Below are 57479 nucleotides of genomic sequence, written 5' to 3'. Positions count from 1 at the left end.
CGGTCGAGGCGGTAGGGCGTGCCGCCGACGTCCACGGTTCGGCTCGGTCCGGCGGTGCCGGCGCCCTGCACCGCGATCGCCTTCACCCAGTCCGGCACCGCCCGGTCCTTCACGAGGCGGGCGAAGTTGCCCTTGTAGGGCTGCAGCGCCAGGACGTCGAAGATGTAGGTGTCGGGCTCCGCCGCCCGCGCGACATCCGGCAGGCCGGCGCAGCACAGGCCGAGGAGGAACGCGGACGCGGCGAATCGCATGGAAAACATCTCCGGGCGCGGTTTTGACGCCGCGGAGTGTCGCCGCCGGACGGCTTCGCGGCAAGCGCCGCTGGGCGCCCGCGCTTGCGCCGCACCGGCGATGCGGGCAAACCTGTCCGCCGTGCCGGAGTCCCGCGATCGATGCGTCACCTGTCCCTGCTCGCCGCGCTCGGCGCCGCCGTGGCCCTTCCGCAAGTCGCTCTGGCCGCCGACGCCCCCCTGCCGACCTTCGTCGCCGTCCCGCCGCCGTCCGCGCTCCTGCCCGCCGGCACGGCCGGGGCCGGCGTCGCGGCGCCGCTGGCCGACCCGGAGTCGATCTGGCACGGCCTCTATGTCGGCACGGAGGTGTTCGGCGTCGGCGGGCGCGGCATCAAGGGCGGCTTCGGCGGCGACGTCTACGGAGGCTACGAGCGACTGCTGCAGAACGGGCTGATCGTCGGCGTGCAGGGCGCCACGGGCTACTCGCCGTCCATCTACGGCGGGGCCGGCCTGCGGGGCTTCGACTTCGGCGAGGTGAGCACGCAGGTCGCCTACCCCATGGGCCGGTTCACGCCCTTCGTCGCGGCCGGCCTGATCGTCGCGCGGCCGGTGACGGGGGGCGGCCTCGCCGGCACCGGCAACGACGGCATCAACGAGCTGATGAACGGGTCCGGCAGCCTCTACGCGGCGCCGCGGGTCGGCGCCGGCGTCGCCTACGCGCTGACGCCCAACACCTCCGTGTCCTTCGGCGTCTCGGTCGGGCGCGGCCTCGGGGCGGGCACCGGCTTCCCCTGATCCGCGCTCAGAAGTGGCTGAACGAGGCGCGCGCGAAGCTGCGCGGCGCGCCGTCGCGGCCGCGGAACGAGGCCTCGTCTCCGGCATGGACCCGGCCGACGGCCGTGACCGCCACCCCGGCCGACGCCGCGGCGGCCTCGAAGGCGCGCGCGGCATCCTCGGGCACGCTCGCCAGGATCTCGTAATCGTCGCCGCCCGTCACGGCGACGTCGAAGGCCGAGGGGTCTGAGTCCACGGCGCGGCGCGCCGCCTCCGACAGAGGCACCGATGCGAGCTCGACCGTGGCGCCGGCGCCCGAGGCCCGCATCATCTTGACGAGGTCGCCGACGAAACCGTCCGAAACGTCCATGGCGCCCGACGCGTGCGCCCTCAGGGCATGGCGGAGGGCGAGGCGCGGGCGCGGGTGGAGGTAGCGGTCGAGGAGGTGCTCGCACCACGGGGGCGGCGGGCCGGCGTCGAGCCGCAGCCGGAGCCCGAGCGCGGCGTCGCCCACGGTCCCCGACACGTAGAGCCGGTCGCCGGGCCGCGCGCCGGTGCGGGGCACCATGCGGCCGGCCGGCACCGCGCCGAAGGCCGTGATGGACAGCGTCAGCGGTCCGCCCGCTTTGACGGTGTCGCCGCCGAGCAGCGGACAGCCGTGCGCCGCCGCCTCCGCGCCGAGGCCCCGCGCGAACCCTTCGAGCCAATCCGCCGTCCAGCCGTCGGGCAGCGCCAGCGCCAGGGTGAAGCCGAGCGGGTCGGCGCCCTTGGCGGCGAGGTCCGACAGATTCACCGCGAGCGCCTTGCGGGCGATGCTGCCCGGCGGGTCGTCTGGAAAGAAGTGGCCGCCGGCCACGATCGCATCGACCGTGACCACGACCTCGTGGCCCGGCGGCGGCGCGATCAGGGCGGCGTCGTCCTTGAGGCCCAGCCCGCCCGGCCCGGCGATGGGCGCGAAGAAGCGGGCGATCAGCCCGTCCTCGTCGAGGGATGATGTCATACTCGTCGTCCGATCCGGCCGCGGCGCGGCGCGCCCGCGGCGAAACTAGCGCCCCCGGGCGACGTTGGGGAGGACCGCGCGCCGCGTCGGCGGGCGGCCCCGACCCGAGACCCACCATGCTCCGATCGTCACCCGCCCTGTCCCGTACCCTCGCCCTCGCGGCCCTGCTGGCGGCCGTGGCCGGCCCGGCCGGTGCGGCCGAGTTCCGCTCGGTTCAGGGGGTGCGACCCGGCCACGTGGCCTGGGTCTATCGGCAGCCGGACGCCGCCAGCGCGCGGGTCGCGTATCTTCGGGCCGGCGCCTCTCACATCCGCACAACGGGCTGCCGCAAGCTGGCCGCCGGCGGCTGGTGCCACGTCACCGTCCGCGGCACGCGCGGCTGGGTGCAGGACCGCTTCCTGCGCGTTGGCAGCGGGGTGATGAGCGGCTGAGGCGACAGCCGATCACAGGTTCTCCACCTGCGTCACCCCCGCCAGCACGCGCAGCGCGTTGGCGACTTCGGGCGACACGGCGTAGCGCTCGCGCAGGCGCACCTCCACCTCGCGCTTGCCGCCGTCCGACGGCACCAGGAACGACACCTCTCCGTCGCCGCGCCGCCCGAGCGCGCCGACGATGCCCGGGATGGGCCCCGCGTCGCGCAGGTGGATGCGCAGCCCCTTGCCGATCCGGCAGGCGGCCTGCTCCAGTCCCTCCGCCTTGACGATGCGGACCCGCACCTCGTCGCCCTCGGCCGAGGCCTGGACGTCGAGCAGCACGGCGTTGCCCTTCTCGAACAGGTCGCGGTGGGTGTTCAGCGTCTCCTGGAACATGATCGCCTCGTACTGCCCCGTCGGGTCCGACAGGTTGACGATGCCGATCTTGTTGCCGGACTTGGTGCGGCGCTCCTGCCGGTCGAGCACGGTGGCGGCGAGCCGCGCGCCGCTCTTGCCGGCCTTGACGTCGCGGGCGAAGCTCGCCCACCGCTCGACCTTAAGCCGGTCGAGCACGCGGCCGTAGTCGTCGAGCGGGTGGCCGGACAGGAAAAAGCCGATCGCGTCGAACTCGCGCTTGAGGCGCTGCGCGGCCGGCCACGACCGGGAGCGGTCGAGCCTGAGGCTCGCGGCCTCGTCGCCGCCGCCGAACAGCGCGCTCTGGCCGGCCTGCCGCTCGCCGTGGAGGCGGTTGGCCTCGGCCAGCATGGACTCGATGCCGCCGAACACCACGGCGCGGTCGGCCTCGAGCTCGTCGAAGGCGCCGGCGGCGGCGAGGCTCTCCAGCACCTTCTTGTTGACCTCGCGCGGGTTGATGCGCGCCGCGAAGTCGCCGAGCGAGGCGAAGGGCTTCGCCCCCCGCGCCCGCACGATGGCGGCGACCTGCCCCTCGCCGGCGCCCTTCACGGCGGACAGCGCGTAGCGGATGGTGCGCTTTTCGGCGTTCACCTCGAAGTCGACGCCCGACAGGTTCACGGAGGGCGGCTCCACCGTGATCTTCAGCCGCTGCGCCTCCTGCCTGAATTCGGAGAGCTTGTCGGTGTTGGCCTTGTCGAGCGTCATCGAGGCGGCGAGGAACTCGACCGGGTAGTTCGCCTTGAGGTAGGCGGTCTGGTAGGAGATCAGCGCGTAAGCGGCGGCGTGGCTCTTGTTGAAGCCGTAGTCGGCAAACTTGGCGAGCAGGTCGAAGATCTCGTCCGCCTTGGCGCGCGGGATGTCGTTCTTGACCGCGCCCTCGACGAAGCGGTCGCGCTGGGCGTCCATCTCCGCCTTGATCTTCTTGCCCATGGCGCGGCGCAGCATGTCAGCCTCGCCGAGCGAGTAGCCCGACAGGGTCTGCGCGGCCTGCATCACTTGCTCCTGGTAGATGATGACGCCGAAGGTTTCGCGCAACACCGGCTCCAGCTTGGGGTGCGGGTATTCGGGCTGCTCCTCGCCGAGCTTGCGGGCGCAGTAGACCGGGATGTTGGCCATGGGGCCGGGGCGGTAGAGCGCCACGAGGGCGATGATGTCCTCCAGCCGGTCGGCGCGCATCTCGGCCAGGGCCTTGCGCATGCCGACCGACTCCACCTGGAACACCCCCACGGTCTCGCCGCGCCCGAGCATCTGGTACGACGGGCCGTCGTCGAGCGGGATCGACGAGATGTCGACCGCGATGCCGCGCTGCGCGATCAGCTTCAGGCAGGTGTCGATCACGGTCAGCGTTTTGAGGCCCAGGAAGTCGAACTTCACGAGGCCGGCCGGCTCCACCCACTTCATGTTGAACTGGGTGGCCGGCATGTCGGACTTGGGGTCCTTGTAGAGCGGCACGAGTTCGTGCAGCGGCCGGTCCCCGATGACGATGCCGGCCGCGTGGGTCGAGGCGTTGGAGTAGAGCCCCTCCAGCTTGCGCGAGATGCCGAGCAGCTTCTCGACCTTCTCGTCCTCCTGAGCGGCCTCCTGCAGGCGCGGCTCGCCCTCGATCGCCTGCTCCAGCGTCACGGGGTTGGCGGGATTCTGCGGCACGAGCTTGGCGAGCTTGTCGACCTGCCCGAGCGGCATCTCCAGCACGCGGCCGACGTTGCGCAGCACGCCGCGCGCCAGGAACGAGCCGAAGGTGACGATCTGCGCCACCCGGTCGAGCCCGTAGCGGTGGCGCACGTACTGGATCACCTCCTCGCGCCGCGTCTGGCAGAAGTCGACGTCGAAGTCCGGCATCGAGATGCGCTCGGGGTTCAGGAACCGCTCGAACAGCAGCGCGAAGCGCATCGGGTCGATGTCGGTGATCGTCAGCGCGTAGGCGACGAGCGAGCCCGCGCCCGAGCCGCGGCCGGGGCCGACCGGGATGTCGTGGGCCTTGGCCCATTTGATGAAGTCCGACACGATCAGGAAGTAGCCCGGGAACTTCATGCGGGCGATGATGTCGAGCTCGAAGGCGAGCCGCGTCCGGTAGTCCTCCTCGCCGAAGCCCGGCGCCGGGCCGTGGGCGGCGAGCCGCGCTTCCAGCCCCGCGATCGACTGCTCGCGCAGGGCCGTCTCGGCGTCGAGCACGTTGCCGGCCTCGTCCGTGTAGTTCGGCAGGATGGGCTTGCGGGTGCGCGGGCGGTAGGAGCAGCGGCGCGCGATCTCGACCGTGTTGGCGGTCGCCTCCGGCAGGTCGGCGAAGAGCTTGACCATCTCGGCCCGCGTGCGGAAGCGGTGCTCGGTGGTGAGCTGGCGCCGGTCCGGCGTGCCGAGCACCTGCCCTTCCGCGATGCAGATCAGCGCGTCGTGGGCCTCGTGGTCCGCCACGGCGGCGAAGAAGGGCTCGTTGGTGGCCACCAGCCGCAGCCCCTTGTCGTAGGCGAGGGCGACGAGCTGGCCTTCGAGCCGGCGCTCCTCGGGCAGGCCGTGGCGCTGCAGCTCGACGTAGACGTCGCCCGCGCCGAACTCCGCCACGAGCCGGTCGAGCCGGGCGGTCGCGGCCTCGGGCTTGTTGGCGGCCAGCACGCGGTCGATCGCCCCGTTGGGGCCGCCCGTCAGCAGGATCAACCCCTCGGTGCCGCCCACCAGCCGGTCGAAGGCGATGTGGGGCTCGTCGCCGGGCTCGGGACGGGTGAAGGCCTCGGAGGCGAGGCGCATGATGTTGGTGTAGCCCGCCTCCGTGCAGGCCAGGACCACCACCGAGCCGCGCGCCTGCCGATGGAGGTCGCGGCCGAACAGCGCGCCGTCGCCGAAGTCCACTGTGAGCTGGATGCCGGTGATGGGCTGCACGCCCTCCTTCGACATCTTCTCGGAGAATTCCAGCGCGCCGAACAGGTTGTTGGTGTCGGTGATGGCGAGCGCCGGCATGGCGTCCGCCGCGGCCAGCTTGGTCAGCTTGGCGATTGTCAGCGCGCCTTCCCGCAGCGAGAACGAGGTGTGGACGTGCAGGTGGACGAAGCCGGGCCCTTCGGTCGTCGTCATGGTCTCGGCTCCTCAGCGTCGGGCCGACGTCGTGACTCCGCGAAGGCCGCGAGTCGAGTCGGTCCCCTCGCCTATGGACCGGATAGGTTGACGCTCCCCCGCGCTCACCAGCGCGCCAGCAGGGCGACGAAGCACAGGAAGGCGGCGAGGAACGCGAGTTCGATCGCGTCGGCGGCCAAGCGTCGCAACATGGATCGTGTCTCCTGCCGGGATCGGCGGAGGCAGCTTCGTTCTTGTTTTGTTCTAAATCAACGGCCCCGTGGACGGCGGGCGGGCCGCCACCCGACAGGGTTAACGAAAGCTTGACGACCCCGGCGAAAGCGCCCGCCGGGGCCGCCGCATCCGCTCAGCGGCAGACGCGGTGGGGGAGCGGCAGGAGCACCGTGCGGCACACCACCGGGCGGCGGACGATCGGCGCGAAGGGGCGCACGAAGGGGCGGTTCGGGCGGCAACCGAGGAAGGGGCCGCGGTGGAAGCCCGGGCCGCAGCCGCCGGCCACCAGCGTCACGCCGGCGGCGGCGGAGGCCGCGGGGGCGATCGGCATGGCTTCGGCGGACAGCGGCAGGGCCGCGAACAGGGCGGCCGCGGCGGCGGCGAGCTTGATGGTCTTGCTCATGGGCTCAGCTTCCTCGGATCTGGTGGGCCGGAGCGGCGGGCGCGCCGCCGGGGCGGGCCTGACTATACCGGAGAGCCTGCACGTTCGGTGAACAGGCGATCGCCGCGGTTCCGCCGCCGCGCCGCCATCGTGGCCCGACGTTTCGTCGCAGTTTCGGGGCCGGAAGCGGCGGCGGCCTGCCGAAGCCGCGCCCTTTCATGGCCACAGCCTGGACTCGTTGCCCTGATTCGGGCAGGCACAAGGGAGAGATGACGGAGCTGCGGTCGCAGCCCGCGGCCGAGCGGGGCCGCTGAGACGAGAAGAAAGAAAGGTCGATCATGACGGTAGCCGAATGTGCGGCGGGCTTCTCCGTCCTGATGACGGGCGCGCAGCTCTTCAGCACCGGCGTTGCGGCCGTCCGATGCCGCGAGATCCCCGCCCCCTTCCCGGTGCCCGACCCGGCGCCGCCCGTCAGCCTGATGCGCCCGGTGCGCGGCATGGACAACTTCGAGGAGGAGACGCTCCGCTCCTCGTTCCTGCTCGACTACCCGAACTACGAGCTGCTGTTCTGCTGCGAGGAGCCGGACGACCCGGTGCTGCCCCTGGTCCGGCGCCTGATCGCCGCCCATCCCGGCGTGCCGAGCCGCATCCTGATCGGCCGCGACGACATCAGCCCGAACCCCAAGCTCAACAACTGCGTCAAGGGCTGGCACGGCGCCGCCCACGACTGGATCATCATGGCGGATTCCAACGTCCTGATGCCGCGCGACTACATCCAGCGCCTGCTCAAGCGCTACACGAAGGACACGGGCCTCGTGTGCTCGACGCCTATCGGCTCGCGGCCGCGGAGCTTCTGGGCCGAGGTGGAGTGCGGCTTCCTCAACACCCTGCAGGCGCGCTGGCAATATGCCGCCGAGGCCATCGGCTTTGGCTTCGCCCAGGGCAAGTCCATGCTCTGGCACAAGCCGGTGCTGGAGGAGCACGGCTCCATCGAGGCGCTGGGGCTGGAGATCGCCGAGGACGCCGCCGCCACCAAGCTCGTGCGGCGCCAGGGGTTGCGGGTCGGCCTCGCCGACAACCCCTTCGAGCAGCCGCTCGGGGTCAGGACCTTCGCCGAGGTGTGGGGGCGCCAGCTCCGCTGGGCGCGGCTGCGGCGCGTGACCTTCCTGCCCTTCTTCCTCTTGGAGGTCTTCACCGGCTGCGTGTTCCCGTCGCTCGCCGCGGCCTTCGCGGCCTCGGTCTACGGGCTCGATCCGGTCCTCGTCGGCGTGGCCGTGGCGACGCTGTGGATGGCCTCCGAGGCGGTGCTGGCCTGGTCGGCGGGCTGGCGCATGTTCTGGGCGTCGCCCTTCATCTGGCTGTTCCGCGACTGCATGCTGCCGTTCCTGTTCACCACGGCGCTGCTGACCGACGACTTCGTGTGGCGCGGCAACGCCATGACGGTGAAGGAGGAGCCCGCCAAGGTGGGCTGAAGGTCGTGGTCGGGCTCCTGCGCTTCGCCCCCTCCGGCCGCGTGCCCAACAGCGCGCTGCCGGTGCTGGTGCACCGCGCCGCCCTGCCGGCCGACGCCGTGGCGGGCGCCCATGAGGCCCTGTTCGCCCGCCACGGCTGGTCCAACGCCTGGCGAAACGGCGTCTACCCGTTCCACCACTTCCATTCGACCGCGCACGAGGTGCTGGGCATCTGCGGTGGGCGCGCCACGCTGCGGCTCGGGGGCGAGGGCGGGCAGGACGTCGAGGTCGCGGCCGGCGACGTCCTGGTGCTGCCCGCCGGCACGGGGCACCGGCGCGTCGCGTCCGCCGACGGTTTCAGCGTCGTCGGCGCCTACCCGGACGGGCGCGACTGGGACCTGATCCGCGCCGATGCGGCGACTGACGAGGACCTGCGCCGCGCCGTGGCCGCCATCGCGGCCCTCCACCTGCCCCACCGCGATCCGGTCACGGGTGAGCCGATGGGCGGCCGCTGGCATCCGTGGGCGTGACGGGAGGCTCGCGGCCCGCGCGATCCATCCACAGCCTCCGCGGACGCCGTCACGGGATCGACGCGAGCAGGGTTGACAGGCCGGGCTCCGCCCGCGATAAGCGCCGCAGTCCGCTGGCGCTGAGCGCCGACGGGTTGGGACGGAGGAGTGTCCCGAGCGGCAAAGGGGGCGGACTGTAAATCCGCTGGCTATGCCTTCGTAGGTTCGAGTCCTACCTCCTCCACCAAATCTCAACAACGCGATTATGCCCGACATGGCTTGCACGGCCGTGCGGCTGCGGTATGCTGAGTGGCGCGCGGGTGTAGCTCAATGGTAGAGCAACAGCCTTCCAAGCTGATGACGAGGGTTCGATTCCCTTCACCCGCTCCATTTTTGCGCCAGAGCGCTGATTTCACTACGGTCCCCTCACGTTCTTGCCGCAGACTGCCCGATTCCGGGCGGAAACCGGTAAGAATCCTGGTAAGAATCCAGCGTGAGGCGCCCCCATGCCGCGGTCGAGCACTACCGGTCTGCCCTTCCTGGTCCGTCGGACCGACACGGGCAAGTTCTGCTATCACCGCGACGTGCCGGCTGCCGTCGCCGCCTTCATCACGGGCGAGGTGGTGCTGCCCTGGAAGGAGGGCATCCACAAGCTCGAGGGCCGGCCGACCGTGAAGGTGTCGCTCGCGACGGGCGACGAGGCCACGGCTCGGGTGCGCTGGAACCGCGTTCACGAACAGGTCGAGGCGCTGGTCCAGATGGGACAGGTGCTGGCCGCGGAGAAGGAACAGCGAGGCCGTGAGCGCAACACGGTGCAGCGGTTGCCCGTCGGCGCGGTCGGCACGATCGCGGCGCAGGCCAGGCACGATCTCCTGGCGGAACACGATCAGTGCTGGATCGACCCGACCTTCACCTCGCCCCTGACGGGCGTCGTCGTGCGACTGATGATGAACGCTAGCCGCACCGCCTCTCTCGACCCGGTCGATGACGCCCGCCGCTTCGCCGACGATCTCAGGTTGCGCGATGCCAAGGCAGCCCTCGTCTCCCGCCGGTCCGGCACGCTCGATGGGGAGATCAAGGAGGGCGAGGTCACCGACCCGCATCTCATCGCCGCCATCAGCGACTTGGCGGCAGGGCGCGTCGTGCGGCTCACGCCTGAGCAGAACGCGGCCCTCACCGCCGCCTGCCCCACGTCGACCATCTCCAGCGAACTAGATCTCCGCCTGGCGGAGAACGGCCTCGATCTGCCGCAGGGCCACACCGACCGCCGCGCCCTGGCGCTGGCGCTGCTCAGGACCACCGTCAACGGGGTCGAGGCCGTGAAGGCGAGGGACGCCGGCGCCGCCATCGACACGCCGGAGCGTCCGCCTGTGATGGCGCCCGTTCCGAGGCCCGAGACGGCTGCTGCCCCGATGCCGCTCCTGTCCGCGATGCGCGAACGCTGGATCAAGGAGGAGAGGCCGCTCGGCAAGCAGCAGGACGACAACGCTCTCTACACGGGGTACTTCATCGGCAAGTTCGGCGACCTGCCGGTCGACCAGATCACCAAACCGGTCTTAAAGGATTTCATGGACCTGCTGGAACGCTGCCCCCGCAACGTGCCCCATGCCATCCGCCGGGCGTCGCTCGCGGAGCGGATCGCGTGGGGCGAGAAGCCGGCCAACTTGAAGCAGCCCAGGCTCGCCCGACGCACGGTCAACGCCAAGGGCTTGGGGTCGATCTCGGCCGCGCTGACGATGGCCGAGAAGCTCGGCCACATCGCCGTCAACCCCTGCAGCAAGATGGGCCTGAAGATCACCGAGGCGGACGTGATCAAGCGCGAGCCGTACAGCCTGGAGGACCTCCGGCGCATCTTCTCGACGTCGGTCTACGTGGCCCCGATCGACATCCCGATCAGCGGCTGCGGGTCTGCGGCGCACTGGCTGCCGCTCCTGGCGCTGTTCACCGGAGCGCGGCTGGAGGAACTCGGGCAACTGCTGGTCGGTGACGTCAAGCAGGTCGACAGCTTGTGGTGCATCCATATCACCGACCTCCCAGACGAGGACGACGCGGCGGACCGAAAGGCTTGGTGGGGCGAGAAGGAACCGGAGAAGGCAGTGAAGACGGCGGCTGCACGGCGTTACGTGCCGGTCCACGCCGAACTGGTGCGGTGCGGCTTTCTGGACTTCGTGGCGCGGCGCAGGCGCGACGGCTTCAAGCGCCTGTTTCCCGAGCTGAAGGCCTACCGCGGCCGAATTACGAAGGCTTGGAGCACGTTCTGGGCGCGGCACACGGACGAGCACGTGACCAAGTCGCCCCGGAAGACGTTCCACAGCTTTCGACACCTGTTCGTGGCGCGGCTGCGCGCAGCGGGCGTGGACCGGGACATCATCAAGGCGCTTGTCGGACACGCCAACAAGGACGTAACGGCCGGCTACGGCGTGGTCGACGGCACTCTGTTTCCCGTCGCAGTCTTGCACGAGGCGCTCCAGAAGGTGCGCGTGGACGGCCTTGAGCTATCGCACCTACATCGGCCGGAACTGATCAAGGCTGCTTGACAGGAGTTGTCCATGCACTTGGCGACCCGGCCTTCTGTGAGGTCAGCATCGCGCCAGGTCCCGACCTTCAGGGGTCGCCACCTTGCGGACCTTCAGGACGGTCGTCGTACAGCTGGTGTCGACCCATGCCGGGCGTTGGGTATCGGTGTAGCGCTCCTCTGAAGCGGTCGTTCGCGAGTCCTGGTGCGACAGCCCATGTCGAACCAGCGATGTATCGCCCTTCCTTGCCTTCGAAACCCTGCGCTCAGCCGGCTCCGTGCCTATCGCCACCCTCGTTGCCGCGGCCGACAACGCACTCCCCATCCTGTCCATGGCGGCGTTCGGCCTCGGCCTCGACGTCCTGGTGGTGACCGGAGCGGGGCTGTGCGTCGCAGGTGCGGCAACGCTGTCTCTCGCGGCCCTTGGCGCGCTGAGCCTCGGCCCGATCCGCGTCCTCGGCCTCGCCTGAGTGCCCCGCCGGGTCGGCCGCAACCGGGGACCGCCCCGAACCATTCCGCCCGCAGCCCGAGGAGGATCCCGTGCTCAATCCGTTCCGCAAGCATCCCGAGCTGATCGTGCACGGCGCCCATCCGCTCAACGCCGAGCCGCCGCTGCCGAAGCTCCGCGCCAGCTATCTCACGCCGCAGGACCTGCTCTACGTCCGCTCTCACGGCGACGTCCCGAAGCTCGACGGCGCGGCCCACCGCGTCGGCGTCGACGGCCGGGTGGCGCGGGAGTTGTCGCTATCGGTCGCCGATGTGCAGGCCATGCAGTCCCGCACGGTGCGGGCCGTGATGCAGTGTGCCGGCATTCGCCGCGCCGACCTACGCGCCGTGCGGCCCGTCAAGGGCGACCCTTGGGCCGCGGGCGCCATTGGCTGCGCGGACTGGACCGGCGCGCCGCTCGGCGCTGTGTTGGAGGCGGCCGGCGCCGAGGCGGGCGAAGGGCTGCACGTCGCTTTCATGTGCGCCGACACCTGCCAGCCGAGCGACGGCGGTGCGCCGTACGGCGTGTCGCTGCCGATGTCGAAGGCGCTTCACCCCGACACGCTGGTGGCCTACGCGATGAACGGCGAGCCGCTCGCCTCCGAGCACGGTTTCCCACTGCGGATTGTCGCGCCGGGTTGGGCAGGGGTTCGCAGCCCGAAGTGGCTCAGCGCGATCACGGTGCAGGACCGCCCGTCTGGCGCCCATCAGCAAGCTGCCGACTACAAGCTGTTCCCGCCCGACATGCGGCCCGACACCGAAGACCTGTCGCGCGGGATAACCATCGAGGCCATGCCGCTCAACTGCGCGGTGACGGCGCCCGCCCCCGGAGCCGGGCTGAAGGCGGGCGGCGTCGACGTCGAAGGCTACGCCGTCGCGTCGGACCGCGCGGTGGTGCGCGTCGACGTCTCGGCCGACGGCGGCCGGACCTGGACGCAGGCGACCCTCGAGGACCACGGCGCCTCGCGCTGGGGCTGGACCTTCTGGCACGGCACGCTGGACCTGCCGCCTGGAGAGCACGAGATTTGCGCCCGCGCCTGGGACGCGGCGGGCCAAACGCAGCCGGCGCTGCCCGACGATACCTGGAACTTCAAGGGCTACCTGTCCGCCGCCTGGCATCGCTTGCGCGTGACGGCCGCGTGACCACAGCGCAGCCCGACGCCTCGGGCGACGACGGCCCGGCTGCCCGAAGCAGCCGAACCGGGCATAGCGCGGTCCTGCCGCGAACCGAGCCTTCCTGTCGACCCGATCGGGACGCGGGACATCTGCGGGCCGCGCTCCCGAACAGCCATTCGAGGAACGCTGCCCCACGCACCGTGCGCAGCGTACCGATTCGAACCCCGGGCATCGGTGCCCCGAGCGAACATCGCCGGTCTCCATCCCTCGCGGACCCGAGCGAACATCGTCGGCCGCACGGGTGGAACCTCGTCCCGTGCAGGGGGCACGCTTCACCCCGGTCCGAACCCGGCGGCGATCTTCTCGGCCCCCATGATGACGGGGATGTTGGTGTTGGCGCTAGGGAGACGCGGCATGATCGAAGCGTCCGCCACCGTGAGGCCGTCCACGCCGATGACCCGCCCCCCGGGGTCGACGACGGCTCCGGCATCCCGGGCCTGTCCCATCCGGCAGGTTCCGCTGGCGTGCCAGACGCCGAAGACGTTCCCGCGGACGTAGTCGTCGAGGTCGTCACCCGCGCGGCACAGCGACGCCAGCTCGGCTCCCCCCGTGAGGGTGCGCAGCATCAGCCGCCGGAGCGGCGGGGGACCGTCGAGCAGGCGCGCCAGCACCGCCGTCAAACGCGCGTTGCGCGGCGTCACGGCGCTGAGGCGCTTGATCGCGGGAGAGAAGCTCGCTGGGAAAAGATCACGGGGGTTCGGATTGAGGTGCGGCGACACGGCGAGGCCGACCAGCATGCGGACACCCGAGGCGAGGCGGTCGAGGTCGCGCGGGTCCGACAGGAGGCCGAGGTCGATGTCCAGCGACCCCGCGGGGTCCGACGGACGGAGACGGAGTCGGCCGACCGAATGGGGCTGGTTCACCCACAGGAAGTACAGGCCCAGGCTCCGGCCGAGCGCGTGCCAGCCACCCCGCGCCGCGGCGGTGAGGTACATGTCCGAGGGGCTGCCGCCGGGCCGCCCCGACGAATAGCGCAGCGCGAGGAAGCTCGCCCTCCGGTAGGCGCTGGGGAGCCGCAGGGCGCGCGGCAGGTATTGGGCGATGGTCAGCGCCGGGTGGTCGCGCAGGTTGGCGCCGACGCCGGGCCGGTCAGCCACCACAGCGATCCCGCAGTCCCGGAGGTGTGCGGCGGGGCCGATGCCGGCCCGCAGCAGCAGGGTCGGCGAATGGAGCGCGCCGGCGCAGAGCACGACGTGCCGCGCCCTGACGGCCCGGCCGGAGCCGTCCGGACGACGCAGGACCGCGCCCGTCACGCGGCATCCCTCCGTCGACAGCGCCCGGACTTCCGTCTCGGCCGAGATCACGAGGTTCGGGCGCGCGCGTGTCGCCGGGTCGAGGTAGGCGGCGGCGGCCGACACCCGGGCGTCGTCCCGGTTGGAGAAGGCGGTGGGGAATAGGCCGTCGGCGAAGTCCCCGTTCTGGTCGGCGCGGCGCGGCAGGCCGCTCGCGTCGAACGCCCGGGCGGCGGCCTGGGCGAAGGGCGGCCAATCGGCCTCGAGGATGCGCCTGATCGGCAGCGGCCCGTCCCGGCCGTGCAGCGGGCCGCCGAAGTCGAGGTCCGTTTCCAGCTTGCGGAAGAAGGGCAGCACATCGTCCCAGCCCCAGCCGGTGGCGCCGAGCGCCGCCCAGGCGTCGTAGTCGCGCGGCAGGCCCCGGTTGGCGGACTGGACGTTGATGCTCGACGAGCCACCCATGACCCGGCCCTGCTCGTAGGCGCGCCGCCTTTGACGGCCGGCCGCGTCCGTCGTGGCGACGGCGTCGAGGCCGGGCCAGACGTAGCGGTCGCCGTGGAACAGCGGCATGGGATAGCTGTCGAGGATTTCCGGCGGCACCCGCCCGGGCGGCGTGTCGACGCCGGCTTCCGCGAGCAGGACGCGGCGGCCCGGGTCGGCCGACAGGCGGTTCGCCATCACGCATCCGGCCGAGCCGCCGCCGACCACGAGCACGTCGACCTCGGAAGGCAGCTCAGCCATGGGTCAACCCCGCGGCGGCGCGCCAGTCGGCGGCGGGGTCGATGGCGGCGCCGAGGTCCACCTCCGCCTGGCCCGGCACCGCGATGCGCCTGAACTTCATGGGCGGCGCGCCGACCGGCACGGTGGCGTCGAGGCCCATCTTGGCGCCGACGCCGTCGCGGCCCGACGGGTCGAGCTTCGAGCCCTGCGCTTCCGCGACGACGAGGAGGTCGCGGTCGGCCTGGAACCGGGTTGACACCGCCCACTCCACCTCTCGCGGATCGTGGATGTCGACGTCGGTGTCGACCACCACGGCATGCTTGATGTCGTAATGGGCCGCGAAGGCGCCGAGCAGGACGTTCTTCCCCTCGCCGTCCTGCGTCTTCCGCAGCTTGACGTAGAGGTGGTAGCGGCCGACCCCGCCGAGCGACAGGTGGACGTCCTCGACCCCCGGAAAGCTGCGCCGCAGCGCGGCCAGGATGGTCGCCTCACGCGGGATGGCGCCCAGCAGCAGGTGTTCAAGGCCGCCGCCCACGATCATGTGGAAGATCGGGCTCTCGCGATGCGTCACGGCGTCGACCTGCATGACGTGCCGCTTGGCGCGCTCGCCGTAATATTGGGGAAACTCGCCGAAGGGCCCCTCGGGCTCGCGCACCTCGGGCAGGAGGCGCCCCTCGATGACGATCTCGGCCTCGGCCGGCACGCGGACGCCGTTTGTGAGGCACCTGACGACGTCGAGCGGCGCGCCGGTCAGCGCGCCCGCGATCTCGAGCTCATCGTGGCCGAGCGGCACGATGGCCTGCGACGCCAGGAGGCAGGCGGGATCGACGCCCACCACCAGCGCCACCTCGAGCCCGCGGCCGGCCGCCTCCGCCTTGCGGTAGAAGCTGTCGGTGTGGCGGGGCAGGACGAGCACGCCGATGCGGTCCGGCCCGCTGATCTGACAGCGCAGGATGGCCACGTTCTGCACCCCCGTCTCGGGGTCGCGCGAGATCATCAGGCCGGCCGAGATGTAGGGGCCGCTGTCGTGCTCGTTCAGGGTCGGCACCGGCAGGAGCCTCAGAAGGTCGATGCCATCCCGGTGGACGACCTCCTGGGCGGGGCCGCCCGACAGCTCGCGCCACGGCATCGGGTCGGCGGCGGCCCGGGTGAAATGGGCGACGAGGGCGTCCTCGGTCGTGCCGAGCGCTTCGGCCATCCAGGCTCGGCTCGACACGAGTCCCGACACGATCGTGCCCTCGCGGCCGCCGGGCCGGGGGAACAGCGTGGCGCGCGCGCCGTCGAGGCGGTTGGCGACGGCGGCGGCCTCGTGCTTCAGGCCGATGCCCGGGCGGGCCACGGCGAGCCGCCCGTCGGCCGACAGACGCTGGAGCCACGCGCGGAGCGATCGGACAGGGGCGGGTAGGCTCATGGGTGTTCTCCGGGCGACGATCTCGCTTGTCGTCCAGGGATCAGCGGTAAGCCGCGCTTGGGCCGCTGAAAAATCAGGAATAATGATCCGCGCCATCACGGGGACGGGACATGGACCTTCGTCAGATCTCGTATTTCGTCGCGCTCTACGAGGAAGGCAGCGTCACGCGGGCGGCGGAACGAGTCCACGTGGTTCAGCCCGCACTGAGCATGCAGATCGCCAAGCTGGAGCGCGAACTCGGCCAGATCCTGTTCGACCGGCAGCCCAGGGCCGTCGTGCCCACGGTCGCCGGCCGCGCGCTGCACCGCCTCGTCCGCCCCATCCTCGACGACGTCGCGGCGGCACATGCCGCCATGGCGCGCCTATCGACCGCCGTGTCGGGCCGCGTCACCGCCGGCGTCTTGTCGTCGCTGACGATGAGCGTGGTGCCGGGCGTGCTGCTGCGCTTCGCCGAGGCTCACCCGGACGTCGAGCTGTCGCTGGCCGACGGCACGACGTCGAGCTTCATCGCGGCGGTCGGCGACGGCTCGATCGACCTCGCGGTGATCAACCGGCCGGAACGGCCGCTCGGGCTCGTGGTCGAGCCCCTGTTCGGCGAGGAGATGGTCCTTGTGGGCGGGCGGGACGCCGCCCTGCCAGTGCCGCTGCCCCTGCGCCCGCGCGACCTCGCGCGCCTCGACCTGCTCCTGCCCTCGGCGCGCAACGGGCTCCGCTCGGCGCTGGACCTGCGGCTCAGGGCGGAAGGCGTGACGCTCTCGCCGAAGCTCGAACTCGACCTCGTGCCGGCGATCGCCGAGGTCGTGGGGCGCTCCGCCCTGTTCACGATCCTGCCGGCTATCGCGGTGTCCCGGCAGCTCGCGGAAGGCTCCCTCAGGGCCTATCGCATCGGCGAGCCCCGCCTCGTCCGCCAACTCGCCATCGTACATCGCCGCGACAGGCCTCTCAGCACCGCCGCGACCGCGTTCGTCGCCACCCTGACCGAGGAGTTCGCCGCCGCCACGCTGGGCCTCGGCGACCGGATCACGGTAGGCCCGTGACCGGCGCGCGCGTGGCGCATCGCTGATGGCGGCCATCAACCATCCTTATTCGACACGCCTCGGCTCCCTCCGTAACCCTCGGCGACGCACGTCGGTCCGGATCGTGCCGCTACACCGGGCGGCGACCGGACCGACGGCGTGACGCGGGGGCCGGCCCATGGGTGGAAGTCTCACGAGCGTCGAGCTGCCGCTCGTCGTCGGCATCTCGGGCGCCTCCGGGGTGATCTACGGCGTGCGCATTCTGGAGATCCTGCGGGACCTCGGAATCCCGAGCCACCTCGTCATGTCGCGGTCCGCCGAGGTGACGCTGGCCCACGAGACCGACCTCAAGGTGGCGGCCGTGCGGGCGCTGGCGACGCGCTGCTACGCGCAGGCCGACATCGGCGCCGCGATCTCGTCGGGCTCATTCCGCACCCGCGGCATGGTGGTGGCCCCGTGCTCGATTCGCTCCATGGCGGAGATCGCCAGCGGGGTCACCTCGGGCCTGCTCACGCGGGCCGCCGATGTGGTGCTGAAGGAGCGGCGGCGGCTGGTGCTGATGGTGCGCGAAACGCCGCTGCACGCGGGGCACCTGCGCAGCATGGCGGCGCTGTCGGACCTCGGTGCCGTCATCGCACCGCCGGTGCCGGCCTTCTACGCCCGGCCTGGCAGCCTCGCCGAGATGGTCGACCACACGGTGGGGCGGGTGCTCGACCTGTTCGGGATCGAGTCGGGCGGGGTCAGGCGGTGGAAGGGGCAGGAGCAGCCCTCGACATAGACGAGGTCATCCGCGGCGCCCGTCCGCACCACCCATCCGTTTCGCCGGTCTAAACTCCGATGAGCGCCTGCACGGCCGCTTCCGGCAACTCGCGTCCCAGATGGGCCGCGTAGAGCGCGAGGTTGCGGACCGCCGCATCGGCTTCGACGCTGCACATCTCCGGTGTCATGGCGGACAGCGCCGCCAGCGCCAGCCGTTCGGCTTCGAGCTCCACCGCCTTCACGCGCCCGCGACAGGCCTCTGTTTCGACGCCGGGCAGCAGCGCCTCCTTCATGGCCCGCCGCGCGGCGCGCAGCGGCTCGATCACCGCGGCGCGCCAACGCGCCAGCCGCGCGTCGGCGGCCGCGATCGCGCCCGCGTCGAGCAGGCGGCCGTCTTCGGCGCACCAGAGGAGCCAGAGCACCAGCGTGACGTCACAGCCGGCCTCGTCCTGCAAGGCGAGGCAGGCCGGGGCCGCGCCGGGCCGGGCGTAGAAGCCGAGCGCGAAGCGCCACAGCGGATCGTCATCCACGCCGCGATCCTCCACGTCGCTCACATCCGGTCGAGGTTGCCGCGGGTTTCGGGCGTCGCCAGGGCGCCGGCGAGGTAGACGATCGTCACGCCCACCGTGAAGGCGGCCAGCACGGCCGGAATATGGCTCGACTCCCCCGCGGCCAGCGACACGAAGGTAGGCAGGATACCGCCGAGCGCGAAGCCGAGGTTCCACGACAGGCCCGTGCCGGTGGCGCGCAACGCCGTGGGGAAGCTCTCGTTCAGAGTGATCAGCAGCGGCCCGTAGCTGGCATTGGCGATGAAGGACAGCGCCAGGGCGCAGACGGTCAGGAGAGTGACGTCCGTGATCGACCCCATGGCGAGAAACAGGGCCGGGAAGGCGATCAGCCGGACGACCCCCATGGCGAGGAACACAGGCCGCCGGCCGATATGCTGGCTGAGCTCGCCGGCCGCGCAGGCGCCGAGGCCAGCGGCCACATTGGCGCCCACCAGCATCAGCGAAGCGGTGGCGTTGGGCACGCCGTTGACGAGCTTAAGGAAGCTCGGGAGGTAGCCGGAGGTGAGATAGTATGCGGCGCCGCCGCCGAACGACAGCAGGACGGCCACGATGAAGTTGCGCCGGTGGACGGGCGACAGCAGCAGCCGGACGGGCGAGGCGACGGCTCCGGCGGAGCCCCGCAGCGCCTTCTGCCGCTGCAGGCGGGCGAAGATCGGCGACTCTTCGAGGTTGCGGAACAGCACGACCCCGACCAGCGACGTGAGAAGGCCCGAGAAGAACATCAGCCGCCAGCCCCAGGCGGCGAAGGCCGGCCCGGGCGCGATCAGCGACACGACGAGAAAGACCAGCGAGGCCAACAGGCCGCCGATGGCGGACCCGCCCCCGCCGACCGCGCCCGACATCAGGCCGCGCCAGCGCTCCGGCAGGGTTTCCGTGCCGATCGTGTGCGAGGCCGCCACGACACCGCCCACGAAGACGCCCTGCACGAGGCGGAAGACGAGGAAGATCGCGGTGGCGACCCAGCCGATCTGCGCGACCGAGGGCAGCAGGCCGAAGGCCGCCGTCGACACGCCGACGCCGATCACCGCCACCATGAGGGCGCGGCGGCGGCCGAACCGGTCGGCGTAGGAGCCGAAAAGCGCGGAGCCGTAGGGGCGGATCAGCAGTGTAACGCCGAAGGACGCGTAGGCGCCGGCGAGCGACAGCATCGACTCGTCGGCCGGAAAGAACAGGCCGCCCACGACCGGCGCCACGTAGAGCAGGATGAAGAGGTCGAAAAGGTCGAGCCCCCATCCGAAGAGCGAGGCCGCGCAGGCGACGGCGACTTGTCGGCTCGTCGGTTTGACGAGCAGATCGTTGTCCAGGGCGATGGTGGCGGTCATGGCGTTCCTCCTCGTGGTGCGGCGCCGTCCCGCGGACATGCGCCGTCGCTGCCCGGGCGCGGTGCGGCCGGGGTTCGCGGCCTTGGGCCGTCGTTGTGCTGCGGTGGACCGCCGGCGGCGCGGCCGGCGGGGCAGGGCGCGCTGGGACCCGTTCAGGTCCCACGGAAGGCGGGGGCCCGCTTCTCGTGGAAGGCCGTGACGCCCTCGCGGAAGTCGTCCGACTGCCGCAAGCGGCTGTAGGAGTGGCCTTCGAGCTCGATGGCCGTCGCCACGGTGGCGTTCTCGCTGTCGTTCAGCAGCTTCTTGGCGGTGCGCTGGGCCAGCGGCGAGAAGGCCCGGAGCTCGTCCACGAGCGCGTCCACGGCCTTCTCGAGATCGGCGTCCGCCACGCAATCCGTGGCGATGCCCCAGTCGAGCGCCTGGCGGCCCGGGATGCGCCGCGACCGCATGACGATGTCCTTCGTGCGGGCGATGCCGACGATCGCCTGGAGCCGGGCCGAGCCGCCCGAGCCCGGGATCTGGCCGAGCTTCTGCTCCGGCAGGGCGTAGCGGCAAGTTTCCGAAACGACGCGGAAGTCGCAGGCGAGCGAGATCTCGAAGCCCACGCCGAAGGTGTAGCCGCGGTTGGCCGCGATGACGGGCTTGGAACAGCGCGCCGGCGCGGCGATGTTCCAGGCGAGGTGCGATACGTGCTCGGGCGAGGCGTCGAGAAATCCTTTGATGTAGCCGCCGGAGGAGAAGTGCTCGCCCTCGGCGCGCAGCACGACGATCCGCACGCGCGCGTCCTCGTCGAGCGCCTCGAAGGCCCGGCGCAGTTCGTCGCGCTGCAGCATCGAGATGACGTTCATCGGCGGGCGGTCGAGCACGATGTCGGCGCGCTCGCGGGCGGGGTCAATGGCGACGCGGAAGCCGTCGAGATCGATCAAGCGGGAGTCGGTCATGTCAGGGCCTCGACGGAGGTGTGGGAAGGGAAGGCCGACGCGGCCTCGGGCTCATAGTCGCCCGACACGAGCCGACGGCGCAGCAGCTTGCCGACCGGCGATTTCGGGATCTCGGCCACGAAGACTGTGCTGCGGGGCAGCTTGTGGCTCGGCAGGCCGGCAGCCCGGCAGTAGGCGTCGAGGTCGGCGGACTCGACCGGCCCGCGGCGCTTGATGAAGGCCGCGACGACCTTGCCCCAGCGCTCGTCGGGCAGCCCGACCACGGCCACTTCGGACACGGCCGGGTGCAGCGACAGGCAGCTCTCGATCTCGACGGGCGACACGTTCTCGCCCCCCGTGATGATCATGTCGTCGATCCGGCCGGTGACGAACAGGTCCCCGTCGGCATCTGCGTAGCCGGTGTCGCCGGTGAAGTACCATCCGTCCCGGAAGGCCTTGGCGTCCGCCTCGGGCCGGCGCCAGTAGCCTTCGAAGGCCTCGTCGCCGCCCGCGATGACGGCGATCTCGCCCTCCTCGCCGGGCTCCGCCGTCGCGGCGGGATCCCGCGCGCCGAAGGGCACCACGCGCACCATGGTGTTGAGCCCGGCGCGGCCGGCCGAGCCGGGCTTCCGGGGCGCGTCCTGGTCGATCGTGAAGGTGTACACCTCGGACGAGCCATAATGGTTGACGAACAGGTCCGGCCGGAACGCTTCCGTGAGCCGGGCCAGCAACCCATCCGTCATCGAGGCGCCGGCGAAGCCGAGCTTGCGGACGCTGGACACGTCCGTCGCGCCGAAATCGGCGTGGTGCACGAGGTCGTGGTATAGGGTCGGTACCAGGTAAAGGTTGGTCACCCGCTCGGCCGCGACGAGGCGCAGGGCTTCGGCAACGCTGAAGCGCGGCAGACACACGAAGGTGCCCCCGATCAGCGACATGGCGAGCAGCGAGCGCACTCCCATCGTGTGGTAGAGCGGCATGACGCCGAGCGTCCGCTCGCCCCGCCCGTAGAGGTTCTGCGCGATGTGGGCCAGGGCGGCGGCGCGCTCGGCCCTGTGTCGCCGCGGCACCCCCTTGGGGCGCGCGGTCGTGCCCGAGGTGTAGAGCATCAGCGACAGGGCTTCGGCCGAGGCGGCGGCGCGCGCCGGGGCCGCGCCGCGGGCGACGATGTCGGCGAAGGCGGTCTCACCCGGCCCCGCCGCGGCGCCCACGGCGAGCCGGGGCAGGACCGCCGCCGCGGGGCTTGCCGCGACGGCGGCGGCCGCGACTGGCTCGTAGACGAGCGCGCGGGCGTCGGAGTCCGCGAGGGCATAGTCGAGTTCGTCGACCGTGGCGCGCCAGTTCAAGGGCACGATGACCACGCCGGCGAATTGGCAGGCCCAGTGCAGAGTCGCGGCTTCCCAGCGGTTCTGCAGGACGGTGACGAGGCGGTCGCCCGGCCGCAGGCCGAGCGCGTCGAGCCCCTCCACCACGGACGAGATCGCCCGGTACCAGCCGGCGTAGGTCAGTCGGACCCCGCCGTCGACGATCGCGAGCGCCTCGGGGTCGCGCGACACGCTCGCCAGGAAGCTCGTGCCGAGGTCAAGCATGGACCGTGTCCTCCGGATGTTCGCTCGTGCCGCGCAGTTCGGCGGCGGCGTCGAGGGCGGCGGCCACGATGGGGGCGTAGCCGGTGCAGCGGCAGAGATGACCGCCGATCACGAGGGTGAGGTCTTCCCGCGACGGGGCTGGGTGCCGGCGCAGGTAGGTGTCGAGCGACATCAGGATGCCGGCCGTGCAGAAGCCGCATTGGAGGGCGTGGTGCCGCTTGAAGGCGGCCTGCAGGACGCCGAGCCGGCCCGGCGCGGGCGCCAGGCCCTCGACGGTGCGGAGGTCGCAGCCATCGGCCGCCACCGCCAGGGTGAGGCAGGCGCGCGCCATGGCCCCATCGATCGCGACCGTGCAGGCGCCGCAGACGCCGTGTCCGCAGCCGACATGCGTGCCGGTCATCCCGAGCCCGTGGCGCAGGGCGTCGGTGAGCAGCGTGCGCGATTCAACCTCGACAGTTCTCGGCACGCCGTTCAGCGTGAAGGCAACGCTGTGGCGCGTCGCGGCGCTCAGCCTCGGCATCGCATGGCCTCCTCGATCACCTGTCGGCCGAGATGGCGGACGAGGTCGCGCCGGTAGCGCGCCGTGGCGTGGATGTCCTCCCCCGCGCCGAGGTCCCAGGCCAGGGCGTTCAGGGCGTCGTCGAGGGCGGAGCCGTCGAGCAGCGGCAGGTCGCGGGCGGTGGGCCGGTCAGCGACGCCGCCGACCGCGAGCCTGATCCCCCGGCCGTCCACGACCGCCGCGCAGGCCACGATGGCGTAGTCGCCGTGGCGCCGCGCCACCTCGGCGAAGCTGTAGCCGGTGCCGGGCCTGCGCAGAGGCAGCGCGATCGCTTCCACCATCTCGTCCTCGGCCTTGGCCGTGACCATCATGCCGGTGAAGAAGTCGGCCGCCTTGACGGCGCGGGCGCGCTTCTTCGACCGCAACCGCACCTCGCCTTCCAGCGCCAGCAGGCAGAGCGGCGTTTCCGCGCTCGGGTCGGCGTGGGCGACCGAACCGCAGGGCGTTCCCCGCGCGCGCGTCTGGGCATGGCCGACCCAAGGCAGGGCCTGGGCGAGGAGCGGCGCCTCGTCGACCAGCGTGGCCCGGTCGAGCAGGGCCGCCTGACGCACGCCGGCCGGCACCACGAGCGCGCCCTTCTCGATCTTCGGATGCGCCAGGGCGTCGAGCCGCATGATGTCGACCAGCACGGCCGGCCGCGTCAGCCGCATGTTGAGCATGGGCATCAGCGATTGGCCGCCCGCCAGGATGCGGGCGTCGCCCCCCGAAGCGTGCAGCGCCGCGAGCGCCTCGTCGAGGTGGGCGGCACGGATGTAGTCGAAGGCGGGGGGCTTCACGATCTCATCCCCATCAAGGCCAGGAGGGGCGCCAGCAGGCGCCGCAGTGGGCCGGTACGGTCCGCGCCGCCCGCCCGCCGGGCGAGGGCTGCGAAGAAGCCCCCGATCACCACGCGGGCGGCGCCGTCGAGCAGGCGGCCGCCGACCGCCGCCACCTTGCCGCCGACCGCGGCCTCGTAGGTGTAGGCGATGCGGGTGCCACCGGCGCCGTCCGGCTCCAGGGTGATGCGCCCCGTGCCGCCGCCGTCCCCGAGCCCGCCCGACACGGTGCCGGTGAGGGTGGCGCCCCACGGAGGATTGAGGTCCGACAGCGTGATGTCAGCCGCATAACGCCCTTTCACGGGCCCGACCCCGAGCGTAACGTCCGCGGTAAAATGGGTGTCGGACAGCTTCCTTACCCCGTGGGCGCCGGGGATCACCGAGGCCAGCACGTCGGCATCGAGCAGCAGGGCCCAGACCGCCTCGGGCGTCGCCGCCACGACCGTGGCACCCTCGCCCCGCAGGGTGCGGTCGCCGGCCTTCGCGGCAGCCTTGGCCGGGCGGCCACCGGCGGGCGGAGGCGGCTCGTCGGCTCCCGCCACGAGGGCGCGCAGCTTCGCCGGGGTCAGCGGCAGGTCGACGGCGTCGAGGTCGAGCGCGTCCGCCACCGCGTTGGCGAGGCAGACCGGCGTCGACATGCAGTTCCCCTCGCCGACGCCCTTGGCGCCGAGCGGCGTAAAGGGCGAGGGGCTCTCGAGGTGGAGGATGCGAAGCTCCGGCACCTCGGTGGCCGTGGGCAGCAGATAGTCGGCGAGGGTGCCGGACAGGAAAGCACCGTCCTCGCCGTAGACGAGTTCCTCGTAGACAGCAGCCCCGAGCGCCTGGACGAAGCCGCCGCGCACCTGGCCCTCCACCATGCCGGGATGCAGGATCACGCCGCAGTCGTGCATCGTCACGTAGCGGTCGATGCGGAGCTTGCCCGTCGCGCGGTCCACCTCGACGCCGCAGAAGTCGAAGATGAAGCCGTGGCACAGCGAGGAGGCGACGTGGTCCTCTGCGTCGGGCGCGGTGAGTTCAGGCGGTGTCCAGAAGGCCGTCTCGCGGATCGCGGCCCCCACGTCGTCGGGCACGAGGCCGGGCGACCAGTGGCTCGTGGCGGCGACGCGGGCGAAGGGCAGGGATGCGTCGGGATTGCTTCGCGACGACACACGTCCACCCGCGAAGACGAGGTCCTCGGCCCTGATGTTGAGCTGCGCCGCCGCGATACGGGCGAGCTTGTCGCGCAGGCGAGTCGCCGCGAGGTGGGCCACGCCGGCCACGGCCGCGGCGAAGCGGCTCGAATAATTGCCCGACGCGATCGACCAGGCGTCCTTGGCGGTGTCGAGGTCGGTCGTGACCCGCACCTGGGCTGAAGGGATGCCGAGCACGTCGGCCACGATCCCGGCCAGGACGGTGCGGTGCCCCTGCCCCTGTGGCACGGAGGCGACCTGCACCGTGACGGTGCCGACGGGATCGAGCGTGACGGTCGCGGTCGACTGGGCGCCGTTCTTCGGGCCCGCCTTGGCGCGCTCGGCAGGCGTCAGCACCGCCGTGATGTACCCCATGTTGGAAACGCTGGGCTCGACCGCCGCCGTGAACCCGATGCCGTAGAGCCGCCCGGCCGCGCGGGCCGCGTCGCGCCGATCGAGGAGGTCGGCGAGGCCGCCGTAGCGCGCCGCGTCGTCGAGCGCCTGCTGGTAGTCGCCCGAATCGTAGAGCGCGCCGGTGGCGGTCCGGTAGGGGAAGGCTTCCGCGGGGATCAGGTTGCGGCGGATGACCTCGAGCGGGTCCAGCCCGAGATGGCGGGCGATGCGCTGCATCAGCCGCTCCAGCGGATAGTAGACCTGGGGTCCGCCGAAGCCGCGCACGAGCCCCGTGGGGAGCTTGTTGGTGAGCACGACGCGGTTGCGGATGCGCACGTGCGGGATCGCGTAGGCGCCGGTCATGTTGCCGTGCATGCGGTAGAGCGTGGCCGGCTCGGGCGCGCGGAGGTAGGCGCCGCAGTCTTCGAGCTGGTCCCAGTCGAGCGCCGTCACGCGGCCCTCGCCGTCGAAGGCGGCAGAGAGGGTAGTGACGCGGTTGGTGGCCGAAACGGACCCAGCGAGGTGCTCCAACCGGTCCTCGACCCACTTTACCGGGCGGCCGACGATCCGGGCCGCTGCGGCGATCAGCACCGCGTAGGGAGCCACGCCCTGCTTGACGCCGAAGCTGCCGCCGCTGTCGGGCGGGGTGCGCAGCCGCAGCCGATTGCCCGGCACCTTGAGGGCACGGGCCATGACGGCGTGGATGCTGAACGGCCCCTGGAAGTTGGCGAGGACGTCGTAGGCGTCCTCGTGGGGGTCGTATTCGGCCACGATCCCGTAGCATTCCATCGGCGAACCGGTGTTGCGGGGATAACGGACCGTCACGGCGAGTCTGTGGGCCGCGGCCGCGAAGGCGGCGTCGGGATCGCCGTAGCGGAAGCGGCGGTCGCTCATCAGGTTGGAGCCGGCGTCCTCGTGGAGGACCGGCGCGCTTTCCCCGAGGGCGGCCTCGGGGTCGACCACGGCCGGCCGGCTCCGGTAGCGCACGTTCACGAGGTCGGCGCCGTCCTCCGCGCGGTAGCGATCCGCCGCCACCACGATGGCGACGGGCTCGCCGACATAGCGGACGCGGTCGACCGCGATGGCGCGCGCATCGACCGACACGCGCAGGGCCGGGACCAGGCCCGCCGTGATGTCGGCGAGGTCGGCGCCGGTGATGACCGCGGCGACGCCGGGCAGGGCCAGCGCGGCCGCTTTATCGACCGAGAGGAGGTCGGCGTGGGCGTGCGGCGACCGGACGATCGCGGCATGCAGGGTGCCGGGCCGGATGCCGAGGTCGTCGATGTAACGCCCCCCCCCGGACAGGAGGGCCGCGTCTTCGACTCGCTCGACGGATGGCCTGATGAGACGTTCGCCCTGGATGCCCAAGATCTCGCTCCCGGACGGCGCATCCCGACGGGTCCCTCGGACCCGTCCATCTTCGCGATCCGAGCGAGCACGGCGGAAGCCGCGCGGCCGCCCGGGGGGCCGTTCGCGTTCGAGATTGCCGGATCTGGTGAAGCCGGACGATGCCGCGGCGTCTCACGGCTGACCGAAACGTCTCATATTTGAGGCGCGGCTTCTCAGGGCGCGGCAGACCCCGCAGTCCGGCGCGCGAGGGCGCGGAAGGCGCTCGGCGACACGCCGGAATGATCCCGGAAGAAGCGCGAGAAGTGGCCAGGCGCAGCGAAGCCGAGGTCGGCGCCGATCTGCGCCAAGCTGCTGCTCCCCTCGACGATGGCCGCGACGGCGCGCTCGACGCGGATCCCGTTGAGGAACACGTGCGGCGGGGCCCCCGTTGACTGCTCGAAGAGGCGGTAGAAGTGGGCCCGCGACAGTCCGGCGTCCCGGGCCAGCGCCTCGACTCCGTCGAGCAGGCCGGGCTCCTCCCTCATCCGCCTCATGGCGCGCCGGATGCGATGGTCTGGACCGCTGCGGCGCGCGAGGTCGCGCAGCGACGTGCCGACGTCCCGCCATGCCGTGAAGCGCTCCAAGACCGCTACCATCAGCCCTGACAGCAGGTCGTCCTGGATGCGCGAGGAGCCCGGGGCGGTGATCATCTCTGCGGCGAGGTCGTGGGCGAAGCACCGGATCGCTTGCGTCACGCTGCCGATGGGCTCGGCGAAGAAGCCCGGCGCCGCGCTGGCGGCCCAATTGCTGCGGAACTCGCCGAGCCACGCCGGCTCGATGTAGAGAGCCAGGATGACGGCCTTGTCGCGCCCCGCATCGTGGACGTAGGCGTGGGTCTCCCAGGCATTGACGAGCACGGCCTGCGCGTCCGTCAGCGACACGATGCGCTCACCGACGAGAAACTGCGTGTCGTCGCCCTCGACCTTGAGGAGGACATGGCAGTGCGGATGAGCATGGCGCACCAGCCCGCGATCCATGTCGAGCAGGGCGACACGGCCGAACGGCCCGTGGGCGATCTCGATCGCGTCCGACATCCTCCCCTCCGCTCCCAGACGTTCCATCCTTAGCGGACTGAGAATAGTCAGCGGGGCGCCGAAAATCGATGCCTGCTCGTGTTTAGATCACAAATGCGCCGTACCTTGCCCGAAAGCGCGCCATCCCCGCCTCGTTTGGCTTTGAGCTTCCCCGTTCGGCGGGCCGACCGTCTCGAACCGCGCTTTCGAAAGCCGTTCGGAACCGTTCGCGGCTGACGCCGGAAGCCAGGGCTCGCTCAGACCGAACCGCCGACCCAACCGGCCAACTCGGACGCTTTCCGCGCGGCGTCGGCCGGCGGCAGGTCGGACCGCCAACGCTTGGCGTCGATTCGTCGGCCGGTGAACGCGTGCGACGCGTCAGAGGCGAGCCACAACAGCGGAGGGACGACGATCGTGGGGCGAAGCATCCCGGCGCGCGCCTCCGGACCGACGGAGGACGGGATCAGCCCCGTCTCGGTGGCGCCCCCGGGCAGGAGCGCGTTGACGGTCACGCCGGTCGCGGCGAGGTCCTGCGCCCAGATGACCGTCTCGGACTCGAGTGCGGCCTTGCTCGGGCCATAGGGCGAGAAGCCGGCGCGCCGCATGGTTTCGTGGTTCATGGATATGTTGACGATGCGGCCGCGGCCCGAGGCGATGAGGGCCGGCACGGCGGCGCGAGCCATCAGGAACGGGCCGTTGACGTTGGTGTCAACGATGTCGCGCCAGACCGCAGGTCCGACCTCCCAAAACCGCGTGGGCGTCGTGAGGAAGTCGTCACTGACGAGGCGCATGCCGCGGCCTGCGTTGTTGACCAGGACGTCGAGCCGCCCGAAGCGCGCGACCGTGACTTCGACGGCCGCGGCGCAATCCTCCTCCCGCGTCACGTCGGCCCGGACAGGGACGATCGCGTTGTCCGAGGCTTCGGCCGCCACGGCCTCGACCTCCGCGAGGCTCCGCGCCGAGGTAGCGACTACGCTGGCGCCCGCGGCTGCCAAGCCTAGCGCCATGGCACGGCCGAGGCCGCGGCCGGCCCCGGTGATGATAGCGACGCGCCCGGCGAGAGCGTGCTTCGGTTCGCTCATGGACTCAACTTCTCCGAATGCCTTGGGTCCGGGCGGTATTGCCGCGGCGGCTTTCTCCGCCCGAGGTTCGGCGGCTCAGGTGAGCATAGGTCATAGACCGGCAATGCGGGGCCAACCTGCAGGAGCCGGGGCTTTCTGCTGGGCATAGCAGCAAGACTCCAACCCGTGTCGAGGCCGGGAGCCCGTCCAATCATGTCCGCTCTGTCCATGCGCTCTTTCGAGAGCAGCCGGACCGCTGTCCACCCGACCCCGAAGTGAGCGGAGGCAGCTCGTCTCGGCCGCGAGATGCTTTAACGCGCTCATCCAGGCGGAAGCGGTGAGGCTTCCGCGGGACCGTGCTCTGCCTCTTGGCGCCAAGCCCGCGGATCTCAACCGTGCGGCACTTGAGCTCCTTCGGCAGCAGGACCGGCGCCGACCAGCGTGGTGGGCTTCAACGCTTGCCCGTATACGGCGAAGACGAGCTTCTTCACGAGCGCGAGCTCGGGCGACGGGTCGCCTCTGCGCAGGCTCATGAATATGGGGGAGAAGGCTCGTTCGTCGGCTAGCAACCGATATACGACGCCGTCGCGCTTGAGATTCTGCACCGCTGCTGGGACGACACAAACACCGTCGTCGGCGGCAACCAGGCCGAGCGCCGTCTGCAGTTCCCGGACCTCACGGACCGCAGCGGGCCTGATCCCGCCCTCGCGGAACAACGTGAGCACCTGGTCTGCATAGCTCGGCCTCGGTGTTTTAGGATAGACAATCAGCCTCTGCCCCCGTAGAGCGGCGAGTGGAAGCGGCTCCGCGTCGCGGGACACCGGATGCGAGGCCGGCAGCGCCGCGCAGAGGCGCTCCTGCTGGACCAGGGTCCGCTCCACGGCAGAGTCCTCGAACGGCACGCGGCCGAAGCCGACGTCGATGCGGCAATCCTTCAGCGCCGCCACCTGCTCCAGGGTCGTCAGTTCCACAAGGTTCAGCTCGGCGCCGGGCCGCGCCTCGCGCCACGCTCGCACGACCTCAGGCAGGCGGCTATAGAGCATAGACCCTACGAAGCCGATGCGGAGGCTGCCCTGCGCCTTCACCCGGCCGACGATGGAGACGATCTCGGCCACACCTTCCAGCACGGCGAGCACCTGATCGTAGACCAGACGCCCCGTCTCGGTCAGGCGCACGGGTCGGCTGGCCCGCTCGAAGAGTTGGACGCCGAGTTCCTCCTCCAGCTGCCGGATCTGGCGGCTGAGCGGGGGTTGCGCGATGTGCAGGGCCGCAGCCGCCCGGGTGAAGTTGCGCTCGCGGGCGACCGCCTCGAAGTAGCGGAGCTGGCGTAGTTCCACGATACCTCCAGGGTATGATCGAAACCCGAAGGGTGTTGGACGCCGAAACACCCCAGATGGCAAGCTCCCTCTGCAACGACGTCGCGAGCCGAATGGCCGAATGCAGAGTGGAGGGGACATGACGACACGGATCAGCGAGACGGCCGAGGTGACCGGCGTGCTCGACAGGGCGGCGGGCCTGGACCAAGCCGGCGGCGACGAGCGGCTCAAGAACATCATCCGCCAGATCACGGGCGATCTGTGCCGCACGATCGAGCGGTTCGACGTCACCCCGACGGAGTTCTGGACGGCGGTGGATTACCTCAGCCGCGTGGGCATGAACCACGAGATGGGGCTGCTGGTGCCGGGACTCGGGCTCGAACACTTCATGGACGTCATGATGGACGAGCAGGAGCGGAAGGCCGGGCTCACCGGCGGCACCCCGCGGACCATCGAGGGGCCGCTCTGGATCGCCGACGCGCCCCTGGTGGAGAGCGGCGAGGCCCGCCTCGACCAAGATCCCGAGCAGGGCGAAGTGCTGTTCGTGGACGGCACCGTCCGGGACACAGACGGCAAGCCGGTCGCGGACGCTGTGGTGGACGTTTGGCACGCCAACACGAAGGGCGGCTATTCCCACTTCGACCCGTCCCAGAGCCCCTACAATCTGCGCCGGCGGATGAAGACGGACGCCGAAGGGCGGTATGGCTTCCGTTCGATCGTGCCATCCGGCTACGGCGTGCCCCCGGACGGGCCGACCAACCAGTTGCTCGCCGCGGTGGGCCGGCATGGACAACGCCCGGCGCACATCCACTTTTTCGTGGAGGCATCCGGCTACCGGAAGCTGACGACACAGATAAACTTGGCCGGCGACGCCTACCTCCACGACGACTTCGCCTTCGGTACGCGGGACGGCCTCATCTCAGAGGCGGTCCAGCACGCGGATGCGGAGGAGATCCGGGCGCGCGGTCTCAACGAGCCGTTCTCGACCCTGAGCTTCGACTTCGTGCTGCTGCGCGATGTCGCCGACGTCCCGGAGACGGTGGTGGTGCGGCAGCACGCGCCGGCCGCGGCGGCCTGAGCGCGTTCGAAGCTCCGGCGACCGCGCCGGAGCCCCATTCCTTCCGACGACAGAGACGATGCAGGACCTTCGACAGGGCGCCGCAGCGCTCCATCCGACGCGCGACCTCGTGATCCGCGAGGTAGCTGCGACGATCATCGACGTGCCGACCCTGCGCGAGCACAAGCTTTCGCAGACGGCCGTGCGGGCGCAGAGCTACGTGCTGGTCCGGGTGCGCCTCGAGAACGGCGCCACCGGCATCGGCGAGGCTGCGACGCTGGGCGGGCCGCGCTGGAGCGAGGAGTCGGTCGAGGCCATCAAGGCCAACATCGACGCCTATCTCGCGCCCGCCCTCCTCGGCCGCCCAGCCTCGGCCTTCGTGGCCAACGGCGCCGTCCTCGACGCGGCGGCCAAGCGCAACAACGCCGCCAAGGCGGCGATCGACACAGCCCTCCACGACGCGGTCGGCAAGTCGTTGGGCCTGCCGGTCTCGGCCCTGCTCGGGGGCGCGGTGCGCACGAGCATGCCGGTGCTCTGGACCCTCGCCTCAGGTGACCCGGCGCAGGAGGCGGACGAGGCCGAGCGCAAGCTAGGGGAGCGGCTGCACCGGCGCTTCAAGGTCAAGCTCGGCGCGAAGGCGCCGGCCGACGACATGCGCCGCATGCGCCACCTCGCGAAGGTTCTGGGCGGCCGGGCGGAGCTGATCGCCGACGCGAATCAGGCCTGGGACGAGCCGACAGCCCGGCGCTGCCTCGGCGAACTCGCGGACATGGGTGCTGCGTTGGTGGAGCAGCCGGTGGCGGCATGGAACGTGGACGCCATGGCGCGACTGCGCGCGCGGCCGGGCACGCCGCCGTTGCTCGCCGACGAGTGCGTGTTCGACATCCATGACATGCTGCGTGTGGGCACTGCGGGGGCTGCCGACGCCGTGTCGCTCAAGCTCGTCAAGCACGCCTCGCTGCGGGGCGTGCAGGATGTTGCGGCTGTCGCGACGGCGGCGGGCGTGCAGCTCTACGGCGGCTGCCTCCTGGAGAGCTCGATCGGGGCTGCAGCTCACCTGCATGTCTTCTCGACGTTGCGGGAGGTGGAGTGGGGCTGCGAGCACTTCGGTCCACAGATCCTCGCGGCGGATCTGGTGAGGGAACCGCTGCGCTTCTCCGACTTCGAGGTGCACCTGCCGCAGGGGCCGGGCCTGGGGGTGGAGATCGACGAGGATGCCGTGCGCCGCTTCGCACGGGACTGAGAAAGGCTGTGGGATGCTCTACCACGTGCGCATGGACGTTCACCCGCCGCAGGGCATGGCCTCGGCCGACTTCGACCGGCTGAAGGCCGAGGAGAAGGTGCGGGCCGAAGAACTGCAGCGTGACGGACGCTGGATCCACTTGTGGCGCATCGCGGGCGAGTACGCCAACATTTCCATCTTCGACGTCGCTGATCACGACGCTCTACACGCCCTCCTGTCCACCCTGCCGCTGTTCCCTTTCATGACCGTAAGGGTGACCGCGCTCGCACGGCACCCGTCGGCGCTGTGACGACCAACCGGCGTCCGTGGGGCCGTAGCCGCGATTGCGGGATGGGCACGGTCAATGCCGCGATCCGAGAACGGGTCAGCCTGTTGAGCCGGGGCACTCCCCCCCGACGTAACGCTCAGCGGGAGCGTCACATGGTTGCGGACGCGGCCTGATCGCCGCGACGAGGTCGAAAAAGGGACGTCACAAGATCCGAGCTGCAGATGATCGAACGTCCGCTCCTTCCAGACTTCCGCTCGTAACCAGTCTGTCGTAAGCGGGTTGCCGAGCCCACGTTGCGTGGGGCTGCCTGGTGAGGCAGGGCGCCGGACGGCTCAGGCGGCCGCCTTGAACCCCGGGATGGTCGGGTAGGCCCAGGGCAGGAGCTCGTCGAGCCTGCTCTGGGGATGGCCGCCCACGATGTGGGTGATCACGTCGCAGAGGTAGGCCTGCGGGTCGACGCCGTTCAGCTTGCAGGTTTCCACGAGCGACGCGATCGTCGCCCAGGTTTGGCCGCCCCGATCCGAACCGGCGAAGAGGGCGTTCTTGCGCGTCAGGGCGAGGGGGCGGATCGAGCGCTCCACTGTGTTGGAGTCCATCTCCACCCGGCCGTCGTCGACGTAGAGCGTCAGCCCCACCCAGCGCGAGGTCGCGTAGCGGATCGCCACGGCGAGCGTGCTCTTCTGGCTGAGGAGGGCCAGCTTGTCGCGCAGGACGAGGTCGAGCTTCGCCAACAGTGGCCGGCTGCGCTCCTACCGCGCCTGGCGGCGGGCCTCGGCCGGGAGCCCGGCGATCTCGCCTTCGATCCGGTACAGCGCCGCGATGCGCTCGAGCACCTCGGCGGCGATCGGCGACGCGCCCTTGGCGGCGAGGTCGATGAACCCTCGCCGCACATGGGCCCAACAGAAGGCGAGCTTCACCTGGTCGCCCTTCGTCAGGGCGCGGTAGCCCTCATAGCCGTCCACCTGCAGCACGCCGGAAAAGCCGGCGAGATGGGCCATGGGCCGCTCGGCCTTGCGGTCGGGGGCGTAGACGTAGGCCACCGCCGGCGGATCGGCGCCGCCCCAGAAGCGATCGTCGCGCGCGTAGGCCCACAGCTGCCCGGTCTTCGTGCGGCCGCGGCCGGGGTCGAGCACCGGCGCGGTCGTCTCGTCGGCGAAGAGCTTCGTCGACGCCTTCAGGTGGTCGAGCAACCGCCCGTGCACGGGTTCGAGCAGCAGCGCCGCGCGCCCCACCCAGTCGGCCAGGGTGGAGCGGTCCAGGAGGACACCCTGCCGGGCGAAGATCTGCGCCTGCCGGTACAGCGGCAGGTAGTCCGCGTATTTCGACACGAGCACCTGCGCCACGGTGGCGTCGGTGGACAGCCCGCCCTCGATCAGCCACGCCGGTGCGGGCGCCTGGGCCACGCCGTCCGTGCAGGCCCGGCAGGCGCATTTCGGCCGGCACACCACCAGCACGCGGAACTGCGCCGGCACCACGTCGAGCCGCTCGGACACGTCCTCGCCGATGCGATGCAGCGGGGCCGAGCAGCACGGGCAGCCGTCGTCGGCGATGTCCACCACGGTGTCGATCCGCGGCAGGTGGGCCGGCAGAGAGCCCCGGTTGGCCCGGCGCTTGGCGACGCGGGCGGCGCGCACGGTCGGAGCCGCCGCCTCGGCGATGGCCTCGTCGGCTGCCTCGGCTTGCTCGGCCTCCTCCAGCCCGAGCTGGAGCTGATCGAGGGGCAGGCTCTCCGCCCGGCGGCCGAAGCGGTGGCGCTGGAGTTCGCGGATGATCTTGCGCAGCCGCTCGTTCTCGGCCCGCTCGGCCGCCAGCATGGCCTGCAGGGCAGCGGGGTTGTCGGAGGGGGCGGGCTCGCTCGGGATCACAGGAGGATCAGATCACACCCGAGCCCCGCGCGCGACGCCTTCGCCTGTTCTCGCCTAACCGGCCAGCCGCGGCACGGCCACCTCACGCGGCACGTGCACGCGCCGCCAGTCGAGGCCGTCGACGAGCGCCGCCATCTCGGCGGCGGTCAGCCGGACGGCACCGTCGCCCGGCTTCGGCCAGCGGAACGCGCCCGCCTCGAGCCTTTTCGCCACCAGCACCACGCCAGTGCCGTCGAAGAACAGGAGCTTCAGCCGGTCCGCCCGTTTCGAGCGGAAGGCGAACACCGTGCCGCAGAACGGGTCGGCGCCTAGCTGTTCGCGCACCAGCATGGCGAGGCCGTCCATGCCCTTGCGGAAGTCCACCGGCCGGGTGGCCAGCATGACGCGTACCGCGCCCGCGGGGCCGATCACGTGCCGGCCCTGAGCGCGCCGATCACCGCCGCGATCGCGCCGGCGTCGGCATCCCGGCCCACCCGCACCACGACGCCGGCGATCTCCACCTCGATGCTCGCCTCCTCGATCCGCTTCCGGCGCCTGCGCGGCTTCGGGCCAGTGGGCGCCTCATCACGGGGCGGCGCCTCGGGCTCGGAGGCCACGAGGACGGGCACAAACAGCGGTCGCTCGGCGGGCAGAGACGAAGATGGCCCGAGGCGAGCCAGTCGGCGCCAGCCGAACAGCTGCTGGGACGTCAGGCCGTGACGGCGCGCGACCCCGCAGACCGAGGTCCCGTCCGCGTAGCTTTCGTCGACGATCGCCGCCTTTTCGGCCGCGGTGAAACGGCGTCGGCGCCCTCCGCCGGTGAACACGTCGAAGCGCTGCGGCCCCTCCGACACGTGCATATGCTCAGGTATAGACATGGATCGAAGCCTCCTGCGGCCTCGATCATCGATCACCCGGTCAGGCTCCAGAAGGTGGGGCCGGGGCGACGCTTACAGTCTGTCCGCAGCCCACCCTACTTCGCCGTGGCCAGGAGCCCCTATCGTTGGTCGCGGTGGCACTGAGCCACCGCGCTTCGTGTCAGAGATCGGTCTGTTCGGACAGGATCAGGGCGTCATCGACCTCGACCCCGAGGTAGCGGACGGTGCTCTCCAGCTTGGAATGACCGAGCAGGAGCTGGCAGGCTCGCAGATTGCCCGTTCGCTTGTAGACGAGGGCGACCTTGGTCCGGCGCAGGCTATGGGTGCCGTAGTTGGCCGGGTCGAGGCCGGCCAGCGTGACCCAGTCGTCGACGAGGCGGCCGTACTGCCGCGTCGTGATGTGGTCGCCCGCATGGCTCCGGCTCGGGAACAGCCAGTCGATCGACCGCGAGCCCCGCTTCTTCAGCCAAGCGGCGAGGGCGTCGCGGGTCGGCTCGGTCATCTCGAATGGCACGGGTCGCCCGGTCTTTTGCTGAACGATGGTCGTCCGAAGGCGCACGCCTTCGCCGAGGTGGACGTCGGACACCCGGAGCTTGACGAGGTCGCAGCCGCGAAGCTTGCTGTCTATCGCGACGTTGAACATGGCGAGGTCGCGGACATGGCCGTCATGCTGGAGGCGGGTCCGAATAGCCCAGATGTGTTTGGGCTTGAGGGGCGGCTTCGGGCCGATGATTCGCCCGCGGTTCCAGGGTACGCGGGTGGGCGTTTGAGGTGCTGTCGTCTGGGTCATGGTGAGCTCCCTTGAGGAGCCCATCACGCTCAACCTACTCACGAAGGAGGGCCAGTCACGGTCAGCGCCAAGTCTCGACGTTCAGAGGTCGCCAGCTTGCGGACGTTCGGGTCGCCCCTTGTAGAGCCGGTGACGATCCTTCATTGCCGTAGTAGGACGCGTCTTCAGCAGGCCGCGGCGGCACTGATCCGGCACATCTCGTCAACGAGTGGCTTTCGACACTCACCCAGCATGTCCAGCACGGCGCCGTTTCGGCACGTAAGTTTCCCTTTTATCCTCTGGCCATGCCAGCCGATTTATGGGAGATTCGGCGTGAAGCGTTCAGTCCTTCTCTCCTGCCGATGGCTGTGGTGACGACAGGACTTAAGGCGGAGGTGCTAGTCTGACAACTCGTTCGCACCGACATGCCACCTTTTCGATCGAGGACCGATTCAGGTTCGCTGAAGACTCGTTCCGCGCCGGCAACGGCGCCTGGACGTCCAGCCTTCGTCGGGCCACAGGAGTTGATGACGGTGAGCATTATCTCGTCAGACTGTATGCAAAAACCGGCACCGCGATCGACCAGGATTTGCGGAAGCTGTTCGAGAGAGGGCTACGTCGTATCCGACGTGTGCTCTCGTCCCGCCGCGCGCGCGAGATGCTGGTCGAAGTGATCGAGATAATCGAGGACGAACGCGAGCTCGCGATCGTTATGCTCGATCCAGGTGCACCCCTGCTAAGCTCACCAAGAAGTGTACTCGCACGGCGTCAGCTATGCTCGACGAGCGCCGGTCGGGCTATGTTCTGGCGAAACATCTCGCGTGTCATAGAAGCGCTCTCCCACTGCCACGACGCTGGCATCGTCCATGGCGCGATCGACGAGCACGCAGTCTTCGCACGCGGCGATGACAATCCGAACTATCGGCTGGGCGGCTACGAGGCATGCGTCCACATTGCCGACAGTGATCCCGACCCGTCCGGGGGAGCCTTGAGGAGGTCGGATCCGATCTCGTTCCGCCGTGATCTGGCCGACGTCGCTGGAGTGGTGAACGTGGTCCTCGGGCTCGATCAACCCGGCGCGCCGATCCTGTCGAGCATTGAACGGCGCATGCTCGGCAGGATGGCCAACCCACCTCACCACCAAGCATATGACGGCCACGCGGCCCTTGAAGACCTGACGGAGGTGATCGAAGAACTCGGGCGATCCGGTGCTGGCATCGAAGGTGAGATGATCCTCTACCCGGGAGCCGAGGCGTTGAGAGTCGACCTGCCGACGCTGACCTCGGGAATGATCCCTGCGGAGGATGCCGACGCTGTCACGCGCTTCATCGCGGATGACCTGTCGAGCGTCGACGTCCGCATGATCGTCGGCCCGTCGAAGGGCATCCGGATCGTGACGGATCTGGCCACATACGACGTGCAGCTCGTCGAACCTCGGATCGGCATGATCACACATGGCGCAAAGCGCCGACCCCACGATCGGATCAACGAAGCCTCCGACGTCAAGCGGCGCATCTATCTCGCGAGGAACCGAGGTGCCGCCGCCGAAAGGGTGCGCAAGCTCGGACACGGCGCGGCGGTGTGGGCGAGCACGGATCGCGACCACAGCGTCGAGACGCGGGGCGATGATCCACCTTCCTGGACTGCTCTCCTCCTCCTCGAGGTGTTCTCGCTGTTGAAGCAGCAGTTCAGGACGTTCCCGGTCGACGTGCTCACCCCGCCACGAGGCCAGGCCGATTTGGTCTGGATCGCGCCGAGGAACGACTCCGATCGGGACACCCGCCGCAGCGTCCTTAAGCTGCCGCCGATGGCGGTCGCCCTGCGGAAAGAAATGGAGAACGATGAGGGTCGACCGGACTGGAGCATCTCCCAGAGCGACTGGTTGGGCCGTCTCCGTGACCGATCTCCGGAACTCGCCTTCGAAGCCGCCGGGGAGATCGACGGGCGGCAAGCATACGGCTTTCGGGCGAGCGAGCCCGTCCTCCCGGAGCAGCACGTCTACCTTCGCCCCCGCAACGATGCGGGCACCGACCGCGCCATCCGTCGCCGCCTCCTGAACGTCGTGGCGGCACGGGGGAACCTCGAGCTTCTGAGGGCACTCGACGACCCCGCAACGGTCGCGATGGACGAAGCCCTTCGGGGCGTGGCGGCGCCCGGGCCGCCGCCAGACGATCTCGACGCTTCGAAGAAGACGGCCTGGGCGTCGATAGCCGAAGGCAGGTCGATCAACGTGGTGGTCGGGCCGCCGGGTGTCGGAAAGACGTACCTGATCGCCCAGTTGATCCGGAGCATCCTGGTTGGGAACACCGGCGCCAGGATCCTGGTCTCGTCCCAAAACCACGAGACGCTCATCTCGATCGAGCACGAGCTCAAGAAGCGCTTGTCGTCGCTCGGAAAGATCGTCATCAGGGTCGAGAAGTCGCAGGTGGAGGAGGAGGAAGCAGTCCTTCGCCGGGGCACACGCGAGCTCCTGACCGAGGCTCTGAAGGCCGAGTCGTCGGGGCCCCTCTCGGGCCCATATCAGGAGATTCGGCAGGCGCTGCGGCCGACGGACGACAGCGAGCGCGTCGTGGCCGAAGGCGTCCTTCGCGACACCGACAACCTGCTTCTGCGCTCGTCCGACGTCACGCTCGCGACGACCTCGTCCTTTGCAATCGAGGAGATGATCGCGGCCGGTGAGCAGTTCGACTGGGTCTTCGTTGAGGAGGCGGCACGCGCGAACGGGTCCGAACTGATCGGCGCACTCCTGCTCGGCAATCGCAGGGTCATGATCGGCGATCACCGCCAACTTTCGCCCTTCGAGGCAAGCGAAAGACAGAAATTCTACGAGCCGTCGTCGGCCGAGGAATTGCTCAGGGATGGGGCTTTTCGCCTGACGTCCATCCCGGATCTGCCGCCCGAGATCGAGCCGACGTTGAGGCGCCTGGCGTCGGACCGATCCTTTTTCACGGACGTGCTCGCCGCGGCGGCTCGCCTCGAAGAGCCGTTCCGCTCCATCGCCGAACGCGAAGAGGATCGCGAAAACGCGACAGGACGCCCGAGCGCCATCGCGCAGACCCTCGTCGAACAGAGTCGGATGCATCCGGCCATTTGCAGGATCGTCTCCGACACATTCTACGGTGGGAGGCTCGTGCCCTCCGCCCGAGTCTCGGCAAGAAAGCCGACAGTCGGGTCTGAGTCAGGTTTCCCGACGACCCCTGTCGTCGTGCTGGACCTGCCCTCATTGAGCGTATCAAGCATAGATGAATTCGAAAAGGTCGAAAGGAAGACGCTGGCGAATACGGCAGAGGCAGCAGCCCTGATTGACGCGCTCAGGAAACTACGCCCATCGGACCCGTCCGCAGAGCCACCGAGCCTCGTCATCCTCGCGCCCTACACGGGGCAAGTCACGCACATCGAACGCTCGATCAAGCCGATGGTGGACGTCGATGGGCGACTGCGAGGCTTCGTACCGCCGAGGGCTGACGGGCGTTTTGTCTACACGAGCGACAGTTTCCAGGGAGGCGAAGCGGACATCGTACTGGCGAGTCTGGTCCGCAACAACGTCCTTGTGGGGAGGCGAGCGCTGGGATTTATGAAAAATCCACAACGCCTGAACGTGCTCCTGAGCCGGGCCAAGCAGAAGTTCGTGCTCGCGACGAGCCTGAGCTTCCTCCTGGAGGCGGTCGACGGCACCGATCCCGACAGGTTGGGCGGTGATCTCGGATTTATCCGGAAGCTGGTCGGCGATCTGCGCCGAATGTCTGCCGCGCCGTCAGCAATCGCCGCAGCCGAGGCGGCAATCCTCAAGCTAGACGAGCGCGGGATCATCGTACGGTGACCATCTTCATCGCCGCATGGCACTACTGGGCGCGGATGGTGGTCCAGAGAACCTGGGGCTGGAGCCCGGTCGAGGAGTTGGTGCTGCTCCACGTCGACAAGACCCCTGGCACGATCGAGTCGATCAGGACGGACCTGAGCTTGAGCCCTCAGGTGGTGGGAGCCACCATCGCTCGTCTCATGCAGTTCGGCTTGATCGAGCTGCAGACGTCGCCTCGACCGCTGTTCTCCACCAGCGCGATGGGACGAGAGACGGTGCGGACCGGCCGGCCCCTGCCCGAGCGGACCGCCGACCGAGAGATTTCGGTGAGCCTCGTGTACGAGCGAGTCGGTCGATCGATCTTCAGGAGGCGCGCGGTCAAACTGCGGTCGGCATCTGACATAGGTCCTGTCGCCGGCGTCGTTAGATTTGATCGGGACGAACCCGACGAGAATGACGAGACGATGTCGCTACGCGCGGCTCGCTTCATGGCGGGGACGCTCAGGCCGGGCGAGTGGCTCCGTGGCACGAAGGCGGTCAATTCCGTCATAACCCGGCGGTACCTCGAGATCGATCTCGCCGACGCTCGGGACGGCGTGTTCCCCGAGGGCGCCAGCGATGCGTTGAAAGACGCGCTGCGTGCGACGCTGGCGACCGGCGTCCTACCGGTCCAGAGGGCCGCGGAGCAATCGCCCATGCCCTCGGTCGAGGTCGAACTCGGGGCGGACGACCTGATCTTGGGCGCGAGAGAGCAGCTCAACCGCTTCGTCGAGATCGTCGACAGGGCCGAACGCGACGTCTTCGTGCTCTCGACGTTCGTCGCATCGCAGAATGACGAGAAGGGGCGGGAGGAACGCGATCACCTCCTCAACTCGCTGGATCGCGCGGTGAAGCGGGGCGTCCGCTGCCACCTGTTTTTCGGTACGTCCCTCGACGAAGGGGCGAAGCACGCGTCAGCGATGCAGGAGATCAAGACCCGCCTTTCGGCTGGCGGGCTCATCCGTGGGACGCTCCTCGTCCACCGCGATCCGGTGAGGAGCCACGCCAAGGTGCTGGCGGCGGATGATGGAGACGGGGGCGCGGTGGTGCTCGTCGGATCGTGTAACTGGCTGTCCACACCGTTCAACGCCGTCGAACTATCTGTGAGGCTCGGTGATGGCGAGGGAGCGGCCGTCGGCTTGGACCTACTGCGATCGATCGTGGTCGCCTTGCCGGAAGCGAGCCGCTCCGTGGAGTCCCTTCGATTTATGGCCGCCGAAGCCCGGCGCCGATCACAGGAGACCGCCGGTCGAAGGGAAGTGCCCTCGGAGGCGAAGATGACATCTTTATCGGTGGTCTACGCTGCAGATCACGAGCGGTTGCTGAGGCGGGCGGCGCACGAAGCATCGACGCGTTTCATATGCTGCACGAACAGGGTCGGGGCCAATATGGTGCCGGCCTTGTTCACCCCGGCGGAAGTGGCGGGGCGCCGTCTCGACGATGTCAGAGTCCTCTACTCGCGTCATACCGGGCCGACGAAGCGACGCCATATCGCTGAACATCGAGAGCGGCTTCACGGCATAGTGAAGTTACTTCCTTACAGAAATCCACAACTACACTGTAAATTTCTACTGTGGGACGACGATAATGTCGTCGTCAGCATGTTGAATTGGGGTTCGCAATCAGGTCGCGCAGACGATCCTCTAGATGAAGTAGGTATCCACATTCAAGGCTCAGGGATAGCTGTCGAAATGCTGGGGCGTTTGGAACGGATTATCGAAGAGACGCCACAGACCGCAATCGCGCTGCACAGCTGAACTGCCTCCTCGACCCTTGCCAGAGCTGCCCCATCATCAAAACATCTCAGGGACTTCGCCGATGGCTCGGCGGCACGGGCCCACTCACGCTCACCCACGGTTCGGTCGACGGGCGACGGTGCAACCGGCCTTCGAAACATATGAATTTCTGCACAACTGTGGAAGGTTGTGGTTCGACCGATCGACTCGCGTGACGATCGGCGTAGCATGTTGCCGCGCATTGCATCCCGCAGGCGCAGAGGTGACGGATATGACGACGGGCAAGAAGCCGGCTTCGAACGCCGGCAAGGAACTGGGCAGCTCCAAATCGACGAAGGCCGAGAAGACGGTCGCCGGCTCGGCGCTAGCCCAGGCGCCGCATGGCGGCACGGGCAAAGGCACTAAGAAAAGGTGACCGGGGCCGCAGGGGACGGATCGGACGGCGCGCGCGATGACGAGGCGCGCCGTCTCGCGATCGAAGTCATAGCCACGTTGGTCGACATCAAGGCCGCAGCGGCTACGCAGATCCTCCGGAAAGCGGGCGTGGACGAAACCCTGGTGCGCCGCTTTCTCCTCGACCGCGACGCGTCCACAAACAAAAAGCTCACCAAGCGAGAGGGTGGGATCATGATCCTCGACGAGCTCGCACGATCGGGCCACGACGCCCCCGTCGTGCGAAGCCTTATCGTCAACGCCGCCGAGTGGACAGAATTTCATCTCGCAGCCGATGAATACAGGGCTCGGGCGACCGTGCAGAAAGCCCGCGAGTTGGCGGGATCGCTCGCAGATGCCGACGCGAACCGAGCAAGGATGCGCGAGCAACGCGCCGCGGTCGCGGAGGACGACCGTAAGCGAGAGGCTACCGCCATCCTACGCCGGGAAAGTGATCTGCTGCTCGCCATGTTCGACGATGCCTCGACGAACGGCGATCCGCACCGGCGGGGCTATCTGCTGCAGGACCTCCTCGATCGACTCTTCAGGCTCCACGCCATCCCGGTCACGGGATCGTTTCAACGCAACGAAGGCGGTGAGCAGATCGACGGCGCCTTCGAGTTCGGCGGATGGCACTACCTCGTCGAATGCCGCTGGCGCTCCAAGCTCGCGGATGTCCGCGACCTCGATGGTCTGTACGGCCAGATAGGCCGCTCCGGTCGACAGACGATGGGATTGTTCCTCGCCATGAACGGATGGTCGGAACATGTCCCCGAGCTGCTGAAGCAAAACCCGGCCAAATGCATCCTCCTCATGGAAGGTTACGATCTGCGCTCGGTGCTGGCACGGCACGCGGACCTCCGGGCGCTAATCTCCGCCAAGGCCCGCGCCCTCAACCTTTACGCCAACCCCTTCTTTCCCGCCGCGTTGTTGCCGACCTTCGGCCGCTGACGATTCAGTGTCCGACTGACCGGCGTGCGACCGCTCGACCCTGAGATCCATCAGTCGCTGGGCTCGCCGAGACGAGCCAGCCAGCCTGCTCCGAAGCGGACCTCCTAAACGTCCGCTCAGGGTCAGCACCGGGCCGAACCGGTCCCTTTTGCAGGATCACTGAAGCGCGGCGCAAGATCGTCTGCGCCGCGCTCCGGTGAAACCGAACGCGGTTCAAGCGTCGCCTCGGACCTGTCGCCATGCCACGCGGCTCGCAGCGATCCGACCGACATGAACGTACCCCCGTGCCGCGATGTCTTCGAGCTCAAGTATTTCGACGCGGCCCACCTCGCCTCCGCCGCCCTCACGCTCGCGCCTGTGGCGGGCAAGCCGGCACGCCTCGTCGGTGGCCGCCGCGTAGCCGTCCGCGGGCGGCAACAGACGCGGGAGGTGACCGCCACCGTTCGAGATAGCAAGCCCGAGGAGCACCGCCAAATTCGCCGCGGTGGCGCCGGGATCCCCTGCCAGCCATGCGTCGTACTCGGTCCTCAGGCGCACGGCGCGCACGGCCTCCGCTTTCATGTCGGCCCCAAGCTCCAAGGTGGCGGTGACGATCCAGATGCAGGCGTGGACCGCACGCGCGTCCGGACCCGTCATCCGCAGGCCGAAGACGTTGCAGGCGAGGTTCGCCGCGTCGGCGTTGGCATCGATGCTGAACCACCTTGTGAACAGCTCCTGCACCGCGGCGATGCGGAGCCCTGTGATGACGGGAGCGTGTTGGCGCGCGTCGGCGGCCCTCTCCCGTGCGTCATGGTCGACCGACGGGCGCGAGTAGTACGGGATCAGCAACTCGCCCAGTGCCGGCAGCCCGTCGCCGAAGCGGATGAGCGGCACCATGGCGTCGCCGGCCCGCTCGTCCGGCTCGAGCAGAAGCGGCGATGCCGGATCTACCCGCATGGTCAGGGACAACGTCCACGCGAACAGAACGCATCGGTTGGCGAGGGCCGCGCATGGCCAGCCCGCGGCCGCCGCCTGCCGTTCCGTGACGAGCATCACGGCGCCATGATGATCGCGAAGCTTCCAGCACAGGGCGACCGCGCGTCGCAGCAGAACCTCCACGCCGTCAAGCGGTTCGGTCGTCGGACCGTCTTCCGGCTCATAGCGGGTGCGGACCACCGTGTCACCGTGGGCCAGCGACGCCATGGTGGCGGGCTCGACGCCGAAGAAGGCGCGCACGAGGTCGGCAACCATGGCGTTGGACGTCTGCATCGTGTCGTGCATGTCTTCCTTCCTTTTCTACCCCGGGGTCGGTCCATCCCGACCCACACACCCGGTCGTCTCTCCGCCCTCCCCGCACCGTCGATGTGCAGTGTTCGCCACTCCAGGCGGATCCCATCGGCCCCGCCCGTGACGTGCACGGCGTCGCCGAGCCGCTCTGGCGCCCGCAGGGATTACGCCTCCGCCCCATTCACTCAGCTCCATCCGTCTACCGCCGTGCTTGGACCGAGCCGCTCAGAACGTCAGGTCATCGTGCCTCCCTACGTTGTCGACACCGTCGATGGCGGCAGCGACGAGAGCCGAAGCCGCAGCGTGGAGCAGGTCTGCTCGGGCCTCGTCGAGATGCCGGACCTGCATGCTCAAGGTGAGCAGCCATTTCGCTTCCCGATCGGCGCACACCTCGACGGCATGGTCCTCCCACGACGCGAAAGCGGTCGCGGGCACGCACACGGCGGCATCTGCGCCACCGCTGGCGGCGGCGTCGACACGACCAGGGCGAGACGGGGCATGGCAGGTGCCGCCTGACCGGCGATGGACCGGGTGCAAGCGCCAAGGCTGCGGCGGAACAGCGGCTTCGTCCGCCGCGGCAGCTCGACGACGTCGGTGTCCGTCACTGCGCGACCTCGCCGGCAGCTTCGACCTCGGCGTCGACCTCGCGGCGGATGGCGTCGAGCCGCGCCTTACAGATGGCATGAGCGGCGCGGGCGGCCCGAAGGTCGTCGACGATGCTGTCGAGGTTGGCCGTGGCGCCGGTGCTCCTGAGCTTTTCGGCGATGGAGGCGAGGCGGGTATACGCGCTCGCGTAGGTTTCGGTGCTGGCGGGAGCGTTGGGCTTCATGGTGGTTCTCCGTTGCTGGGTCAGGGTTGGGTGGGTCGGACGGCGATCGTGCCGTCCGCGAAGGTGAGGATCAGGGTCGAGGCCGCCTGGGCGGCCGCGACCGAGGTGACAACACGGCCCTGGCCGTCCATCACCAGCGCGTAGCCGAGGCGCAGGACCCGGACCGGGTCGGCGCCGTCGAGCGTCGCCAGGGCATGGTCCAGGGCAGCCCCGGCCGCATCGACATGCCGGTCGACGGCGGTCTCGATCGTCTCGCGCAGCCGCGCGACGGCGCCATCCTGAGCGCGGAGCGTTCCGGCGACAGAGGCCTCGATGCCGCCGAGAACGGCAGCTCCGTCGTCGGCCCGGGTGACGTGCTGCTGGCCGCGCTCGCGCACCGATCGGGCGAGCCCGTCCAGCTCTGCGACGAGGCGATCGAGATGGGCGGCGGCCGCCATCCCGGCCGTCCTGGCGAGTGTCGCAACTTCGACGTCCGCCGTGTCGACGAGCGACGCCGCCCGACCCGCCGCGACGGCGATATGACGGGCGCCGTCGTCCGCCCCCTCGCCAAGCCGTCGGGCACGGGCCCGGATCGCCTCCATCAGCGTGGCAAGCTCCGACGCCGTCCGGGCGACGAGCGACGGCGACGTCCTCATAATCTCGGCCGCCATGCGGTCGAGACCGTCGTCGACGCGGGTCAGCCGCCCGCGGGTACCTTCGGCCGCCTCGCGCACCGCGCCCCAGCAGCGATCGAGCCGTTGCGACGTCGCCTCGACCTGCCGCAGCGCTTCGGCCGTGGCGAGCCGTTCCAGCGCCGCGAGCCTCGGCGCAGGACGTTCGACGGCGGTCGACACGGCCGCCAGGATCGCGGCATGGTCGGCCCGTGCTCGCCGCGCTGGAGTGACAATCAGGTCCCGAACCAGGGATAGGGCCTTGCTCGGCGTGTCCACGGGATGCGCCGAGACCATGTCGGCCAGCGTCTTTCCGTCCGATGCGTGTCCAAGACCGGTGACGACCGGCACGGGAGCGGTGGCGATGGCCCGAGCCAGTGCCTCGTCGTCCAGCGAGCCCAACGATGCAGCCGCCCCCCCGCCTCGGCACAGCAGCACGAGATCGGGCTTCGCGCCATCGACGGCCGCCGTGGCGCGTGCAACTGCGGCCGCGATCCCGGCTGCGGCCCCCTGTCCCTCGAAAGGGACCGGTATGGACCGCATCGTGATGAGCCCAATCTCCATCCAGCGCGAGAGCTCCCGGGCGATGTCGGCCCACCCTGCCGCGGCGGGCGGATGCACCACCGTCACGCGTGTCACGTCGCGCGGCGCCGGCAGCAGTCGCTGACGGTCGAACAGGCCATCGCGCCGAAGTCGGGCGACCGTGGCGTCCAGCGCCCGCTTGGCCAAAGACTCCTCGAGCCCAGGCCCGAGGGTGAGGATGCGCCCCGACAGCCCCCACCGCGGATGCAGTTCGACCGCGACGCGGACGACGATCGTCATGCCGACGAGGTCCGCGGCGGCGATCGGCAGTTCGGTGCCCCGCCGCAGTTTCTCGATCACGCCGTCCGGCAGATAGGTCCTCAGCAGGCCCGCCACGGCTCGGGACACGTCCGGCTCGACGACCTCGACGGAGTGGCCGCCGCGCGCCGGCTTGACCGCCGCGACGGCCGCCACGACCCAGACAGCGTCCGGCAGGCCGACCGCCACGGCGTGAGACGCACGCTGCAGCAGATGTCCGAGCGGGATCGCGGCATCCGGATCTGGGCTTGACGAAGCCATGCTGTCGGTCCGCTTCGGCGCTGCACGAGACGCCGGCGCGGGTCCTTGCCCCGCCTGCTCGATGCGCTCATCGACCGCGCTCACCGGAGGGGTCGCTTCTGCAACAGCCCCATCACGGTATCGATCACGATATCGGCACAGAGCCGGGCGAGGGCACCGATGTCGGCCTGGGGCCGAAGGAGGGCAATCTCAGTCGCCGCCTTGATCCGCGGGCCATGCCGGTAAAAGCGGTGCAGGGTCGCGGTATCGACGCCGGCGCGGGCGCAGACCGCGTGCCCAGCCTCCGTACCGGCCACGGTTTGCAGCCGAAGCGGTAGCAGCGCACGGTTGAGCGCCGCCTCGAACTGCTCGGGTGACAGAGCGGACGGCAGGTCCACCTCGATCCCATGCAGGCAGAGGCGCAACGGGCTGGCCGGGTGCTGCGGCGCGAGTTGCAACCGTGGCGGCGGGACGAATAAATCGAACCCGGCCTCGCGCTCGTAGCGACGCGGACCGCGCACCCAGGCGCCGTACCCGCACCGCCCGAGCTCAGCGACGCGTTGCGCGAGGTTCTCAATCGCAGCGGTGCCGACCTTGGCCAAACTGAGGCCTCCGAGGCTCGCCGACAGCGCGCCGAGCCCAGGCGCCTGCAGTACGTAGACGACCACGGTTCGCTCCCGACGATACGACGCGGCCCAAGCGGCCGACCCGTACACCGCGTCTTGGTCGCGCCCTGCCGCGAGTGCCGTCAGGGTCGGCAGCTCGCCCGGCGCCCTCGGCGTCCAGATGCGGCGAGCCTCGGTCATGCCGAGCGCCTCCAGCGCTGCGCGCCGCTCCGCGGCGCCGAGCCCCGCCAGCAGCGCCACCGCCGCGGCGGCCGCCCCGCTCAGCCTTGGTTCGGTCATGTTCATCTTATGTTCCATGCTTGTCTCCTCCCGTCTTTCCCATCGGGGCCCGCCCCCTCGCGCCCTCGATCCATCATCCCTCGGCTCCGCCGACCTAGCTGCCGTCGCTGCTGCGGCTCTCAACCCGTGTCGCCCGGCGGATTGCGCGTCGCGTGGCTCGCATCAGCCACATGCGCGCGGAGCCTGTCGGACCGCCTCACGCCTCACCCGCGACCGGGCCGCCCCAGCGCCGCGCCTCCTGCTTCGTATTCAGCTCGAGGCTCGCGGCCAGCGCGGGCCGGCGAGGCCAAGCCCAGCCGGAGATGATGATGGCGACCCGCCGCCGGTTGTCCGCCGCCGCAGCCGACACGGCCGGGGCGACACAGAGCTGAAGGGAGTGCAACTCGAGGTCGCGGGCTGCGAGCGCTATAGCGGCAAGCTCGCCGGCACAGACCGCGGCTTCCAGGCGCTTGAAGTCCGTGTGGATGGAGTTAAAGGTAAGTTCCGGATCGGCCGCAGCTTCGAGGGCGGCCGCGTAACGGTCTCGGTCGGCGACGCTCGGACCGTCGCCCCCTATCGGCTCGTCCCGGCTCATTGCAGCTCACTGCACGTGTGCGTCAGTGTAATCGTATGCTGCTCCAGCGCGAGGGCGGCAGCGACGAGGTCGGCGACGTGGGCGAGGCCCGCCCGGTCCAGAGCGGGCAAGGCCGCGTCGAGGGCCGTGCGGCGCAGGTTGCGCTCTCTGGGTGAGCACAGTGATGCAGTCGCGAGGGCGAGCGCGCCCTGTGCCGCGGCCAGCGCAGCACCGTGGGCGAGTGCGTCGGCCCTGGCCGTAAGCCAACGGTGGGCCGCGAGATCGTGAGCGATGCGGTCGATCTGCTCCGCCAGCGACGCGGGCGCCGACGCAGCCCGCTGCGACGCGCGTTCGTCCGAGGAAGGCGAGTTTCGGCGGTGGCTCGTGGCGCCCGCGGTCACGGTGCGTCCTCCCGAGGCGCGCGCACCGACAGGCTCCCCATCGCTGCAGCGTCCTCGGCGGCTGCGGCGCGCACCATGGCGGCCGCGAGCGATGCTCCGGCGAGCTCCAGTGTCTTGGCGCTCCGCCTCTTGATCCGAATATCGACCTCGGCCGGCGTACTTTCGCTGCCGGCCGGAGTCGCCGCGTGCAGGAGCATGGCCCGTATCATCACCGTGGTGGCGCCGCCTGCGAGTCGTACCTCGCCGGTGGCGAGCAGCAGCCTTGCATCGGCTGCGGCGGTCTTGGCTGTGGTCAGTAGGTCCGCCGTTCGGCTCTCCTCCGCCGCGGCATTGGCATAGCGCCACCGACGTTCGGCTGGTATGTCATTATCCATCGTTGTATCTCCCGTTGGGGGGTACGCTCCTCGTCCCCCATGCTGTCTGCTCGAAGCCGCCACTGACTCAGCTGCTCCGTCCGCCGCCGAGAGCCGCCCGCGCGCTCGGCGCGGCAACACCGCGCTGCTTGGAGCCGCTGGGCTTCCCCGTGCCGCTTCAGAAGTGGACGAAACCGGCTTGTTGCCGGAGGCGGGGCGCCCCGCCGCCGAGCAGGGCCGCGGCGGCGCGGAGGTCCTCGGCCGTGAGGGTGTCGCGGCCGGCCTCGAGCGCGCCTGCGAGGGCGGACACGATGAGCGTTCGAGCGCGGCGTAGCCCCACGCCGTCCAGCACCGCCAGAGCGTCCTCGTCGAGCCCGGCCGGGACCACACTGTGGTCGAGCAGGATATCGGCAGCGAGATCGTCGAGGGTCCGATGCCGCTCCGCCCCAGACAGCGCTGCGACCTCCACCACTACGCAGCGGTCAAGCAGAGGGGCGGAAAGGCCATGTAGGTCGTTGACGCAGAAGATCCACACGATGCCTGCCGCGTACATCGGCAGTTCATAGTAACCGTCCTGGTAACTGCAGGCCGTGTCGGGCTCCAGCGCGGTCAGGAGGGTGTCGAGCGGAGATGGCAGGCTGTCGATCGCCTGGATCTTCTCAGCTTCGTCGAAAATTACAATCGGAGAAGTTGTTGGGCATGCTAGTAAAGATTTGGCGACGAGCCCCGGTCCGGCGCCTTTCCAGCTTGGGTGATAGCCGATTATCTTTCCCATGTCGGTTATCGTGCTGCCTACGACTGTCGTCGAGGTCACGCCGAGAGCTTTAGACAGCAAGCTGGCATACCTCGTTTTGCCGCAGCCTGGTGGGCCGACGAGGACGATGGGAGGCACGCGCAGCGGCCGTCGTGCGTGGCGCGATACCACCGCGGCACGACGCACGACCTCGACGGCCCGGGCCATATTCGGGGCCTCGCCGGCGAGGCGGGCGAGACGAGCTACAAGGGCGTCATCAGCGATGACATGCCGCCGCCAAGTCAGATCGGGATCGTCGAGAAATCGCGCGAGCGCACGTTTGCGCTCGGCGTCCTCACGCGATGTCGCACCCGCATCCTCCCAGTCGCCATCCACTGACATGCCGCCGACCGCCGCCTCGAGATCGCAGCGGCTCATGAGATGCAGCCCCGGCATCTCATCCAAAATTCCGATAGTCTGGTCGTCCTCGCGGCTGCCTTGGTTGGCCGCGCTGTAGTCTTCGTCCTGCATGTCTCGCTCCCGATGGGGTCTCAGGCCATCCCGACCCTTGCCCACCACGCGACACCTCTGCCCTTCACCGTCACCTCACCTCGCCTGCCGAGGCAGGTCTTCCACGAGTTCGCTCGGTTCAGGCCGTCCTATGCATTCGACGACACCACCCCCGAGCTGGCATGACCGCGTGCCGTGCCGCGAGCACCGCCATTGGTTGCCACGTTCCCCGTACCTTGGTTCGCGGCTTGATCACGCTTTCGCTTTGTTGCGCCGCGTCTCTGGTTCTTCCTCGCGCGTGTTCATTTGGCGCGTGCCGTCGGCAGCGTCCGACGCCCTCGTACCCGCTGGCGGCGGGTACCTCGACCGCAGACGCCCGGTGGGCGGCGCGACATCGCTCGCGATGGCGCTCGGTCGGGGCCGAAGGCCGCTTCTGGTTTCGGCCATCCTAAGCCACCAGCGACATGGATCCCCCTGGCTATGACCTCATCTCGAGGATGCTGGCCGCCCCGGCCTGCATCCCGAGATGAGGTATCGTGCCTTCAGAAACCTGCGCCTCGATAGGAGGCCATATGCCGATGACATCGTGGATGTCGAACTCTTTGGCGTCATTGGCGGGCCGCGTGGCTGAGGCCAGCTGTGAAGTGCCGGGATGAGAGAATGTCACGGCAGAACAAGGAGCTGGAAGCCTATCCGTCGGCTGGTCCAGCGAGCTTGGACGGCGTCGGCGCCCATGCCGACGAATTCGTCCCGTGAACCTGGGCTTCACTCCGCGTTGGACGGCGATTCCCTGTTGGACTGAGCGGATCACCTCGCGAGGCTCTCTGGAAGAGGCCGGGTGGCGCTTCCAGAGAGGGATGTGCGGGGAATCGCTGCACGATCCCGTGGACGTCCTATCGTCGCGGGAACGACCCTGCATTTCGTGAACAGGCGTGCGTCGCGGGAACGACCCTGCATTTCGTGAACGGGCGTGCGTCGCGGGAACAGGCGTGCATCGCGAGAACGGCTCTGCACCGCAGGTGCCACCTTCCATCACGTGGACGACCGTCGGTCGGGAGGACTGACAAGGATCGTGAGGACAGGTCTCAGTTGCGAGACCGGCACCGGGTCGGGAAAGCGGCGCAGGGTTGCGGGTACGCCATCCCACCCCGGGATCGACCCTCGTTTGCGGGAATGGCCGGCGATCGCGCGAACTCGTCCAAGTCGCGGAGCCGATCCTCTGTCGAGAGGACGCCCATCTGCCTCGATCGCGACGCCGGTGCGCAGGGGTGGGTCTTGTCGCGTGAACGGCACTCGATTGCGAGGTGCCGACTTTCGCAGGACGACAGACGGTGTATCCCCCTACACTGAGCTTCCACGAATCGCAGAACGCGAGCCCACGATGGATCAGATAAGGAACTCCTATCGCCGGGTGGCGGACCGAGAGGCCGCGCGCCGCAGACGAGCCGATCTAGCTACGCATTCGTGCGAGAAATCCAGGCTGGAGCGAGTGGTGCCTGAGCTCCGCGTCGATCTAGCCGAGGCCGAGCAGGCCGGCCTTCTGGATGAGCACTCGTGCGGACTACTGGATGCATTCGAGCGAGAGCTCGTGGAGTTCTTCGATGCGGAGATCAATCGGCTCATTGATCCCGGTCGAAGGCTCGGCCTGGAGCTCGCCGCCACGCTCTTGAACGGGAAATCATACCAGGGCCGTCGCGACGCCCAGATCGCGACGCACGCTGCGGCCGTGTACCATCTCCTGATTGAGAGAAGCTTCTACACCGTGCTCTGGGAAGTCATGCGCCGATCCATGCTGGCGGCGGGACCACTGCGACCGCAATTCCAACCGAACGTAGCGGCAGCTCGGCGGCTCGCAGCCGACCTCGCCAAGGGAGGCTTGTCAGATGCTTCGCAGCCATAGGCGTCTTCAGCTTGCCCATCAATTCCGACTAAGTCGAATGCGACGATTGGCCGACGGAGAGGCGTATGTGTTCAACGCCGATCGCAAGTACATTGAAGACATAATCAGAGACCTGCATCGCGATGGGCTCATCGACCAGCAGACTCTCTTCCCGCAGATGCTGAAAGTCATCGTCAATATTTGTGAGCGCGTCAACGCAGAACTTGACGATGGTGGATTGGTGTGGGCAATAGCGGAGCGCGCGTCGGCTTCCGCTTTCGGCGATTGGACGCCGGAGCCAAGACAACGGCCATCGATCGGTGACGTCGACTTGGCGACTGCGCGAGGGTGCGCCGCCGTGGGGCGGATCGCGGTCCAGGAGCGGGTCGTGCGGGCCGCTTGCGCGGCGCTGAGGCGGCGGGCGTCGATGGACCATCGACTGGAGCCCTGCTGGCCCGATGGTCACCGGGAGCGCCGGGCCGCTGAGGCCGCGAGAGCTTCCGCGTCGATCCCTGCGACTCCTCGGTAGGTCCAGGGTGCATCGACCGGGGCGTGTCCATCAGAGGGATGTACACGGATTCGCAGTGTAGGGCGGTCCAGCGACGGCCTGAATGCTGGGTAGAGGCCGAGTAGCCGACGGTGGGCGTCGACAGCCGAGCGCGGCACCTCGTGGAGGCCCTGCACCCCACGGATCGCGCCCATCTGAGCGGTGCGTCTAGCGTTACGAGGTGGATGATCGCGTCCTCACAGGGAGTGGCGGAGGCGGCCTCGGCTGTCCAGCCGCCGGTGCACGGCCGTGTGGCGGCAGGCCCCGGTTCTCGCGGCTCCCGCGCGGTGAACAACGCGTCGGTCAGTCCGGCGACGAAGCGGCGGCGCCCCGGCCTTTGGCGGTGACGAGGATTGACCGGCGCTAGATCGACGTCGGGTCAGCCGCGGCCGTCGTGACCAGCATGTGGCCCGTGACGGAGGGGACGACCGCGGCCCCGTCTGCGGGTGCCGTACCGCTGGGCGGCGAGTTCCTGATGCATTGAGCCGCTGGCACTCCAGGCGGCAAGGTCGGCACTGGTGCCTCGCCGGTCTGTCACCCCGGCCGCCGCTCACCGGCGTTCGCGTGGCCGATCAACCCTGCGCCTCGATCGCGCGACGGCGGTTCCCCGATCTACCCGCCTTCAACAACTGGCCCGACATGGCGCCGGGCGCATGCCGGCTTGGCGCCCATTGCGGACGTTCGGTCACTCAAAAGAGTCATAGGAGATGGTAGCACTTGACGACCAGATGCCGTCTGGGGCAGCTTCAGTTCAGGACGCCTAGCCGGCAAGCGCCTTCGCGAGAGGCAGCACGCCATCGCCCTAGTGCCATAGCCCCGTCCGCTCGCGCTCCCAACAGCCCCTCGCGTCGCCCTCGTGGCCGACCAGCGCTCGTGATCGCCATGCTCGACATTCCAAAATCCTACAAGGAAATCAACCCAGACGCGTCGATCCTCTACCTATGCCTGCACGTTGAGGCTGCCATCGCTATGATGCGCGAAAATTACCTGTGGCCGTTCGGGGAGACGGTCGCGGGTCGCGACCTCGTCGCGATCGGCATCGATCGCTTCAACTCGCGTCGGGCGGCACAGCCCCTGCCAGTCCCCTGGACGGGCCGGGTGGGGGAGTTCGTGGTTTTCGACGTGACGCCATGCACCCGGCCCGCGTTCGCCTCCGTCACCGCGCACCCGGGCGCGGCACGGGTCGAGCGTCGCGACGTCGTGGCCGTCTGCATCTCCCACGAGGCGCTCCGTGCCCTCGGGCGACCGACTGTATACGTCGATCGGATGTGCACCCGCGCCGAGGCGAACTTCAGCGGTGACCGCGACCTGCTCGGTACGGCCGCGTGGGCGCGGATCCGGACCCGGAACCTGCGCGCCGCCGCCGAGGATCCCGAGGAGGTGTTCCGCTACGACGCAGGCGCGCTCGTATGGGGACCCGTGCCGACCTCTCTGGCAGCGGCGGTGGTCTGCAAGGACGCGGCGACCGCCGCCAAGGTGCGGGCGCAGCTCCCGGCGACGCGGGTGGAGGCGCTGCCCGACCTGCTCTGGTGAGGCTCCCGGGCGGGAGGCGTCCTGCCCGCCTCGCGGGTAGCGGAAGGCTACGAGATGCCCGTGGAGAGCCAGCAGCCCCTGGCCGCAATCCGCCGTCTTCGAGGAGGAGCGCCCGTCGGACCCGCGCAGCCGACGAGGCAAGGGGCGCTCTTGGCCCGAGCGACGGAAGCGATGCTGTCCTACTCGCGGCTGTCGACCCTGGTCGAAGTGGAAATATCGTGGAACCGTAAATAGCATCGAAGGAAAATTGCATGGAATATAGTCAAAAAATGCATCACGGGTCCTGGACGGAACGTCTCCTCGACACGTTATTCCGCGGCTTGGACGAGCGCGACGATGCAGCCGTCGCCGCGGTCCACCGCCAGGCCGGAAAGGCCATGGTTCGCGTCGCCGTCCGGGTCGACGCCGGGACGTTCGATCGGCAGGCGACCAAGGCGGTCGCGGACGCTCTCGCCGTCATCGTCGACGACCGTCGACGGAAGCTCCCGCGTGGGGAGCTGACGGCTGCGACGGAGGATGCGCTGGTCGCCGGCGCCGCAATCGGCGTGCTCGTCGGGCTGGGCGGCACGCCCTTTGCCGAACGCCGCCTCGGACGGCTCTGCGAGGACGTCCCGATGACGGAAGAGGAAACCGGGCCCGTGTCGCCCATGGCCGACCTGATCCTCCTGGGACGCCCGATCCGCCGCGTCGCGTCGGGGCCGCGGAAGCTGCTTCACGGTGTCGGGCTCTTCGGAGTTCTGGGCTACGCCGACCCGGAGGCGGCCCTTTTAGACTTCCTGGCGCCGCACTGGAGTGACGGGGTGGCATGCGTCCTCCCCGCGCCCAGTCAGCAGGGGGGGGCGACGCGCGAGGTCTATCTGTCGATTCGAGGAGTGACTTTGGCCCTGATCGAGACGAGCCCCGAGATGAAGGCGCGACTCGACTTGTATGCGTTCGCGGACGCCTTCGCCGACCACCTGACCTTGGGCGATCCCGTCCTCGAGAAAGCGCTGGCGGAGATCGCGTCGGCCGTGAGGGTCCACATGCGGTGAGGTCCTACGCCGGAAGCCAGGACCTCGGGCGAGGCGCCTCACGGTGAGCCTCGTCGCCGATGCTATGCAGGCCTGAGAACGCCAGAAGCTGACGGGAGCGGCGAACCTCCCAGTCTGCCATCGTCATCTGAAGGCCGACACCGACGTCGACCCGCGCGCTTCCCAAGCACCTTCTCGAGACTGACGCGCTCGTACCCGCCTTGGCTCCCGCGACGGCCGGCGGACCATCGCACGCCCGCCGAGCGCTTTGGGGCGGCTGGTAGCGTGCTGGACATACAGAGCGACCTCGGGCATGGGCTCCATCGAACGTCCGTAGTCACACCTCTGTCGTGCGATAGCGGACTGACTGCTCCCCACCCACTTCCGCTGTCCGGCGGGTGTCGACCCAACCTTGCCGCTCCGCGTGCATATCGCCGTGCTCTGAAGCGGACGATCGGGCTACGGATTATTCTCGTGCCCTGTCTCGCTCATTCGCTGCAGGACCCTTTACCGGCACACCCCGCCGGACCTGGCACGCGAACGTCCAGATCTTCCCGGAGCCGACCCCATCGACGACGAAGTTCGAAGATGTCCCTCCTTGGCCGTCCCATCTCATTTCCCACGGAGAAGTCGAGAAAGGCAGGTCCCTTACCCGACGGCCATGGCGGCGCGCGCATAGGCCGCCTCGGTGAAGAGCAGGGGCATGTTGCCGAGCAGACTTGGCGACTGGCGTGCGTCGCCGGCTTCGGAGAACAGCCGGTTCGTGCCGCGGCAGGCCTCGGCGTGCTCCAGCGCCCGCTTCGCCTTCTCGGGCTCGCCCAACATCTGCCACGCCTCCGCGAGCCACATGGTGCACATTAGGAACGCGCCCTCGCGGTCGCCCATGGGCTGATCCGGGCGGCCGGGCGTCTCCTCCGGGACGAAGCGGTGGACGAGGCCGTTAAGCTTCAGCACCTTTTCGACGCGCTCCACCGTGGCCCGCACCTTCGGGTCGTCGGGCGGCAGGAAGCCCATCAGCGGGATCAGCAGGGCGGTGCCGTCCAGGGCGTCGCTGCCGTAGCGCTGGCGGAAGGCGCCGGCCTTCTCGCTCCAGCCGTGCTCCAGCACGTCTGCGCGGACCCGGTCGCGCGACTGCGCCCACCGGGCCGGCGCCTGACGGCCGGTCCGTTCCGCCACCGCGATCGCTCGGTCGAGCGCCACCCAATTCATCACCTTGGTGGCGGTGAAGTCCTGCGAGGGCATCAGTTCCCAGGTGCCGGCGTCCTTCTCGGCCCAGTTCTGGGCGATGAAGTCGGCCAGGCGTCGCATCACCTCCCAGTGCCGGTCCTCCAACGCGCCCCCGGCCTCGACGAAGCCGTGGATGCAGTCGGCGAGGAAGCCGAAGCCGTCGATCTCGTGCATCTGGTAGACGGCGTTACCCATCTGCACCGGCTGGCAGTCGCGGTAGCCTGAGATGTCGGACCGCTCGTCCTTCGACGTCTTGGCGCCCCCGTCGATGCGGTAGAGCACCTGGAGCGGCAGCTTCGATTTGTCGTCCGTCTCGGGCCGGAGACGGGCTGCCACGAAGTCGAGGAAGCGCGACACGGGCCGAGCGTCGCCGAGCTGCGCCAGCAGGCTGACCGTGAGCGACCCATCGCGGATCCAGCAGTAGCGGTAGTCGTAGTTGTAGGTGCCGGGCACGCGCTCGGGCAGCGATGTCGTCGGGGCCGCCACGAGCGCCCCGGTCGGCGCGTAGGTGCACAGGTGCACCACGATTGATCGGCCCCCATTGGGTGGTCCGGTGTGAATGTTAGTGCGCCGTGGGCCGTTCCGCCACGGGCAGCTTGGCCGGCGAAGCAGGTCGGGTTAGCGCAGCCGGCCAAGCGGCGTAGGTGGGCACCACCACCTCCGGGGCCGGCGGCCGATATCCGAGCGAGGCATGAGGCCTGATCGCATTGTGATGTCGTCGCCAGCTCTCGATGATGATCTCGGCTTCACGGAGCGAGGGGAAGATCTCCCCGTTGAGCAGCTCGTCCCGGAAGCGGGCGTTGAAGCTTTCGACAGAACCGTTCCCCCAGGGTGAACCGGGCATGATGTAGGCGGTCTTCGCGCCGACCGCCTTGATCCAATCTCGTACGGCCGCGGCGATGAACTCCGGCTCGTTGTCGGAGCGGATGTGCTCCGGCACACCGCGCAGGATGAACAGGTCGGACAGCACGTCGATGACGTCAGTCGCTTTCAGCTTGCGGCTGACTCGGATCGACAGGCATTCGTGCGTGTACTCGTCGACGACGTTCAACATGCGAAGCTTGCGTCCGTCATGCGTGCGGTCCTCGACGAAGTCATAGGCCCAGAC

General features: G+C 69.7%; 49 protein-coding genes, 2 tRNA genes and 1 pseudogene (2 of these 52 cut by a window edge). 21 read left to right on the top strand and 31 right to left on the bottom strand.

Going from position 1 to position 57479, the window contains the following annotated elements:
- Positions 1-251 carry the start of an Ivy family c-type lysozyme inhibitor gene (locus L7N97_RS24470; protein ID WP_237480843.1) on the bottom strand. 631 nt of this gene lie to the left of the window's left edge, so 251 of the gene's 882 nt are visible here — the first part of the coding sequence; the start codon lies at positions 249-251; its stop codon lies beyond the left edge, outside the window.
- A gap of 141 nt (positions 252-392) precedes the next feature.
- Here L7N97_RS24470 and L7N97_RS24465 point away from each other — a divergent pair, with 141 nt between their 5' ends.
- On the top strand, positions 393-1025 hold the full coding sequence (locus L7N97_RS24465) for a hypothetical protein (protein ID WP_237480842.1): 633 nt from the start codon (positions 393-395) through the stop codon (positions 1023-1025).
- Between the two features lie 7 nt (positions 1026-1032).
- On the opposite strand, the gene thiL is transcribed toward L7N97_RS24465, so the two are convergent.
- Entirely contained in the window at positions 1033-2004 is a 972-nt protein-coding gene (gene thiL, locus L7N97_RS24460) for a thiamine-phosphate kinase (protein ID WP_237480841.1), read from the bottom strand.
- A 116-nt stretch (positions 2005-2120) separates the two neighbouring features.
- Here thiL and L7N97_RS24455 point away from each other — a divergent pair, with 116 nt between their 5' ends.
- Positions 2121-2435 (top strand): SH3 domain-containing protein, encoded by a 315-nt coding sequence (locus L7N97_RS24455; RefSeq protein WP_237480840.1) that lies wholly within the window; start codon positions 2121-2123, stop codon positions 2433-2435.
- Positions 2436-2447: 12 nt separating this feature from the next.
- On the opposite strand, the gene dnaE is transcribed toward L7N97_RS24455, so the two are convergent.
- Together dnaE and L7N97_RS24445 are read right to left on the bottom strand one after the other, a co-directional pair.
- Positions 2448-5897, bottom strand: a complete 3450-nt coding sequence (gene dnaE, locus L7N97_RS24450) for a DNA polymerase III subunit alpha (protein ID WP_237480838.1) — start codon at positions 5895-5897, stop codon at positions 2448-2450.
- Positions 5898-6243: 346 nt separating this feature from the next.
- Positions 6244-6513: a GCG_CRPN prefix-to-repeats domain-containing protein gene (locus L7N97_RS24445; protein WP_237480836.1), complete on the bottom strand. Its 270-nt coding sequence runs from the start codon at positions 6511-6513 to the stop codon at positions 6244-6246.
- A gap of 317 nt (positions 6514-6830) precedes the next feature.
- Here L7N97_RS24445 and L7N97_RS24440 point away from each other — a divergent pair, with 317 nt between their 5' ends.
- The 7 genes from L7N97_RS24440 to L7N97_RS24410 all read left to right on the top strand — a co-directional run bounded on the left by L7N97_RS24440 (position 6831) and on the right by L7N97_RS24410 (position 12596).
- On the top strand, positions 6831-7964 hold the full coding sequence (locus L7N97_RS24440) for a ceramide glucosyltransferase (protein WP_237480834.1): 1134 nt from the start codon (positions 6831-6833) through the stop codon (positions 7962-7964).
- Between the two features lie 5 nt (positions 7965-7969).
- Positions 7970-8473, top strand: coding sequence for a cupin (locus tag L7N97_RS24435; RefSeq protein ID WP_237480832.1), 504 nt, complete (start codon positions 7970-7972; stop codon positions 8471-8473).
- Between the two features lie 141 nt (positions 8474-8614).
- Positions 8615-8699, top strand: a tRNA-Tyr gene (locus L7N97_RS24430).
- Between the two features lie 69 nt (positions 8700-8768).
- Positions 8769-8842: transfer RNA gene (locus L7N97_RS24425), tRNA-Gly, on the top strand.
- A gap of 281 nt (positions 8843-9123) precedes the next feature.
- Entirely contained in the window at positions 9124-10989 is a 1866-nt protein-coding gene (locus tag L7N97_RS30385; RefSeq protein ID WP_237480830.1) for a site-specific integrase, read from the top strand.
- A gap of 256 nt (positions 10990-11245) precedes the next feature.
- Complete coding sequence (locus L7N97_RS24415; protein WP_237480828.1) at positions 11246-11437, top strand: hypothetical protein; 192 nt, start codon at positions 11246-11248, stop codon at positions 11435-11437.
- Between the two features lie 70 nt (positions 11438-11507).
- Entirely contained in the window at positions 11508-12596 is a 1089-nt protein-coding gene (locus L7N97_RS24410) for a sulfite oxidase (RefSeq protein ID WP_237480826.1), read from the top strand.
- A gap of 305 nt (positions 12597-12901) precedes the next feature.
- On the opposite strand, the gene L7N97_RS24405 is transcribed toward L7N97_RS24410, so the two are convergent.
- Together L7N97_RS24405 and L7N97_RS24400 are read right to left on the bottom strand one after the other, a co-directional pair.
- The gene (locus L7N97_RS24405; protein ID WP_237480824.1) at positions 12902-14602 is read right to left on the bottom strand and encodes a GMC family oxidoreductase; all 1701 of its coding nucleotides are present in this window, start codon (positions 14600-14602) and stop codon (positions 12902-12904) included.
- Entirely contained in the window at positions 14595-15992 is a 1398-nt protein-coding gene (locus tag L7N97_RS24400; RefSeq protein ID WP_237480823.1) for a UbiD family decarboxylase, read from the bottom strand. Before L7N97_RS24400 ends, L7N97_RS24405 begins: the two co-directional genes overlap by 8 nt.
- A 110-nt stretch (positions 15993-16102) precedes the next feature.
- Here L7N97_RS24400 and L7N97_RS24395 point away from each other — a divergent pair, with 110 nt between their 5' ends.
- Both L7N97_RS24395 and L7N97_RS24390 read left to right on the top strand, forming a co-directional pair.
- Complete coding sequence (locus L7N97_RS24395) at positions 16103-17029, top strand: LysR family transcriptional regulator (RefSeq protein ID WP_237480820.1); 927 nt, start codon at positions 16103-16105, stop codon at positions 17027-17029.
- Positions 17030-17186: 157 nt separating this feature from the next.
- Entirely contained in the window at positions 17187-17786 is a 600-nt protein-coding gene (locus L7N97_RS24390; RefSeq protein ID WP_237480818.1) for a UbiX family flavin prenyltransferase, read from the top strand.
- Positions 17787-17835: 49 nt separating this feature from the next.
- Here the strand turns inward: L7N97_RS24390 and L7N97_RS24385 are convergent, their stop codons facing one another.
- The 10 genes from L7N97_RS24385 to L7N97_RS24340 all read right to left on the bottom strand — a co-directional run bounded on the left by L7N97_RS24385 (position 17836) and on the right by L7N97_RS24340 (position 29900).
- A complete protein-coding gene (locus L7N97_RS24385) occupies positions 17836-18321 on the bottom strand; it encodes a TIGR02444 family protein (protein WP_237480817.1) in 486 nt (161 codons plus the stop codon).
- Positions 18318-19658, bottom strand: coding sequence for an MFS transporter (locus L7N97_RS24380; RefSeq protein WP_237480815.1), 1341 nt, complete (start codon positions 19656-19658; stop codon positions 18318-18320). Before L7N97_RS24380 ends, L7N97_RS24385 begins: the two co-directional genes overlap by 4 nt.
- A 152-nt stretch (positions 19659-19810) precedes the next feature.
- Complete coding sequence (locus L7N97_RS24375; RefSeq protein ID WP_237480814.1) at positions 19811-20599, bottom strand: enoyl-CoA hydratase/isomerase family protein; 789 nt, start codon at positions 20597-20599, stop codon at positions 19811-19813.
- Complete coding sequence (locus L7N97_RS24370; RefSeq protein ID WP_237480813.1) at positions 20596-22164, bottom strand: AMP-binding protein; 1569 nt, start codon at positions 22162-22164, stop codon at positions 20596-20598. The genes L7N97_RS24375 and L7N97_RS24370 overlap by 4 nt, the downstream gene beginning before the upstream one ends.
- On the bottom strand, positions 22157-22684 hold the full coding sequence (locus tag L7N97_RS24365) for a (2Fe-2S)-binding protein (protein ID WP_237480812.1): 528 nt from the start codon (positions 22682-22684) through the stop codon (positions 22157-22159). Before L7N97_RS24365 ends, L7N97_RS24370 begins: the two co-directional genes overlap by 8 nt.
- Positions 22672-23499, bottom strand: coding sequence for an FAD binding domain-containing protein (locus tag L7N97_RS24360; protein WP_237480811.1), 828 nt, complete (start codon positions 23497-23499; stop codon positions 22672-22674). The genes L7N97_RS24365 and L7N97_RS24360 overlap by 13 nt, the downstream gene beginning before the upstream one ends.
- Positions 23496-26468: a xanthine dehydrogenase family protein molybdopterin-binding subunit gene (locus L7N97_RS24355; protein ID WP_237480810.1), complete on the bottom strand. Its 2973-nt coding sequence runs from the start codon at positions 26466-26468 to the stop codon at positions 23496-23498. Before L7N97_RS24355 ends, L7N97_RS24360 begins: the two co-directional genes overlap by 4 nt.
- 194 nt (positions 26469-26662) lie before the next feature.
- On the bottom strand, positions 26663-27523 hold the full coding sequence (locus L7N97_RS24350) for a helix-turn-helix transcriptional regulator (protein ID WP_237480809.1): 861 nt from the start codon (positions 27521-27523) through the stop codon (positions 26663-26665).
- A 236-nt stretch (positions 27524-27759) separates the two neighbouring features.
- Positions 27760-28584 (bottom strand): SDR family NAD(P)-dependent oxidoreductase, encoded by an 825-nt coding sequence (locus L7N97_RS24345; RefSeq protein WP_237480808.1) that lies wholly within the window; start codon positions 28582-28584, stop codon positions 27760-27762.
- A 368-nt stretch (positions 28585-28952) separates the two neighbouring features.
- Positions 28953-29900: a LysR family transcriptional regulator gene (locus L7N97_RS24340; protein ID WP_237480807.1), complete on the bottom strand. Its 948-nt coding sequence runs from the start codon at positions 29898-29900 to the stop codon at positions 28953-28955.
- A 118-nt stretch (positions 29901-30018) separates the two neighbouring features.
- Between L7N97_RS24340 and catA the strand changes: the two genes are divergently transcribed.
- The 3 genes from catA to catC are packed head-to-tail and all read left to right on the top strand — an operon-like array spanning position 30019 to position 32468.
- A complete protein-coding gene (gene catA / locus L7N97_RS24335) occupies positions 30019-30957 on the top strand; it encodes a catechol 1,2-dioxygenase (RefSeq protein WP_237480806.1) in 939 nt (312 codons plus the stop codon).
- Between the two features lie 58 nt (positions 30958-31015).
- A complete protein-coding gene (locus L7N97_RS24330) occupies positions 31016-32179 on the top strand; it encodes a muconate/chloromuconate family cycloisomerase (RefSeq protein WP_237480805.1) in 1164 nt (387 codons plus the stop codon).
- Positions 32180-32192: 13 nt separating this feature from the next.
- Positions 32193-32468: a muconolactone Delta-isomerase gene (catC, locus tag L7N97_RS24325; RefSeq protein ID WP_237480804.1), complete on the top strand. Its 276-nt coding sequence runs from the start codon at positions 32193-32195 to the stop codon at positions 32466-32468.
- A gap of 311 nt (positions 32469-32779) precedes the next feature.
- Here catC and tnpC read toward each other — a convergent pair.
- The 4 genes and pseudogenes from tnpC to L7N97_RS24305 all read right to left on the bottom strand — a co-directional run bounded on the left by tnpC (position 32780) and on the right by L7N97_RS24305 (position 35959).
- Positions 32780-34261 (bottom strand): annotated as a pseudogene (tnpC, locus tag L7N97_RS24320) (IS66 family transposase).
- A 105-nt stretch (positions 34262-34366) separates the two neighbouring features.
- The gene (tnpB, locus tag L7N97_RS24315) at positions 34367-34723 is read right to left on the bottom strand and encodes an IS66 family insertion sequence element accessory protein TnpB (RefSeq protein ID WP_237480697.1); all 357 of its coding nucleotides are present in this window, start codon (positions 34721-34723) and stop codon (positions 34367-34369) included.
- A complete protein-coding gene (gene tnpA, locus L7N97_RS29950; RefSeq protein ID WP_428981026.1) occupies positions 34720-35169 on the bottom strand; it encodes an IS66-like element accessory protein TnpA in 450 nt (149 codons plus the stop codon). Before tnpA ends, tnpB begins: the two co-directional genes overlap by 4 nt.
- Before the next feature lie 160 nt (positions 35170-35329).
- Positions 35330-35959: a tyrosine-type recombinase/integrase gene (locus L7N97_RS24305; RefSeq protein WP_237480803.1), complete on the bottom strand. Its 630-nt coding sequence runs from the start codon at positions 35957-35959 to the stop codon at positions 35330-35332.
- A gap of 637 nt (positions 35960-36596) precedes the next feature.
- Between L7N97_RS24305 and L7N97_RS24300 the strand changes: the two genes are divergently transcribed.
- The 4 genes from L7N97_RS24300 to L7N97_RS24285 all read left to right on the top strand — a co-directional run bounded on the left by L7N97_RS24300 (position 36597) and on the right by L7N97_RS24285 (position 42895).
- On the top strand, positions 36597-39758 hold the full coding sequence (locus L7N97_RS24300; protein WP_237480802.1) for a DEAD/DEAH box helicase: 3162 nt from the start codon (positions 36597-36599) through the stop codon (positions 39756-39758).
- Positions 39755-41533: a phospholipase D-like domain-containing protein gene (locus tag L7N97_RS24295; RefSeq protein ID WP_309242843.1), complete on the top strand. Its 1779-nt coding sequence runs from the start codon at positions 39755-39757 to the stop codon at positions 41531-41533. The genes L7N97_RS24300 and L7N97_RS24295 overlap by 4 nt, the downstream gene beginning before the upstream one ends.
- Before the next feature lie 250 nt (positions 41534-41783).
- Positions 41784-41927, top strand: a complete 144-nt coding sequence (locus L7N97_RS24290; protein ID WP_237480801.1) for a hypothetical protein — start codon at positions 41784-41786, stop codon at positions 41925-41927.
- A complete protein-coding gene (locus tag L7N97_RS24285) occupies positions 41924-42895 on the top strand; it encodes a hypothetical protein (RefSeq protein ID WP_237480800.1) in 972 nt (323 codons plus the stop codon). The genes L7N97_RS24290 and L7N97_RS24285 overlap by 4 nt, the downstream gene beginning before the upstream one ends.
- Before the next feature lie 213 nt (positions 42896-43108).
- On the opposite strand, the gene L7N97_RS24280 is transcribed toward L7N97_RS24285, so the two are convergent.
- From L7N97_RS24280 to L7N97_RS24240, 9 genes are all read right to left on the bottom strand, one after another.
- Positions 43109-44155 carry a hypothetical protein gene (locus L7N97_RS24280; protein WP_237480799.1) on the bottom strand — a complete coding sequence of 349 codons (1047 nt, stop codon included), beginning with the start codon at positions 44153-44155 and terminating at the stop codon, positions 43109-43111.
- Between the two features lie 231 nt (positions 44156-44386).
- Positions 44387-44596, bottom strand: a complete 210-nt coding sequence (locus tag L7N97_RS24275) for a hypothetical protein (protein WP_237480798.1) — start codon at positions 44594-44596, stop codon at positions 44387-44389.
- Positions 44597-44762: 166 nt separating this feature from the next.
- Positions 44763-44990, bottom strand: a complete 228-nt coding sequence (locus L7N97_RS24270; protein ID WP_237480797.1) for a hypothetical protein — start codon at positions 44988-44990, stop codon at positions 44763-44765.
- A gap of 20 nt (positions 44991-45010) precedes the next feature.
- Positions 45011-46825: an exodeoxyribonuclease VII large subunit gene (locus L7N97_RS24265; RefSeq protein ID WP_237480796.1), complete on the bottom strand. Its 1815-nt coding sequence runs from the start codon at positions 46823-46825 to the stop codon at positions 45011-45013.
- Complete coding sequence (locus L7N97_RS24260; protein ID WP_237480795.1) at positions 46822-47643, bottom strand: hypothetical protein; 822 nt, start codon at positions 47641-47643, stop codon at positions 46822-46824. The genes L7N97_RS24265 and L7N97_RS24260 overlap by 4 nt, the downstream gene beginning before the upstream one ends.
- A gap of 178 nt (positions 47644-47821) precedes the next feature.
- Positions 47822-48199, bottom strand: coding sequence for a hypothetical protein (locus tag L7N97_RS24255; RefSeq protein ID WP_237480794.1), 378 nt, complete (start codon positions 48197-48199; stop codon positions 47822-47824).
- On the bottom strand, positions 48196-48579 hold the full coding sequence (locus L7N97_RS24250; protein WP_237480793.1) for a hypothetical protein: 384 nt from the start codon (positions 48577-48579) through the stop codon (positions 48196-48198). The genes L7N97_RS24255 and L7N97_RS24250 overlap by 4 nt, the downstream gene beginning before the upstream one ends.
- Positions 48576-48953: a hypothetical protein gene (locus tag L7N97_RS24245; RefSeq protein WP_237480792.1), complete on the bottom strand. Its 378-nt coding sequence runs from the start codon at positions 48951-48953 to the stop codon at positions 48576-48578. The genes L7N97_RS24250 and L7N97_RS24245 overlap by 4 nt, the downstream gene beginning before the upstream one ends.
- Before the next feature lie 157 nt (positions 48954-49110).
- Complete coding sequence (locus L7N97_RS24240) at positions 49111-50196, bottom strand: AAA family ATPase (RefSeq protein WP_237480791.1); 1086 nt, start codon at positions 50194-50196, stop codon at positions 49111-49113.
- Positions 50197-51667: 1471 nt separating this feature from the next.
- Between L7N97_RS24240 and L7N97_RS24235 the strand changes: the two genes are divergently transcribed.
- The 3 genes from L7N97_RS24235 (at position 51668) to L7N97_RS24225 (ending at position 55165) form a co-directional block, all read left to right on the top strand.
- A complete protein-coding gene (locus L7N97_RS24235; RefSeq protein ID WP_237480790.1) occupies positions 51668-52075 on the top strand; it encodes a hypothetical protein in 408 nt (135 codons plus the stop codon).
- A 1408-nt stretch (positions 52076-53483) separates the two neighbouring features.
- Positions 53484-54134, top strand: a complete 651-nt coding sequence (locus L7N97_RS24230) for a DarT ssDNA thymidine ADP-ribosyltransferase family protein (protein ID WP_237482378.1) — start codon at positions 53484-53486, stop codon at positions 54132-54134.
- A gap of 251 nt (positions 54135-54385) precedes the next feature.
- A complete protein-coding gene (locus L7N97_RS24225) occupies positions 54386-55165 on the top strand; it encodes a hypothetical protein (protein ID WP_237480789.1) in 780 nt (259 codons plus the stop codon).
- Between the two features lie 627 nt (positions 55166-55792).
- Here the strand turns inward: L7N97_RS24225 and L7N97_RS24220 are convergent.
- Positions 55793-56896 (bottom strand): glycoside hydrolase family 15 protein, encoded by a 1104-nt coding sequence (locus L7N97_RS24220; RefSeq protein WP_237480788.1) that lies wholly within the window; start codon positions 56894-56896, stop codon positions 55793-55795.
- Between the two features lie 37 nt (positions 56897-56933).
- The gene (locus tag L7N97_RS24215) for an IS3 family transposase (RefSeq protein WP_237480787.1) occupies positions 56934-57479 on the bottom strand (it continues 635 nt past the right edge of the window). Within the gene, positions 56934-57479 belong to an annotated coding region that runs on past the window's edge; the region does not span the whole gene.

The sequence above is a fragment of the Lichenibacterium dinghuense genome, assembly GCF_021730615.1.
GTDB classification, from domain to species: domain Bacteria; phylum Pseudomonadota; class Alphaproteobacteria; order Rhizobiales; family Beijerinckiaceae; genus Lichenihabitans; species Lichenihabitans dinghuensis.
This window is presented reverse-complemented; position numbering and strand designations above follow the sequence as displayed.

Excerpts from the sequence above, each read along its gene's own strand:
- L7N97_RS24465 (WP_237480842.1), top strand. The coding sequence starts at position 393 with ATGCGTCACCTGTCCCTGCTCGCCGCGCTCGGCGCCGCCGTGGCCCTT.
- thiL (WP_237480841.1), bottom strand. The coding sequence starts at position 2,004 with ATGACATCATCCCTCGACGAGGACGGGCTGATCGCCCGCTTCTTCGCG.
- L7N97_RS24455 (WP_237480840.1), top strand. The coding sequence starts at position 2,121 with ATGCTCCGATCGTCACCCGCCCTGTCCCGTACCCTCGCCCTCGCGGCC.
- dnaE (WP_237480838.1), bottom strand. The coding sequence starts at position 5,897 with ATGACGACGACCGAAGGGCCCGGCTTCGTCCACCTGCACGTCCACACC.
- L7N97_RS24445 (WP_237480836.1), bottom strand. The coding sequence starts at position 6,513 with ATGAGCAAGACCATCAAGCTCGCCGCCGCCGCGGCCGCCCTGTTCGCG.
- L7N97_RS24440 (WP_237480834.1), top strand. The coding sequence starts at position 6,831 with ATGACGGTAGCCGAATGTGCGGCGGGCTTCTCCGTCCTGATGACGGGC.
- L7N97_RS24405 (WP_237480824.1), bottom strand. The coding sequence starts at position 14,602 with ATGGCTGAGCTGCCTTCCGAGGTCGACGTGCTCGTGGTCGGCGGCGGC.
- L7N97_RS24400 (WP_237480823.1), bottom strand. The coding sequence starts at position 15,992 with ATGAGCCTACCCGCCCCTGTCCGATCGCTCCGCGCGTGGCTCCAGCGT.
- L7N97_RS24395 (WP_237480820.1), top strand. The coding sequence starts at position 16,103 with ATGGACCTTCGTCAGATCTCGTATTTCGTCGCGCTCTACGAGGAAGGC.
- L7N97_RS24390 (WP_237480818.1), top strand. The coding sequence starts at position 17,187 with ATGGGTGGAAGTCTCACGAGCGTCGAGCTGCCGCTCGTCGTCGGCATC.
- L7N97_RS24380 (WP_237480815.1), bottom strand. The coding sequence starts at position 19,658 with ATGACCGCCACCATCGCCCTGGACAACGATCTGCTCGTCAAACCGACG.
- L7N97_RS24375 (WP_237480814.1), bottom strand. The coding sequence starts at position 20,599 with ATGACCGACTCCCGCTTGATCGATCTCGACGGCTTCCGCGTCGCCATT.
- L7N97_RS24370 (WP_237480813.1), bottom strand. The coding sequence starts at position 22,164 with ATGCTTGACCTCGGCACGAGCTTCCTGGCGAGCGTGTCGCGCGACCCC.
- L7N97_RS24365 (WP_237480812.1), bottom strand. The coding sequence starts at position 22,684 with ATGCCGAGGCTGAGCGCCGCGACGCGCCACAGCGTTGCCTTCACGCTG.
- L7N97_RS24350 (WP_237480809.1), bottom strand. The coding sequence starts at position 27,523 with ATGTCGGACGCGATCGAGATCGCCCACGGGCCGTTCGGCCGTGTCGCC.
- L7N97_RS24345 (WP_237480808.1), bottom strand. The coding sequence starts at position 28,584 with ATGAGCGAACCGAAGCACGCTCTCGCCGGGCGCGTCGCTATCATCACC.
- catA (WP_237480806.1), top strand. The coding sequence starts at position 30,019 with ATGACGACACGGATCAGCGAGACGGCCGAGGTGACCGGCGTGCTCGAC.
- L7N97_RS24330 (WP_237480805.1), top strand. The coding sequence starts at position 31,016 with ATGCAGGACCTTCGACAGGGCGCCGCAGCGCTCCATCCGACGCGCGAC.
- catC (WP_237480804.1), top strand. The coding sequence starts at position 32,193 with ATGCTCTACCACGTGCGCATGGACGTTCACCCGCCGCAGGGCATGGCC.
- tnpA (WP_428981026.1), bottom strand. The coding sequence starts at position 35,169 with ATGTCTATACCTGAGCATATGCACGTGTCGGAGGGGCCGCAGCGCTTC.
- L7N97_RS24305 (WP_237480803.1), bottom strand. The coding sequence starts at position 35,959 with ATGACCCAGACGACAGCACCTCAAACGCCCACCCGCGTACCCTGGAAC.
- L7N97_RS24300 (WP_237480802.1), top strand. The coding sequence starts at position 36,597 with ATGCTGGTCGAAGTGATCGAGATAATCGAGGACGAACGCGAGCTCGCG.
- L7N97_RS24290 (WP_237480801.1), top strand. The coding sequence starts at position 41,784 with ATGACGACGGGCAAGAAGCCGGCTTCGAACGCCGGCAAGGAACTGGGC.
- L7N97_RS24280 (WP_237480799.1), bottom strand. The coding sequence starts at position 44,155 with ATGCACGACACGATGCAGACGTCCAACGCCATGGTTGCCGACCTCGTG.
- L7N97_RS24270 (WP_237480797.1), bottom strand. The coding sequence starts at position 44,990 with ATGAAGCCCAACGCTCCCGCCAGCACCGAAACCTACGCGAGCGCGTAT.
- L7N97_RS24260 (WP_237480795.1), bottom strand. The coding sequence starts at position 47,643 with ATGGAACATAAGATGAACATGACCGAACCAAGGCTGAGCGGGGCGGCC.
- L7N97_RS24255 (WP_237480794.1), bottom strand. The coding sequence starts at position 48,199 with ATGAGCCGGGACGAGCCGATAGGGGGCGACGGTCCGAGCGTCGCCGAC.
- L7N97_RS24245 (WP_237480792.1), bottom strand. The coding sequence starts at position 48,953 with ATGGATAATGACATACCAGCCGAACGTCGGTGGCGCTATGCCAATGCC.
- L7N97_RS24240 (WP_237480791.1), bottom strand. The coding sequence starts at position 50,196 with ATGCAGGACGAAGACTACAGCGCGGCCAACCAAGGCAGCCGCGAGGAC.
- L7N97_RS24230 (WP_237482378.1), top strand. The coding sequence starts at position 53,484 with ATGCTCGACATTCCAAAATCCTACAAGGAAATCAACCCAGACGCGTCG.
- L7N97_RS24225 (WP_237480789.1), top strand. The coding sequence starts at position 54,386 with ATGGAATATAGTCAAAAAATGCATCACGGGTCCTGGACGGAACGTCTC.